This window comes from Lentzea sp. NPDC058450 (assembly GCF_042721395.1).
In the GTDB taxonomy this organism is placed as follows: Bacteria; Actinomycetota; Actinomycetes; order Mycobacteriales; family Pseudonocardiaceae; genus Lentzea.
Window position 1 is genome coordinate 342,915 of the sequence record NZ_JBHXLO010000002.1, and the last position, 57,671, is coordinate 400,585.

The 57,671-nt window shown below is 70.1% G+C and carries 25 protein-coding genes (2 of these 25 cut by a window edge); 10 read left to right on the forward strand and 15 right to left on the reverse strand.

The features are described 5' to 3' along the window. The 8 genes from ACFWNN_RS05675 to ACFWNN_RS05710 form a co-directional block, all read right to left on the reverse strand. Positions 1–770 carry the 5' portion of an XRE family transcriptional regulator gene (locus ACFWNN_RS05675; protein WP_382438678.1) on the reverse strand. It extends 76 nt beyond the left edge of the window, so the window shows 770 of its 846 coding nt (coding positions 1–770); it begins with the start codon at positions 768–770; the stop codon falls past the left edge of the window. A gap of 40 nt (positions 771–810) precedes the next feature. Continuing rightward, positions 811–30,888, reverse strand: a complete 30,078-nt coding sequence (locus ACFWNN_RS05680) for a hypothetical protein (protein ID WP_382438679.1) — start codon at positions 30,886–30,888, stop codon at positions 811–813. Between the two features lie 198 nt (positions 30,889–31,086). Next, positions 31,087–32,925 carry a hypothetical protein gene (locus ACFWNN_RS05685; protein ID WP_382438680.1) on the reverse strand — a complete coding sequence of 613 codons (1,839 nt, stop codon included), beginning with the start codon at positions 32,923–32,925 and terminating at the stop codon, positions 31,087–31,089. 9 nt (positions 32,926–32,934) lie between these two features. Next, positions 32,935–33,456 (reverse strand): YbaB/EbfC family nucleoid-associated protein, encoded by a 522-nt coding sequence (locus ACFWNN_RS05690; protein ID WP_382438681.1) that lies wholly within the window; start codon positions 33,454–33,456, stop codon positions 32,935–32,937. A gap of 67 nt (positions 33,457–33,523) precedes the next feature. Then, complete coding sequence (locus tag ACFWNN_RS05695; RefSeq protein WP_382438682.1) at positions 33,524–34,279, reverse strand: ESX secretion-associated protein EspG; 756 nt, start codon at positions 34,277–34,279, stop codon at positions 33,524–33,526. Next, entirely contained in the window at positions 34,276–35,928 is a 1,653-nt protein-coding gene (locus ACFWNN_RS05700; protein WP_382438683.1) for a PPE domain-containing protein, read from the reverse strand. Before ACFWNN_RS05700 ends, ACFWNN_RS05695 begins: the two co-directional genes overlap by 4 nt. Positions 35,929–35,971: 43 nt before the next feature. After that, positions 35,972–36,352 carry a hypothetical protein gene (locus ACFWNN_RS05705; RefSeq protein ID WP_382438684.1) on the reverse strand — a complete coding sequence of 127 codons (381 nt, stop codon included), beginning with the start codon at positions 36,350–36,352 and terminating at the stop codon, positions 35,972–35,974. Between the two features lie 422 nt (positions 36,353–36,774). Next, positions 36,775–37,536, reverse strand: a complete 762-nt coding sequence (locus tag ACFWNN_RS05710) for an ESX secretion-associated protein EspG (protein ID WP_382438685.1) — start codon at positions 37,534–37,536, stop codon at positions 36,775–36,777. A 438-nt stretch (positions 37,537–37,974) separates the two neighbouring features. Here ACFWNN_RS05710 and ACFWNN_RS05715 point away from each other — a divergent pair, with 438 nt between their 5' ends. Both ACFWNN_RS05715 and ACFWNN_RS05720 read left to right on the forward strand, forming a co-directional pair. After that, complete coding sequence (locus tag ACFWNN_RS05715) at positions 37,975–38,112, forward strand: hypothetical protein (RefSeq protein WP_382438686.1); 138 nt, start codon at positions 37,975–37,977, stop codon at positions 38,110–38,112. Positions 38,113–38,122: 10 nt separating this feature from the next. After that, positions 38,123–39,700, forward strand: coding sequence for an MFS transporter (locus tag ACFWNN_RS05720; protein WP_382438687.1), 1,578 nt, complete (start codon positions 38,123–38,125; stop codon positions 39,698–39,700). On the opposite strand, the gene ACFWNN_RS05725 is transcribed toward ACFWNN_RS05720, so the two are convergent. Continuing rightward, on the reverse strand, positions 39,697–43,224 hold the full coding sequence (locus tag ACFWNN_RS05725) for a discoidin domain-containing protein (protein WP_382438688.1): 3,528 nt from the start codon (positions 43,222–43,224) through the stop codon (positions 39,697–39,699). The two genes, ACFWNN_RS05720 and ACFWNN_RS05725, sit on opposite strands and share 4 nt — an antisense overlap. Before the next feature lie 198 nt (positions 43,225–43,422). On the opposite strand from ACFWNN_RS05725, the gene ACFWNN_RS05730 reads away from it, so the two are divergent. Further along, on the forward strand, positions 43,423–44,847 hold the full coding sequence (locus tag ACFWNN_RS05730) for a collagenase (RefSeq protein ID WP_382438689.1): 1,425 nt from the start codon (positions 43,423–43,425) through the stop codon (positions 44,845–44,847). On the opposite strand, the gene ACFWNN_RS05735 is transcribed toward ACFWNN_RS05730, so the two are convergent. Next, entirely contained in the window at positions 44,836–45,780 is a 945-nt protein-coding gene (locus ACFWNN_RS05735; protein WP_382438690.1) for a LysR family transcriptional regulator, read from the reverse strand. The genes ACFWNN_RS05730 and ACFWNN_RS05735 overlap by 12 nt on opposite strands. 108 nt (positions 45,781–45,888) lie before the next feature. Between ACFWNN_RS05735 and ACFWNN_RS05740 the strand changes: the two genes are divergently transcribed. Beyond that, positions 45,889–47,265: an aminopeptidase P family protein gene (locus ACFWNN_RS05740; RefSeq protein ID WP_382438798.1), complete on the forward strand. Its 1,377-nt coding sequence runs from the start codon at positions 45,889–45,891 to the stop codon at positions 47,263–47,265. Here the strand turns inward: ACFWNN_RS05740 and glpK (ACFWNN_RS05745) are convergent. Both glpK (ACFWNN_RS05745) and ACFWNN_RS05750 read right to left on the reverse strand, forming a co-directional pair. Continuing rightward, the gene (gene glpK, locus ACFWNN_RS05745; RefSeq protein ID WP_382438799.1) at positions 47,262–48,755 is read right to left on the reverse strand and encodes a glycerol kinase GlpK; all 1,494 of its coding nucleotides are present in this window, start codon (positions 48,753–48,755) and stop codon (positions 47,262–47,264) included. The genes ACFWNN_RS05740 and glpK (ACFWNN_RS05745) overlap by 4 nt on opposite strands. A gap of 25 nt (positions 48,756–48,780) precedes the next feature. Then, positions 48,781–49,545: an IclR family transcriptional regulator gene (locus ACFWNN_RS05750; RefSeq protein ID WP_382438691.1), complete on the reverse strand. Its 765-nt coding sequence runs from the start codon at positions 49,543–49,545 to the stop codon at positions 48,781–48,783. 242 nt (positions 49,546–49,787) lie between these two features. Between ACFWNN_RS05750 and ACFWNN_RS05755 the strand changes: the two genes are divergently transcribed. The 5 genes from ACFWNN_RS05755 to ACFWNN_RS05775 are packed head-to-tail and all read left to right on the forward strand — an operon-like array spanning position 49,788 to position 55,010. Further along, a complete protein-coding gene (locus ACFWNN_RS05755; RefSeq protein WP_382438692.1) occupies positions 49,788–50,543 on the forward strand; it encodes an MIP/aquaporin family protein in 756 nt (251 codons plus the stop codon). A 22-nt stretch (positions 50,544–50,565) separates the two neighbouring features. Next, entirely contained in the window at positions 50,566–52,083 is a 1,518-nt protein-coding gene (glpK, locus tag ACFWNN_RS05760; protein ID WP_382438693.1) for a glycerol kinase GlpK, read from the forward strand. A 23-nt stretch (positions 52,084–52,106) separates the two neighbouring features. Next, entirely contained in the window at positions 52,107–53,726 is a 1,620-nt protein-coding gene (locus ACFWNN_RS05765; protein ID WP_382438694.1) for a glycerol-3-phosphate dehydrogenase/oxidase, read from the forward strand. Between the two features lie 7 nt (positions 53,727–53,733). Next, on the forward strand, positions 53,734–54,030 hold the full coding sequence (locus ACFWNN_RS05770) for a hypothetical protein (protein ID WP_382438695.1): 297 nt from the start codon (positions 53,734–53,736) through the stop codon (positions 54,028–54,030). 50 nt (positions 54,031–54,080) lie between these two features. Then, on the forward strand, positions 54,081–55,010 hold the full coding sequence (locus ACFWNN_RS05775; protein WP_382438696.1) for a glycoside hydrolase family 6 protein: 930 nt from the start codon (positions 54,081–54,083) through the stop codon (positions 55,008–55,010). On the opposite strand, the gene ACFWNN_RS05780 is transcribed toward ACFWNN_RS05775, so the two are convergent. Next, on the reverse strand, positions 55,004–55,813 hold the full coding sequence (locus ACFWNN_RS05780; RefSeq protein ID WP_382438697.1) for a helix-turn-helix domain-containing protein: 810 nt from the start codon (positions 55,811–55,813) through the stop codon (positions 55,004–55,006). The genes ACFWNN_RS05775 and ACFWNN_RS05780 overlap by 7 nt on opposite strands. Positions 55,814–55,946: 133 nt before the next feature. Here ACFWNN_RS05780 and ACFWNN_RS05785 point away from each other — a divergent pair, with 133 nt between their 5' ends. Further along, complete coding sequence (locus ACFWNN_RS05785; protein WP_382438698.1) at positions 55,947–56,834, forward strand: lysyl endopeptidase; 888 nt, start codon at positions 55,947–55,949, stop codon at positions 56,832–56,834. Positions 56,835–56,838: 4 nt separating this feature from the next. Here ACFWNN_RS05785 and ACFWNN_RS05790 read toward each other — a convergent pair whose 3' ends face one another. Further along, complete coding sequence (locus ACFWNN_RS05790) at positions 56,839–57,240, reverse strand: SsgA family sporulation/cell division regulator (protein ID WP_285633685.1); 402 nt, start codon at positions 57,238–57,240, stop codon at positions 56,839–56,841. A gap of 315 nt (positions 57,241–57,555) precedes the next feature. Beyond that, positions 57,556–57,671, reverse strand: the 3' end of a protein-coding gene (locus ACFWNN_RS05795) for a pirin family protein (protein ID WP_382438699.1). 826 nt of this gene lie beyond the right edge of the window; only the last 116 of its 942 coding nucleotides appear in the window; its start codon lies beyond the right edge, outside the window; the stop codon is at positions 57,556–57,558.

Here is a 57,671-nt window from a genome sequence, read left to right on the forward strand (position 1 = left end):
ACCTCGGAGCCGTCCGCGACCTGCCGGACGGCGCTCGGGGCGTCGCCCTCGAACGTCACCTCCAGCACGTACTCCCGCGTCGGCAGCCGGAACTTGCGCTCGTAGTTCGTCGCGGGCGGGCACGGGTCCTGGTTCACCAGCTCGTGCTCGATCACGACGCTCTCGCCTTTCCGGAGCGGCCGTTCGAAGAGCAGTTCCGCCACCAGCAAGCCCTCGGCGGGTTCGCTGACCGTGCGGCCGACCGTGCAGTTCTTCAGGGCGTTGACCTGCGGCAACGGCCGGTCGTGGGCGTCGACGTGCATGATCACGACCCAGCGGTCGGGGCCGTTCATCGACGCCGACAGCACCTGACGGGAGCGGAAGACCCGTTCGGTGCGGTCCGCCCCGATCGTCACGAAGTCCTGCTGGCTCACCCGCAGCAGCTGGTCGTCCCACTGGGTGTCGAGGTCGTGCAACGCGTGCTCGACGGGGGAGGGGAACGGCCAGAACGCCGACATCGGCGCCGGCGCGTGCCGCAGCCAGCGGCCACGGGGACGCGGCGGCCCGAGCAGTTCGGAGAGGTGGCCGGGCGGCACCTGCAGGATGTGCTCCAGGTGGACGACGGCCTGCAGCGACTTCTGCCGCTCGGGGCGGCTGCGGCCCGTCTGCCAGTAGCTCAGCGTGGCCATCGAGACGGACACGCCGTTCTGGGAGAGGTGCTCGCGCAGGCGCTCCAGACCGAGACCACGGTTCGTGATCGCCGTCCGGAGCGCCTGCGCGAACTCGTCCACGCTGGTCACGCTAATGCATCCGCACGTCCTGCTGTAGCCCTCACGCCTGGTGGGGGCGGTAGGTGACCTGGTTGCCCTCCAGGACCAGCTCGACCTCGACGGTGTCGGGGAACGGCGGGCCCAGGGGCTCCAGCAGCACCGGCGGGTGGCCTGCCTGGTGCACCCGGATGTTGACGCCCTGCTGCGTCGCGATCAGGTGTCCGAGCAGGTCACGGGCGTTCCGCCAGCCGTTGTTCTCGTTCGCGTCGCTGTGCATCCGCCAGTTGGCGTTCTCCACCAGCGACCCGTACAGGTGACCCTGGTGCATCGGCCTGCCGACGCCGTAGTCCGCGACGGCCTTCGTCACCCTCTGGTGCGTCGCCGCCAGGTCCACGACCTGCCTGCGCAGCGTCATCGGGTCGACGTCGCGCGCATGACCGACGGCCGCGTACAGGCCGTTGATCGTGACCGGCGGCGGGGGCTGGTGGGCCAGCACGTTCTCGTTCAGGTACCGCAGCCGCCGTTGCGCGGTGCTGACGTGATCGGACGCCACCACCCCGTGCGCCGCGACGAGCTTCTGGTCCTTCTGGATGCCCGCCTGCATCTGGTCGAACGGCGCCGGCATCGGTGCGGACACCGCCGGGTTCATCTTGTTCCGCTGCAACGCGCCGAGCTGGTTCGCCATCGTCTTCGGCGGTTCCCAGGTGTGCTTGGTCTCGCCGTCGGCCGGCGGCAGGAACGGCTCCACCAGCGCGTGCTCACCGGTGGCGAGCTGCTCGCGTTCGTCGGCGAACTTCGTGCCCTTCTTGGCGGGCCTGCCGTCGAAGAACCGCTCCGACACGCTCGGCAGCGCGGTGTGCGACTGCGGCAGCTTGCCGTCCTTGATCAACCCGTAGGCGATCCTGGACAGGTCGGTGCCGGTGTCGCCCGCGACGAAGTCGGTCCTGAACGCCTCGCCGCGCACCGGGTGCCGGTTGTTCTGCACGTCCACGCGGGCGCGTTCGGTGGCGGCGGCCATGTCGCTCGCGTCCTGCGGCGTGTGCAGCTTCGCGAGCTCCGCCGCGTAGAACCGGTTGAGCGACTGGCTGAGCTGACCGAACTCCGCCCCGGCCGGTCCGAACCGGACGCTCTCGTCCGTCAGCGGCACCAGCGCGTCGACGAAGAGGTTCGGCTCCGGCGTGTACGGCAACAGCGGGTGGATGCCCTGCTGCGTCCGGCGCGCCTGCATGTCCGCGTCGATCGCGTGCACGAACCCGGCGTAGAAGTTCTCCTCACCGAGCTGTTCCCGGAACGCCGCCTTCTGCTCGGCGGTGGTGTTCGGGTCGTTGTCGATGCGGCCGAGGACGTCGGCGTGCAGCGTCTGCTCGTCGACCGCGACCCGGTAGCCGCCGCCGACCAGCAACGGCCTGCTCGGTGCGCGGGTGTCGTCGCCGACCGTGCCGTCCATCAGCTGGGTGACGTGGTCGAAGACGTGGCCGCCCTGCCTGGTCGTGCGGTCGGCGGGGTCGAAGTCCATGACCGCGACGTACGGGTGCGTCCCGGTGGCCGCGAGCGCGGTCACCGCGAACACGTGCGCGTCGCTCTCCAGCGTCGCGTTGCGCGTCTCGCCGAACTTGAAGCCCTTCTTCCCGTGCGGGACGCTCACCAGCGCGATCGGCTCGGCCCGGCCACCGATCACCGGCCCCGCCTGGGCCATCGCCGCGTCGATCTCGGCCTGCGTCCCGGCGTTCACGCCGAGCACGAACGCCACCCGGCCGTCCACGTCCCGCGTGCCGGCCATGACGCCGTCGATCACGTTCGGGAGCTGGTCGAGTTCGCTCGCCCGCACGATCATGCTGACCACGAACGACGGCTTCTCGTCGTGGTCGATGCCGTGCTGGGTGCGCTGCAGGTAGTTCTCCGCGGTGAGCTGCACGAGTTCGCGGCCCTGGGCCAGGTTCTCGTACGCCGCGTTGTGCACGCCGTGCTCGTTGAACGGCGTGCTCTCCCGCATCTCGACGTCCGCGTCCTGCACGGACAGTTCTTCGAGGTCTTCGCGGGTGTGCTTGACCGGGTCGGCCTCCGCGTGCGCGTCGAGGTGCTCGTTGCCGCGCTTGGGCATCTGCGGCGCGGGCAGGCCGGAGTGCTCCTCGACGGCGGGCTGCGGCCGGTTGTGCGACTGCAGCGCCTCCATCCTGCTCTGGACCAGCATCAGGTGGCGCGGCTTGAGCCGGGCGTCGGCCTTGTCGATGCCCTGGGTCATGGGGGAGTTGTCGTTGACGACGCGGCCCCTGCCGTCCTGGTGCTGGAAGATCGGCTTCACGTCGCCGGTCTCCAGGTACTCGTCGCGCAGCCCGAGGAAGTGCCCGACCTCGTGCGCGAGCCGCCGCGAGTCGGTGTCCACGGGCCAGCTGAGCTGGTTGGCCCTGCCGCCGGCGGCCGCGACCTCGACGGTGGCGTGCGCGTCGGCCGGGTTGTCCGTGAACTCGACCGTGACGTGGAACTGCTCACCGCTGGGCAGCTTGTAGCCCTGGTTGTACAGCTCCTCGACGCCCGCGCGGGTGCGGTCCTGCACGGCCGCGTCGCCGCCGTCCAGGTGCAGCCGCACGGTGAAGTCGCGCACCGGCACGCCGTCCACGTCGAGGACGCGGTTGTCGTAGGCGATCGGGCCGCGCCAGGCCCGCATGGTGATGCCGTGCGGGCCGACCTTGGTGTTGTCGAGGACACCGCCGTCCTCACCGCGCACCCAGCCGGAGGCCGGGGTCGTGGCACGGGCGTCCGCGATGGCCTGCGAGGACACGGGGCTCCGCGGGTCGAACCACGGAGCGTTCGTGTCGGTGCTGTGCAACGGACTCGGGTCGGCGGGCGGCCGGTGGGAGACCGGCGCGTCCTTCGGGGGAGAGGACGGCGCCGGGTCGTCGTCGACCATGCCGTCGCCCTGCAGCTTCGTCTTGAGCTCGGCGATCTTCGCGTCGTCCAGGGTCACGCCCAGCGCCTCGCCGAGCAGGGTCCTGTTGTCCTCGACGGCCTCGGTGAACGCCCGCGGGCTGAGCATGCCCTCGTCGATCAGCATCGAGTTGGTCAGCACCTGGTGCACCCACAGCGACTGGCTGTAGGGGTCGGGACCGTAGACCTTCAGGCCGGCGATCGAGTCGGCCAGCGGCGGCGCGCCGATGGCGTCCACGAGAGCGGTCCGCTGCGCCATGTTGAACGCCCGGTTGTAGCCCTTCTCGTGGTTGAAGACGCGCTCGGCGATCTTGCCGGGGTCCGCCGTGAACGTGGGGCTGTTCTCGACGGTGCTCCACAGCTGGTGCGACCAGCCGCCGAACTTCCCGTGGCCCGCGTCGTCGGCGAACGCGCCGAGCTGCTCGGTCTCGATCACCGGCCGCCCGAACCTGTCGTTGAACGCCTTCTCGACGGCCTGCAGACCGTGCTGGTCGATCAGCGCGGCGACCTCGTCCGAACGGGTGTGCAGGACCACCGAGGCACGCAGCAGGTCCAGCCCGGCCTCGTGGTCGAGGTACCGCTGCGGGTTCCCCTCGAGCTCGGCCTTCACCTGCTGCATCAACGGGGTGGCGTTGTTGTCCATCGCTTCGGTCGTCAACGCGTCGAGCGCGGTGTAGGCCTCGCTGCGGACGGCCGGCGCCGACGGCGGCACGGGCTCGGTGGCCGGAGCCGGGTCCTCGTCGACCATGCCGTTGTCCTGCAGCGTGGTCTTCAGCTCGGTGATCTGCGCGTCGGTGAGCTCGATGCCCATGGCGCCGCCGAGGAGGGCCCGGTTGCCGGTGACGGCGTTGGTGAACGCGTCGGCGCTCACGCTCTCGGCCGGCAGGATCCCGGCCTGGCCGAGCACCTGCGCCACCCAGAACGCCCTGCTGGTCGTGTCGGTGGCACCCGGCGGGGTGACGCCGACGACGTCGCTGAGCCCGGGCGCGCCCGTCATGTCGGCGAGGGCCGCGTCCTGCGCGAAGTTGTAGCCGCGGTTGTAGCCCTTGTCGTGGTTGAAGAGGTCCGCGACCTTGCCGACGTCCGCGCCCAGCGTCGGCCCGGTGTTGATCGTGGACCACATCTGGTGGGCCCACTCGGTGTACCTGGCGCGGCTCTCCGGCGTCGCGAGAGTGCCGAACTCCTGGATCTGGACGGTCTCGAGGACCGGCCGCCCGAACGCCTTGTTCAGCGACTTCGACACCGCGTCGGCGCCGTGCTGTTCGATCAGCGCGCCGATCTGGTCCGCCCTGGTGTCGAGCAGGACCGAGGCGTGCAGCAGGTGCCTGCCGGCCTCGGACTGCACGAACCTGCCCGGATCGGCCAGCAGCGCCGCCTCGACGTCGTGCGCGAAGGCCGGGGCGTTCTGCCACGCGTCCGCGGTCAGCGTGCCGATCGCGGCGTCCACCTCGGGCACCGTCGCGATGGTCAGTTCAGCCTCGGCGTCCACGTTCGCTGAGGCGTCCGCATCCGTGGACGCGGCCGGAGCCGAGGGCGGCACCGGCTCGTGCACCGAGCGCGAGCCCTCGGGTTCGGTCCAGGCGGTCGCCGGAGCCGGAGCCGGCTCGTCGATCATGCCGTTGTCCTGCAACGAGGTCGTGAGCTCCGCGATCTTCGCGTCGTCGAGCTCGACGCCCAGTGCCGCACCGAGCTCGGCCCGGTTGGCGGCCACCGCCTGGGTGAACACCTCGGCGGTCACGCTGCCCTCCGGCAGGACCTCCGCGTCACCGAGCACCTTCTGCACCCAGAACGCCTGGTTGTCCGTGCCCGGACCGAACTGCGGCGTACCCGCGATCGTGTCGGCCAGCGGCGGAGCGCCGACCATGTCCGTGAACGCCTTCTCCTGGGCGAAGTTCGTGCCCCGGTTGTAGCCCTTCTCGTGGTTGAAGACGTCGGAGGCGAGCTTGGCGGGGTTGGAGGTGTACGACGGCGTGTTGTTGACCGTCTCCCACATCCGGTGCGCCCAGCCGTCGAACGCCGCGCGGCTGTCCGGAGTGGACAGATCACCGAACTGCCGGATCTGCGCGGCCTCGATGACCGGCCTGCCGAACTCCTTGTTGAACGCCTTCGAGACCGCGTCGACGCCGTGGCGCTGGATCATCGTGGCGATGTCGTCGGTCCTGGTGTCGAGCACGACCGACGCCCGCAGCAGGTCCAGGCCCGCCTCGTGGTCGAGGTACGTGGCGGTGTCCGACCGCAGCGCGGTCTCCACGTCCCTGGCGAGCGGCGAGGCGTTCTGCATCGCGTCCGCCGTCAGCGCCTTGAGGTGGCTCTCGATCACCACGCTCGGCACGCTCGCCGGAGCCTGGGTCTCCGCGGAACTGGAGGCCGGGGTCTGCGTGGCCGGGGCGTTCGGCGGTTGCGGCGCCGGACGGGTCTCCACGTCGCTGCTCGACGACGCCTCGGCGGGCGAGGTCAGGCCGGGCGCGGGCGGAGGCGGCGGAGGAGCGGACGACGCGGTGGTGGTCGTCGCGGGCGGGTTGTTGAAGTCGGCGATCCTGTCGTCGACGACGCCCTTGCGGTCCCACCAGTCCCGCTGCCGGCCGTCGGCGGTCCGGCGGGCGTCGTCGAGCTGGGTCTCCGCGTCCTCGACCAGGGCTTCCTGAGCCTGGCGTTCGGTGTCGACCCGGACCTTCTCCTGGTCGAACCGGAGCCGCTCGTCGGCACGGGCCGTCTCCGCCCGGGCGACCACCTGCTGCTGTGCGAGAAGGTCCGCTCGCCGGACGGAGGCTTCCGCGTCCAGGCCGGGCAGCGCGGTCTTCGCGTCGCTGAGCCGCTGCTCGGCCTCCGTCATCGCCGTCCTCGCCGCGGCGAACTCGCTCTCCGCGGTCCGCAACGCCGTCTCGGCGTCCGTGTGCGCCTGGCGTGCGGTGTCGATCTGTCCCTGCAGACCGGGCGTGCCGGCCGGCTGGTTCTCGATCCGCCGCAGGGTCTGGGCCAACGTGGCGACGTCCGCCGTGGCGTCATCCACCTCGAACTGCTTGCCCATCGCCACGGTCCCCAGACCGTCGACCCTGGTGGTCAGGTCGATGACGGCCTCGGCCGCGCGCGCGGCCTGGTCGGTGGCCGTCTGCGCCCTGGTCTGCAGGGCCGGGATCTTGGCCTGCTCGTCCAGGTGGGTCTGGACCGCGGCCTGGTAGCCGGTGTCGGCCGCCAGCAGGTCGGCGTCGTTCTTGGCGATCGTGGTGGCCGAGGAGTTGATCACCTTCTGGGCGTCGTGCCGCTTGGCGTCGACCTCGACCTCGGCGGTGCGCCAGGCGTCCGCCGCGGCCTTCACGTCGGCCTGCGCGTCCGTCAGCTCCTGGCTGAAGTTCTGGCCCAGCACGGCCTGCGCGTCCGCCGCCGGCATCCGGACGGCGGCCGAGTTCGGCACCGACAGGTCGATGACGGACGTCCTGCCGCCGATGGTGGCGACCACGCGGTACTCGACGCCGAACTGGACGAGTCCGGTGGTGGCCTTCGGCTTGAGGTTGTTGACCTTGTTGTCGGTCTGGCCGCCGGAGTTCGCCGTGGAGTCCTCGCCGGCGTGGCGCAGCTCGACACCGCTGGTGCCGAAGGCGACGTTGTCCTTCGGGTCGGTGTTCTGCTTGACGCCCGCGCCACCGGTCGCGAGACCGACGGACAGGTCACCGGTCTCGGTGACCTTCGAGTCGGTGCTGGTCGCGGTGACCTGCGACTTCGGGTTCTCCATCGCCACGCCGTCGCTGAGCGCGCCCAGCGTCGGGTCGACCAGCTTGGCGTAGACCTTGACGTCCGCGTCCTGTCCGAACGTCAGCGCCGCCTCGTGCAGGCCGGGCACCGTGATCGGGCCGGACAGCATGCCCGGCAGGTGCGGCTGCAGGTTCTCCGGGCTCAGCGTGGCCAGCAGGCTGTTCAGCGCGCCCGTGCCCTTGCCGGTCAGGCCCTTGCCGGCGCCCGCGTCCTGGAGCGCCTGGATCGTCGCCTCGCGCAGGTCCTTGGCACCGCGCAGGTTCTCCACCGAGGCGCCCGGCCTGAGCGTGGCGGGGCTGCCCTCCCGCTGCCAGTCCGCGGCGGCCTGGGGCGTGCCCTGGGAGGCCGGCCGCAGGGTCTGGGTCGAGTGGTGGGGCAGCGGCGGGAGGCTGCCGCCGACCTTGACCTTCTGGTTGTCCGCGTGCAGGCGGACGGTCATCGTCTGCGGGCCGCTGGGCGCGGTCGCGATGACCTTGTTCCCCTTCTCGACGACGAGCTCGAACTCGATCGGCACGGTGTAGCGCGCCGCCGGTCCGCTGCCCGCGCGGAAGTTGCCGAACTGGTCGGTCGTCGACGTCGAGACCGAGCTGCTCGTCGAGCCGCCGATGTTCGCCGCCGCCATCACACCGGCGGTGCCGGACACGTTCGGGTTCGCGCTGCCGGGAGCCGCGAGGCCCGGCGCCTTGAGACCGATGCCCCAGCCGGTGCCGCGGCCCTGGCCGTCGGTGACCTTGTGGGAGCCGGAGATGGTCGACTCCATCTCGATGCCGTCGTTGACGACCTCCTGGAACGCCGGCGTCCCCGCCTTCGCCCGCAGGGTGACCTGGAAGGAGTCCTTGCCGAACGTGCCGGGCTGGTGCACCAGCAGCGGCACGCCGCCGTCCAGGGCGCTGTCGATCATCGACTTGACGCTCGCGGGCGAGCTGAAGTCGACCAGGCGCTGGAGGTTGCTCATCGAGTCGTCGAGCACCGAGTCGGGCAGCAGCGGGTTGCCGAAGCGCTTCGCGGTCTTCGCGTTGACCTGGTTCGACAGGTCGGTGACCACACCGGACAGGTCCGGCACCGCCTCGACGACGGACAGGCCGAGCGCGCTCGAGTCGCCCCTGCCCACGGTCGCGGGCGGCGCCATCTTCGGGAAGTCGGGCTTGGGCACGTTCGGCTGCACGTCCGGCAGCAGACCCATCCCCCGCGCCACGTCCTCGGACACGCGCACGAACACGGACTGCGGCAGGCTGATCGTCGCGCCCTCGGCCCGCGGCGTGCCGCCGTGCAGGAAGTTCCCCGCCCGGCTCTCGCCGACCACGGTGACGTCGGCGTCGAGCTGCACCAGCACGGTGCGGCCGCCCGCGGGCGTCACGTGGTTGCGGTCGTGGCTGCCGCCGATCTCGGTGGCCTTCGACTTCGAGTCCGACCACGGCGTGATCTTGCCGGCCACCGCGACACCACCGGCACCGCTGGCGGGCGTGGGCTCACCGGCGGGCGGCGCGGGGTCGTTCGGCTTGATCGGCACGTTGATGCCGCCGGTGATGTCGACCGACCTGGTCGTGGACGACGACTGGCCGGCCTTGTACCCGCCCGTGTAGGCGTTCTCGGTCGCCGTGTTGTCCGAAATGGACACCAGCTTCGCGTTGCCCAGCTTGAACGAGACCCCGATCGCGCCGGTGCGGTCGGTGACCCGCCGGTCGTACTTGAGGCCCTGCTCCTGCATGCCGGTCTCGGTCAGCTTGCGCAGGTTCGCCTTGATGTTCTCCGGGGAGAACATCTTGTCGATCTGCGCACGGGACGCGGTACCGGGCACCGTCAGTGCGGAGTCGCCGTTCGCCGCGCGGTTGAGCGCGTCGATGGCCTGGTCGCGCAGCGCCGTCGTGTTCGCCACGGCCTCCACGTGCAGGAAGTCCGGCGACTTCTCCTTCGGCCTGCTGAGGAGGTCCTTGACCGAGGGCGCGTCCTCCAGGGTCGTCGGATCCGGCTTGCCCGGCTCGAAACCCTTGCCGGGGTCGGTGTCGAGCGTCGAGCTGTCCGACACCCAGAGGTTGACCTCGCCCTTGATCGGCTTCAGGTCCGCGTCACCGGTACCGGTCTTCGCGACCGTGGTCTGCTCCGGCGAGTGGAAACCGGGGGCGCCGGGCACGACCCGCCGCACCCAGGCCCGCGGCCGGGTGAAGGTCGTGATCTCGACCTCGAACTCCACGTCGCCGCGGAACACCTGGGCGTTCGGGCTGCCGACGTTGAGCGAGGTGCTGTTGACCGTCGGACCGGCCGAGGTCCTGTCGGTCCACGAGTGGTTGTACTTCACGCCGAACTGCGGCGTGGGCGAGAGCTTCGCGAGCTTGGTCTCGCCGGGGATCACGACCTTGCCCTCGACACCGCCGCTCCAGCCCTTGGTGGTGCTGGTGGAGCTGTCGAGCTTCGGTCCGGTCGACGACGCGTCGCGGATGTTGCGCGCGTCGGCCTGGCCGAGGTGCTTCGGGTCGGTCAGCTTCGCCTTGACGGTGATGTTGACGTAGGTGTTGGTCGACGTGCCGCTGTTCTTCAGCTGCACCTGGACGCCGGGACCCATCAGGCTGTCCATGTTGGTCTTCAGCGCCGCGGGGGAGAGCTGCGAGGTCAGCCTGCGCTGGTTCGCGAGCTGCTCGGCGACGTCCGCGAAGGCCTTGCCCTTGCTGCTGCGCGGGTTCGCGTTCGGGTCGTTCCAGCTCGGCAGGAACTTGTCGAAACCGGGCAGTGCCCGCAGCGACTCCTCGACCTGCGTCTGGACCTCCGCGGCCACCTCGAACTCGCCGACCTTGGCGTTGCCCGCGGCGATCGCGCCACCCATGTAGGGCGGCGGGAACTTCTTGCCCTTGGTGGACTCGTCGACGATGGTGTTGCGCGTGCCGTCCGGCGTCGGCAGGCCGAGCTGGCCCGCCTCCGGCAGGCCGAGCCTCATGTACGTGGTGACCGGGACCTTGACGTTCTCACCGCGCGGGGTGCGGACGTCGACGACGGCGGTGACCTTGTACAGACCGGTCTCGCCCTTGAGCTGGATGCCGCTCTTGTGCGCGGTGTTGGTGCCCGCGTTGACGTTCTCCGCGACGCGCGCGGAGTAGCCCACGGTGGCGCCGACCTGGCCGCCGACCACGTTGGGCAGCCCGGTGTTGAACCCGAGCCCGGCGTTGAGGTCGCCACCGGACTTGGTCGTCGAGGACACACCACTGCTGTGCGACGAGGTGTCGTGCAGGCGCAGCTGCCCGGTGCCGAGCGTGCCGACCAGCTGGGCGGTCTGCAGCGTGGCCGTCATCTGCACCGCGGCGCCCTTGCTCGCGTGCGGGCTGATGAGGTCCGGCGACGTCACGTACGCGCCGCCGAGCATCGCGCCGAGGTTGTTGCGGATCTCGGTGGGGCTCAGGAAGTTCAGCAACGCCTCACGGCCGGGCGAGCCGACCTTGACGATCGACGGGTGCAGGTTGCGCGCCACGTCGTCGAACGCCTTCTGCGCGTTGTCGACCGACACGGTCTCGGGCGCGGGGTGCTCGAGCTTGGTGCCCCACTTGGCGTCCGGCGGCGTCACTGCGGCGGAGGTGTTGCCGGAGGCGGTGATCACCGCGAGGTCGTTCGGGATCTGCAGCGTCACGTCGGTCCCGGTGGTGACCGGGTCGAGGTTCGTGACGGTGCCGTCGGCCTTGGTGAGCGTGATGTCGTAGGACACGTTCACCTTGGCCGTCGTCGAGCCCTCACCGGCACGGATGATCCGTTGGTCGGTGAGCGACGACGACATGCCCTGCGACTGCGCGGGAGTGGCGAACTGCGCCTTGCCGCCCAGCGAGCCGTACGGGCCGAACCCGCCGGTGGCCGAGGCCGCGCCGCCGATGTCGTTGGCCGTGGCGACGGTGTGCGTCGTCGAGGACGTGTTGCCCGACTGCGCGGTCGCGTCGACCTTGACGCCGGGGGCGTCCACCGGGGCGACGTCCGTCTGCGCCTGCATGGTGGCGCGGACGTTCGCCTCGTACCAGTTGTTGCCGATCTTGACCTGGAAGTTGCGGCCGTTGTCCAGGAACGACTCGAAGTCGCCCTTGAGCGCCTGCTGGATGCGGGCGGCGTCCTCGGGCTTCAGGTTCGTGATCGCGCCCGTGACGTTCTCGGCACCGTTCACGTCCGTCGGCGCGATCGTGCCCAGCGCCTTGTTCTCCTGGAAGAAGCCCGGCAGGTTCTGCGCGTTCGGCATGACCTGGCCGACCGCCGGCGGCGCCAGCCTGGTCATCGGGATGACCGGGTTGGGCGGCGGCGGGGCCGGACGGGTCTCCACCTCGGGAGCGGGCGGCGCCGCGCGGTGCGACGGGCCCGCGTCCGGCGCGTGCGTGCTGTAGGTCGACTTGCCGTTCGCGTTCGGCGTCCTGTCGATGTGCAGCTCAGGCCCGAACGCCGGTGCCTTCCACCTCTTCGCCTTCGCCTTGTCCGCTTCGGTCGAGTGCTCGAGGACCTCCGGCTTGAGGTCGAAGAACGGGTCGACGGTCGTGGTGCCGTCCGGGCCGTGGACGGTGATCGGGCGGTTGAGCTTCGTCGCGAGCAGCTTGACGGCGAGCTCCTCGGCCTTGGCCGCCTTGACGTTGTCGGCGGCCTTCTGGGCCGCGTCCGCCCGGTCCTGCGCGGCGCGCTCCTGCGCCGTCAGTTCGGTGCCGCTCGTGCCCGAGTTGTCGACCGGGTGCGCGGTGGTGCGCACCGGGGCCGGCTGGGGCTCGATGAGCGCGTTGACCAGGTGGCCGTTCTCCAGGCCGTGCTCCTGGCGGAACCGCGCGATCTGCGTGGTCACGCTCTCCGACGCGATCGAGCCCTGCTGGATCGTGCTCGTCCGCAGGTCCGCCGGCGACAGGACCGGGACGGTCTTGGCCTTGCCCTTGCCCTTCTTGCTCGGCCCCGGCTGGTTCTGGGCCTCGGCGGTCTGCGCGGCGTGCACCGCGGCGAACACGCCGTCCGTGCGCGGAGCTCCGACGTTCGGCGCGATGCCGTGCTCCAGCATCGTGAACGTCCTGGTCACGCTGCTGTCGTTGTCCGACAGCGCCATGTTCAGGACCGTGGCCATCTTCTGCTGCTTGGCCGTCGGGACGATGTGGCCGAGCTCGGCCTCGGTGCGCGGCGGCAGCGGCTGCTTCTTGCCCGTGACCGGGTGCGCCGGCAGCTCCGGCCGCGGCGGCGGGTAGACGGTGGTGGGGTCGATCTGCGGATCGACACCCATGTGCCCGTTGCCCGGGATCTCCGTGGAGATCCCGTAGTTGAGGGTGTTCTTGTCCTCCCAGCCGAGCTTGAGGGCGTCGACCCTGGACGGGTTCCAGCCGCCGGTGGACCCGGTGTGCGTGTGCTTGCCCGTGGTCTCGTCGACGCTGTACTCGTGCGTGACGACCTGCTGGGGCTCGCGCTTGTCGAACGGCTTGTTGCCGGGGTTCGGCACGCCGGCCTTGGACTTCTTGTTCTCGGCTTCCTTGCGGATGTCCGAGGCCGAGACCTCGGCCTTGGCGGCCTTCGACGCCTGACCGGGTTCACCGCCGAAGGTCCGGTTCGGCACGGTCTTCAGGTCGACGTGCGACTGGGCCCACGACTTGCCGTCGGCCTTCGCGAAGTCGAGCGCGATGCGGGACAGGTCCGTGCCCACCGCGCCGTTCACGAAGTCGGTGGAGATGGTCTGGCCGCGGTACGGGTTGCGGTTGGTCTGCATGTCGACGTCGATGCCGGACTGGACGGCGACGGCGGTGACGGCGGCCTCGAACTCCGTGCCCCTGACGAACTTCTCGTTCTGCTCGATCTCGGCGTCGATCCGCGCCAGCGTCCTGAGCTGGGACGGCTCCGGCTTGCCCGGCTGAGTCCTGAGATCGGCCTCGAGCTGGGCCTTGGCGGCCCTGAGGTCCGCGTTGAGCTCGGGCCTCGGGAGCTTGTTCTGGTGGATCTCCACGAGCTCGTTGCCGGCGAACTTGTTCATCGACTTGCCGAGGCCGTTGAACTCGGCCCCGCCGTCGCTGAACTTCACCGACGGGTCGACCAGCGGGACGTTCGCGTCGATGAACAGGTTGGGCTCTGGCAGGTACGGCAGCAGGGGCGCCGTGTCCGACTGCCGGACCCGCGCGTCCATGTCGTCGTTCATCGCCTGCTGGAACTTCTCGACGAACGCGGCCTGGTTCTCGGGCTTGATGTGGTCCTTGGCCAGGTCCAGCTGCCGCTGCTTCTTGGCGTCCGGATTGGCGTCGAGGGCCAGCTGCTCCCTGTCGATCCGCGTCTGCACGTCCGCGATCAGCGCGTCCGCGTCGCCGACCCGGTAACCACCGGCGTACATCAGCGGGCGGATCGGGCCGGTCTCCGGCGAGTTCAGCGTCTCCGTGAAGTGGTTGAAGACGTCCTTGCCCGACGGCACCTGGCGCGAGCCCGAGTCGAAGTCCTGAATGGACAGGTACGGGTGCGTGCCCTTGCCGTTCATCGCGCCGACCGCAAACTTCGTGGCGGCGCTCTGCATCGTCCCGTTGCGCATCGTGCCGTACGGGAAGCCCTGCGCCGGGTCGAATGGCGGCAACGGCACCAGGGCGATGGCTTCGCTCCTGGCCGCGACGTCGGTGTTCGCCTGGGCGATGTTGGCCGTCATGTCGGCGCCGGACCCGGTGGGGCCGTTCACGCCGATGACGAACACCATGTTGCCCTTGAGGTCACCGGCGTCCCTGGTGACGGCCTCGATGACCGACTCGATCTGGCCCAGCTGGTCGTGCCCGACGATCATGTTGACCACGAACGACGGCGGCGCGTCCTGCTCGACGTTCCTCTTGAGCTGGTCGAGGTACGTGTCCTTGGTGGGCAGCTCGACGGGGCCGTTGGCGAGGTTCGCGAACGCCGGGTTGTAGGAGAAGTCGACGTTGCCCAGCGACAGGCCGGTGAAGCGGTCGGCCAGGTTGTCGATGTCCGAGTCGTTCTGGCTCGACTCGGGCTGGGCGTCCATGTCGACGTCACCGTCGGTCTGGGAGTCGACCTCCATGTCCGCGCCGGAGTTGCTCGGACCGGGCTCGGAGTTGGTCCAGGTGTCGGCAGCGGGCTTCTTCTTGGTGGTGCGGTCGGCCTGGGCGTGGTTGTCGCTCTCGGGGGAGCGGTCGCGCTTCTGCTTCATGGGCCGGGTGTCGACGTCCGAGGTGGTGTCGGCACCGGTGTTCGGCGCGGGCTGATACCCCGGGAGCGGGCCGGTGGAGTCCAGCCTGGTGTCGGGAACCATGACCTGGCTGGTCGCCGTGCGCTCGATCAGCCACAGGTGGCGCGGCCGGATGCCCGCGTCGGGCAGGTGGACGTCGGCGCCCATCATGCCGCCGTCGTTCTGGTGCACGCCCGAGTTGGTGTCGTGCTGCTGGAAGACGCGGGTCGAGTCCTTGTACTCGTCCGGAATTCCCAGGTAGTGCAGCGTCTCGTGGGCCAGGACCTCGGGGCTGGTCTGCGTGCCCCAGTGCGTCTGGTCCGGGTTGGTCGTCTTGTCGTCGACCTTGATGGTGGTGTGCGCGTCGGCCTTGTTGTCGGTGAACTCCAGGTTGAGGTGGAACTGGTCGCCGCTGGGCAGCCGGTAACCCTGGTTCAGCAGGTTGTTGACGCCGTTGTGCGCGTTCTGCTTGACCTGCGCGATGCCTTCCGGGGTCATGTTCGCGGCAGGGTCGATGTGCACCTTGACGGTGTACTCCTGCACGAACTTGCCCGGGCTGGTCTCGATGCGGCGCAGGTCGTAGTTGATCAGGCCCTGGTAGGACTTGATGTTCGTCGGCGTGCTGTTCGTGCGGACGTCGTGCACGACCTGGTCGACGGTGCGGACGTTCGCGTTGGCGCGGCGGTCGGCCCAGGAGCTCGGGTCGGCCGGGTTCTTCGGGGCGGACCACTCGGAGGTCTTGGCCGGGTCGTGCCGCCACGACTCGTCGGTGAAGACGTCCTTGCCCTTGTGCGACGCCGCGGTCGGCGGGGTCGCCCTCGGCGGCGCGCCACCACCCTTGATCTTCTTCGGGTCGGTCTTCGTGTCGGTGGCCGGTGCGGGTGACGCCGCGGCGGGTGCGGGACGTGCGCTCGACTCGGCACCGCTGCGGCTGCTCTCCGCCACGGACGTCTCGGCGGGAAGGGGCGGCAACGGCCTCGAGTCGAGGTCCGCGGTGGTGGTGCTGGTGGTCGTGGTGTTCGGGGTGGTGCCGTCCTTGGGCGGCACCGGCGGCGGGGTGTTCGCGGCCGTGTTGAACGAGTCGACCTCGCCGTCCACCTTGGCCTTCGCGTCCCACCACAGCTGCTGCTTGGCGTCCGCGGCGCGGCGGGCGTCGTCGAGCTTGGTCTCCGCGTCCTTGATCTTCGTCTCGGCAGCCGCCCGCTCGTCGGAGAGCGCCTGGTGCGCGTCCTTGGCGGTGGTCTTGGCGGCGTCGGCGTCGGCGACGGCCCTCTGCTGCGCCTGGAGTTCGGCGCGGGCGTCGGCGGCTGCCTTGCGCTGGGCGTCGAGCTCCGCGTGCGCGTCGGTGAGCTGCTGCTGGGCGTCGGTCAGCGCGGTGTGCGCCGCGTCGGCCTCCTGCGTGAGACGGTCCAGCTCGGGCTGGGCGGCACCGTTGATCTGGGCGTCGTCGAGCGCGTCCTTGGTCGCCAGCGCGTCCTGGCTCAGCGAGGTGATCTGCGGCGTGAGCGCCTGGATCGTGGCACGGGTCTGCGCCACGTCGGCCTGCGTCGTGTCGGCCGTGGCCTGCAGGGGCCCGACCTGGGCCTCGGTGTCCAGGTGGGTCTGGATGGCGGTGTTCGCCGCCGTCGCGGCGTCGCCGTGCGGCCGGTCGGTCCGCGCCAGCACGGCCGCGGCGTCGTTGATGGCGTCCTGTGCGTCGTGCCGGGCCTTCTCGACGTCCTTCTCGGCGGTACGCCAGTCGTCGGCCGTCTTCTTGACCTCGGACTGGGCGTCCTTGAGCGAGTCGCTGAACTGGTGGTTCAGCATCGTCTCGACCTCGGTGGCGGGCATGCGCACGCCGGCCGAGTTCGGCACGGACAGGTCGACGACGGAGGTCTTGCCACCGATCGTCGCGACCACGCGGTACTCGACGTCGAACGACACGAGACCCGTGCGGGACGTGTCCTTGGGCTTGACGTTGCCGCCCTGGGCCTGTGCGGGACCGCCGGACACACCCGACGAGTCCTCGTTGGCGTGCCGCAACTCGACACCGCCGGTGCCGAAGTTGACGGTGTCCGCCGGGGCGCCCTGCTTGACCGCGGCGCTGCCCTGGGCGAGCCCGACCGACACGTCCGCCGAGTCGGCCACCTTGGCCTCGCTGGAGGTCTCGGTGGTCTTCGTGGTGAGCGGGGCGTCGATCTTGACGTCGTCGCTGAGCGACCCCAGCTGCGGGTTGACGAGCTTCGCGTAGACCTTGACGTCGGCGTCCTGCCCGAACGTCAGCGCCGCTTCCTTGAGGCCCGGCACGTCGAGCGGGCCCGACAGCATCGAGGGCAGGTGCGGCTGCAGGTTCTCCGGGCTCAGCGTGGAGAACAGGGCGTTGAGCGAGCCCGTGCCCTTGCCGGTCAGGCCCTTGCCCGCGCCCGCGTCGGTCATCGCCTTGACCGCGGCGTCACGCAGGTCCTTGGCGCCGCGCAGGTTCTCCACCGACGCGGTGTCCGGCAGCTTCGAGGCGCGGGTGTCCTGCTGGAACGCGGTCGTCGCCTCGGGGGTGCCGTGGTCGCTGCTCCGCTTGCTGGCCGCGGACATGTACGGCTGCGGATTCCCGTGACCGGTGGTCGGCTGGGAGACCTTCTGGTTGTCCGCGTGGGTGCGGACAACCATGTCCTGCTTGTCGCTCTTGGCCTCGGCGACGACGCTGTTGCCCTTCTCCACGACGAGCTCGAACTCGATCGGCACGTTGTAGCGCGCCGCCGGTCCACTTGCCGTGCGAGAGCTGCTGAACGCCTCGTTGGTCGAGGTCGTCACGGAACTGCTGGTGCTGGAGCCGATGTTCGCGCCGGCGCTGACACCCGCGGTGCCCGAGACGTTCGGGTTCGCGCTGCCCGGCGAGGCCAGGCCGGGCGCCCGCAGGCCGGCTCCCCAGCCGGTGCCGCGGCCGGCGCCGTCGCTGTCCTTGCGGGAGCCGCCGGTGCCGTGGGACATGTCGATGCCGTCGTTGACGACCTGGTCGAACTTCGGCGTGTCCGCCTTGGCCCGCAACGTGACCTGGTAGGAGTCCTTGCCGAACGTGCCCGGCTGGTGCACCAGCAGCGGCACACCGCCGTCGAGCGCACTGTCGATCATCGCCTTCACGCTGGTCGGCGAGTTGAGGTCGACGATGCGCTGCAGGTTGCTCATCGAGTCCTGCAGCACCGAGTCCGGGATCAGCGAGCCGCTGCCGAACTTCTTGGTCTTCGTGGAGAGCTGGGTCGTGAGGTCGTTGACCACACTGGACAGATCCGGCACCGACTCCACGTTGGACAGACCGAGCGCGCCGGGTTCGCCGACCGCGACCGTCGACGGCGGCGCCATCGCCGGGAAATCCGGCTTCGGCACGCTCGACTCGACCTTGGGCAGCGCACCGAGCTCACGAGCGACGTCCTCGGACACCCGCACGAACACCGACTTCGGCATGTCCACCGTGACGCCCTCGGCGTGCGGCGTGCCGCCGTACAGGAAGTTCCCGGAGCGGCTCTCGCCGACGATCGTGAACTCCGCGTCGATCTGGACCAGCACGGTCCGCGCCTCGCCGGGCGTGGTCCTGCCGCGGTCGACGTTGCCGCCGACCTCGGTGGACGTGGTCTTCGAGTCCGACCACGGCGTGAACTTCGCCGTCACCGCGGCGCCACCGGACCCGCTGGGGTTCGTCGGCGTGCCGGCGGGCGGCGGGGTGACGTTCGGGCGCACCGGGACGTTGATGCCCGCGGTGACGTCGACGGACCGGCTGGTCGTGGACGACTCACCGGCCTTGTAGCCGCCACTGACCGAGTTGTCCGAGCCGGTGGTGTCCGAAATGGACACGAGCTTCGCGTCGCCCAGCTTCACGGACATGCCGATGGCGCCGGAACGGTCGGTGACGCGCCGGTCGTACTTGAGACCCTGCTCCTGCACGCCGGTCTCGATGAGCCGCTGCAGGTTCGCCTTGATGTTCTCCGGGGCGAACATCTTGTCGATCTGGGCACGCGAGGCGGTGCCCGGCGTGGTGAGCGCCGAGTCGCCGTTCGCCGCGCGGTTGAGCGCGTCGATCGCCTGGTCCCGCAACGCGGTCGTGTTCGCGATCGCCTCGACGTTGAGGAACTCCGGCGACTTCGGCCGGGCCTCCTTCGGAGCGAGCAGGTCCTTGACGGTCGGGGAGTTCTCGAGCTGCGTGGGCTTGGGGTCACCGGGCTTGAAGCCGTCGCCCGGGTCGTTCTTGAGCGTCGAGCCGTCCGACACCCACAGGTTGACCTTGCCGTCGATCTTGTCGAGGCCCGCGCCGGTCTTGGCGACCGTCGTCACCTGCGGCGCCTGGACACCGGGCGCGCCGGGCACGACGGTGCGCACCCACGTCCGCGGCCGGGTGAACGTGGTGATCTCGACCTCGAACTCCACGTCCTGCTGGAACACCTGCGCGTCCGGGCTGCCGGGGTTCGCCGACGTGCCGGAGACGGCCGGTCCCGCCGAGGTCTTGTCCGTCCACGAGTGGCTGTAGGACACACCGGCCTGCGGCGTCGGGGTGAGCGAGGCGACGCCGGTCTTGACCGGGATGTTGGCGCGGCCCTGCAGGCCACCGGTCCAGCCCTTGGTGGTGCTGGTGTTCGCGTCGAGCTTCGGGCCGGTCGTGGTCGAGTCGCTGACCGGGCGCGCGTCGGCCTGGCCGAGGTGCTTCGGGTTGCTGACCTTCGCCTTGACCGTGACGTTGACGTAGGTGTTCGTCGTCGCGCCGGAGTTCTTCAGCTGCACCGAGACGCCGGGACCGAGCAGGCTGTCCATGTTCGCCTTGAGCGCGGCGGGGGAGAGCGTCGCCGCGATCTTGCGCTGGTTCGCGAGCTGCTCCGCGACGTCCGCGAAGCCCTGACCCTTGCTGCTGCGCGGGTTCGCGTCCGGGTTGTTCCACTTCGGCAGGAACTTGGCCATGCCGGGGATGTCCTTCAGCGCGGCCTCGACCTGGGGCTGCACCTTGGCGGCCGGCGTGAACTCGCCGACCTTCGCGTTGCCGGCGGCGAGCGTGTCGGCGACGAACGGCGGCAGGAACTTCGTGTCCGCCGTGGCCGGGTCGGTCGTCGAGTTCCTGGTGCCGTCCGGCGTGGGCAGTCCCACGGCACCGGCCTCGTTGAGGCCCATGCGCATGTGCGTGGTGACTTCCATCTTCACGCTCTCGCCGGACGGGGTGCGCACCTCGACCTCGGCGGTGACCTCGTACAGGCCGGTCTCGTTCTTGACGCCGATTCCGGTCTTGTGGCTGCTGCTCGACCCCGCGCTCACGCCCTCGGCGGTGCGCGCGGAGTAGGTCGCCGTGGCACCGACGGTGCCGCCGACCTGGCCGGGCACGCCGATGTTGCCGCCGAACCCGGCGGTGACGTCGAACCCGGTCTTGGTGGACGCGGACACACTGCTGCCCCAGGACGAGGTGTCCTTGAGGTCGAGCGCCGCCGTGTCGTGCGTGCCGACCAGCTTCGCGTCCTTGAGCGTCGCCGTCATCTGCACCGCGCCGCCCTTGTCGGCGTGCGGGCTGACGAGGTCGGGCGACGTGACGAAGCCGCCGAGCATCGCGGGCAGGTTGTTGCGGATCGAGGTGGGGCTGAGGAAGTTCTGCAGCACCTCGCGGCCGGGCGAGCCGACCTTCGTGATCGACGGGTGCAGGCCCGCGGCGACGTCGGTGAACGCCTTGCCGGAGTCCTTGACCACCACGGCTTCCGGCACCGCGTTCTCGACCTTGGTGCCCCAGGCCGCGTCGGCCGGAGTCTTCACGTCGGAGGTCTTGCCGGAGTCGGTGATCTTGCTGAGGTCCGCGGGGATCTGCAGCGTGACGTCCGTGCCGGTGTTCAGCGTCGAGAACAGCGTCGGGTTGCCGCTGGCGTCGGTGAGCGTGATCTCGTACGAGACCGGGACGGTCGTCTTCTTCGAGCCGTCGTCCGATCCCTTGATCGCCCGCGCCTCGGTGGTGGAGTTGCTGGTCGACTGGGTGACCGCCGGCGTCGCGAGGGCCGCCTTGCCGCCGAGCGAGCCGTACGGGCCCATCGGGACACCGGCCGTGGCCGAGCCGCCGACGTCGTTGGACGTGGAGATCGAGTTCGAGGTGCCGGTGGCCGCGGCCGCCTGGTAGCTCTTGTCGACCTTGGTGTCGGCGTCGGTCTGGACGTTCGTGGTGGCGTCCGCGTGCATCTCGGCGCGGACGTTCGCCTCGAACCAGGCGTTGCCGATCTTCACCTGGAAGTTGCGGCCACCGTCGAGGAGCGTCTCGAAGTCGTTCTCGATGGCGTCCTTGATGCGGGCCTGGTCGTTCGGCTTCAGGCCGGGGATCTCGGCGACGACGGCGTCGGCGCCCTTGACCTCGGTCGGGAGGATCGAGCCGAGCGCCTTGTTGTCCTGGAAGAAGCTCGGCAGGTTCGTGCCCGGGACCTGGCCGACCGGCTGCGGCGCCATCGTGGTCATCGGGATGACCGGGTTCGGCGTCGGCCTCGGCGGCGCGGGACGGGTCTCGACCTCGGGGGCCGGGCGCGTGTCCGGGGCGGGCTCGGACCGGGTCTGCGTGTCCGAGTCGGGTGCCGGGGGCGCGGGGCGCGTGTCCGCGTCCACGTCCTGCCGGGCCTGCTGGACCTCGTTGGTGAACTCCCGGAGGGCCTCGAGGTGGCTGGTGTTGTGCCCGCCCGACCGCGCGTCCTGGATCTGCTGGTCGAGGTGGGCCTGCACGGACGCGATGTCGGCGTCGCTGAACTGCCGCCAGCCGGAGGAGTTCGGGTCGGCGGGCTGCCGCAGCGCGTGGGTGGTGAGCGCCGCGTCGCGGTTGTTCGTGAACTGGTCGACGCGGTTCTGCTGCCACTGGACGTCGCGGCCCGCCCGCTCGCGGCGGGCCGCCTGGTCGTCCAGCATCGACTGGGTCTTGAAGGCGTCGGGCACCATGTCGGCGGCGTTCCACCGGGTGCTGTCGGCCTTGGCCTTGGCGAGGCCCTGCTCGGCGATCTGCGTCCGCTGGTCGTAGATGTGCGGGGGACCGGCGTGACGGGAGATGTCGAGCGCGTTCTGGATCGCGGCCGCGCGGTCGGGGTTGTTGCTGTACGCCGGGTTCTGCTGCATGTCGCGCAGCGCCGCGGAGTCGAGGCCGTACAGCGACGCCGCGAACGCCCGCGGCGACGTGCCCTCCTGCACCGGGCCGAAGCCGCCGGGCACCACGAGGTCGACGTCCGGGTTCGCGGGTCGCGTCGCCGGGTCCTGCATGAACGGGCCCGGTTCGGCACGGGGCGCGGGCGCCGGTGCCGGTGCGGGCTGGGCCTGCTGGTTCTGGCCGGCACCGCGGTCGCGGACGTCGCCTGCCGGTGGGGGCGGCGCGTCGGTGTCCGAGTGGACGGACGAGGCGTCGTCCACCTCGACCGGCGGCGTCTCCGGTCGGTAGGGCACCGCCGAGTCGACGAGCTGGAGGTCCTGGAGCTGACCGTAGAGCCGGTCCAGCTCCGGGGTCGGCTGACCGGCCACGCGCGCGTCGCGGATCAGGTCCGTGACGTGGTCCTGGAGGACCTCGACGTCCTGCGGCGACACCTGCTGCCAGCCGGGGGCGTTCAGGTCGTTCGGGGGCAGGCTCAGCGCGTACGTCGTGAGCGCGTCCTTGTGGTCGTACTGCAACGTCATCAGCTCGTTGGAGAGCTGCGACTGCTGCTGCTTGAGCGTCTGCTGCTGGGCCTGGCGCTCGGCCTGGTCCGTGCGCATCAGCTCGGACTTGAACATGTCCGGAAGCGCGTCGCTGACGTGCTTCAGATCGGTCGCCTTGCGGTGGTTCTCGTTGATCTCGGTCCGGAGGTCGCTCAGGTGCTGCGGGATGCCACCGGGCTTCTGCGCGATCTCCAGGTTGCGGGACATCTGGTTGATCTCTTGCACGTGGAACGGGTCGTTGCGGTGCTGCACGGCGAGGTCGGCGAGCTCGGCGGGGGTCTTGCCGAAGAGCGAGGCCCTGAAGCCCGCGAACTCCTGCCGCGGGTTGAGCCCGCTGTTGCCCGGCCGGGTGTCCACATCGGACTCCACGTCCGACTGCGCGTCGAGATCGGACTGCGCGTCGATGTCCGACTGGACGTCCGACTGCACGTCGATGTCCGACTGCACGTCGGAGCCGGGAGCGTTGAGGGCGGCCTCGTTCGCCATCTCCTGGCGGCGCTGCTCCAGTTCCAGCTCGAACTGGCGGTTGTTGAACTCCCGGGTCCTGGCGTCGAGGTCGCGCAGGCGTTCCGCACGGGCCTCGATGTCCGCGTTCATCTGCGCGATCTTGGCCTGCGTCGCCTGGATGTTCGCGTGCATGTCCGCGGCCTTGGCGAAGCGGTTGTCGTAGTCGGGGTTGCCGACGAACGACAGGTTGCGCTCCGTCTGCTGCACCAGGGCCTCGGCGTCGGCGATCTTCTGGTCGAAGTCGACCGAGGTGTCGACCTCGCCGCCGAACATGCTGGTCAGGAAGCCCCGGATACCGGTGTTCGCCGACTTGCCGTCGCGGTAGTTCTGCAGCGCCTCCTTGGCGTCCTCCAGCTGGGTGCTCAACGCGTCCAGACCGCGCGTCGAGGCGTGCGAGAGCACCTTGCGGACGTCCGCCTCGTTCTGCACCCGCGTCTGCAGGTCCCTGAGGCTCTGGGCGTCGAACCCGGCGTTCTCCGCCGCCGCGATCTGCTGGGTGAGGCGGGCGTCGAGCTGGGGGAGCATGGCCGGCGGGATGCTCGCGAGGTTGTCCGCGTTCGGACCCGCGACCTGGGTGTCGATGATGTGCGTCAGGCCCAGGTTCGGGCCCTCGGCGTTCAGGGTGTCGATCTGGCTGTTGGTGTTGTTCTGCAGGTCGGTGAGGGTCGCGACCTGGTCCTTGATCGCGGCCGTCTGCGCGAGCTCCTGCGGGTTCTGCATCGCCTCGGGCTTCCAGGAGCCCTTGGACTTCGCGTCGTCGATCCGGGTCTGCAGGTCCGCCGACCGCTGCATCAGGTCGTTCACGAAGACCTGCGGGCCACCGGGGTGCGCCGCCGCGCGCTTGATCAGCTGGGTCTTCTGCGCCGCGTCGTAGAGGCCCTTGTCCTGGCGCCCCTTGTACAGGTCGCCGATGGTCTGGTTGACCTCGGCGGAGGACTTGCCGCCGAGCCAGGCCTCCATGCCGGCGCGGACCTCCTGCGGCGTCGGACCGCCGAGAGCGCCGAACGTGCCGTTCTGCGAGGAGATCTGCACCTGCGGCGCGCCCGCGGGGCCGTGGGTGGTCTGCACGCCGTTGTTCTCGACGACGAGCTGCACGCCCAGCGACTGCGCGATCGTGTCCGGCAGGTGCGCGCCGACCTGGGAGTCGGCCCAGGACGGCGTGTTCAGGCCCGTGGTGACGAGGGCGGCGGGCGTCGGGATCGCGCCGGTCGTCTTCACCTGCTGCGTCACGTGGTCGACCACGGCGGCGTCGCCCGGCTTCATGCCGTCGGTGCTGACGACGTCCCAGCGCTTCGACGAGCCGTTCGCGAGGTCGTTCGCGACGTTCGCCCGCCACTGGTCGAGCTTGGCGCCGGTGTTGGGACCGGGCACGTTCGGCTCGAGGTCGGGGTGGAACTTCGCCAGCGCGTCGGGGGAGACCTGGTTCGCGACCCAGCTCGACAGGCCGTTCGGCGTCAGGCCGGGGTGGTTGTGGTTCTGCGGGTTCTGCGCGACGTCGTTCAGCACGGCGTCCACAGTGGACTTGACGTCGCTGGTGCCGACCATCGGTGACGCGTTCGGGACCGGCGCGTTCTGGAACGCGGCGCTGCGCAGCACCGACTCGACCAGGCCGACCTTGTCCAGGTTCGGCAGGTGGTTCTGGGTGTTGGGCCGGACGTCGGCGTCCACCTCGGAGTCCCAGCTACCGGGCAGGCCGGGCGTGTCCGTCGGCATGGGCCGCGTCTGCACGTCCGGGCCGGGGGTGCTGTTCGTGTCCGGTGTGGACGGTGCGGGCGCGGTGTCCGCGGCAGGCTTGGGGGTCCAGTCCGCGGGCGGCGGCACGGTCGCCGGACCGGCCGGGTTGATCGTGGTGTCGGGCACCGCGACCTGGCTGTTGGCGGTGTTCTCGATCAGCCACAGGTGCCGCGGCCGGATGCCGGGGTCGTCCAGGTGGATGTCGGCGCCCATCATGCCGCCGTCGTTCTGGTGCACGCCGGAGTTCGTGTCGTACTGCTGGAAGACGCGGGTCGAGTCCTTGTACTCGTCCGGAATTCCCAGGTAGTGCAACGTCTCGTGCGCCAGGACCTCGGGGCTGGTGTCGGCGCCCCAGTGCGTCTGGTCCGGGTTGGGGGTGTTCGGGTCGACCTTGACGCTGGTGTGCGCGTCGGCCTTGTTGTCGGTGAACTCGAGGTTCAGGTGGAACTGGTCACCGCTGGGCAGCCGGTGGCCCTGGTTCAGCATGGAGTTCACGCCGTTGGTGGCGTTCTCCTTGACCTGCGCGATCTGCTCCGGCGTCATGTTCGCCGCAGGATCGATGTGCACCTTGACGGTGTACTCCTGCACGAAGTTGCCGGGGCTGGTCTCGATGCGCCGCAGGTCGTAGTTGATGAGCCCTTGGTAGGACTTGATGTTCGACGGCGTGCTGTCCGTGCGGACGTCGTGGACGGTCTGGTTGACCGTCCGCACGTCGGTGTTGTTGCGGCGGTCGGCCCAGGTGCTGCGGTCGGCCGGGTTGCTCGGGTTAGACCACTCCGCGGTCTTGGCCGGGTCGTGGCGCCACGACTGGTCGGTCAGGACCTCCTTGCCCTTGTGCGACTCCGGGGTGGGCGGCGTCGCGGCCGGAGGCGCACCGACCTTCGGCACGTCCTTGCGGGTGCCGTCGGGGTTCAGGTTCGACTGCGGTGCGGGCGGTGCCGGGGGAGCGGGAGGTGCCGGCGGGGCCGCGGGCGGCGGGGTGGCCGGTGCGTCCCTGGTCGGCGCCGGGCCGTTGCCGGTGGTCTGCTGGGTGTTCTGGGACGGCGCGTCGGTGTTCGCGGACGTGTCCGTGTCGGTGTTCGGCCTGACCTCGGTGCCGGGCGCCGGGGGCGCGCTGCGGGTGCCGGGGTCGGACTCGGCGTCGAAGAAGACGTCGGTGTCGGATTCGACGTCGCTCTCGGCGTTGGTGTTGGTTTCGACGTCGCTGTCGAATCCGAAGAGGCCGCCGCTCATGTCGGGTCCGTCAGACTCGGCGTCGGACTCGACGTCGTTCTCGGCGTTGGTCTCGACGTCGCTGCTGGTGCCGGGGTTGGACTCAGCGTCGAAGAAGGCGTCGTTGTCGGACTCGCTGTCGCTCTCGGCGTCGCTCTCGACGTCGCTCTCGACGTCGCTCTCGGCGTCGCTCTCGGCGTCGGTTTCGGCGTTGGTTTCGGCGTTGGTGTTGGTGCCGGTGTTGGTCTCGACGTCGCTCTCGACGTCGCTCTCGAACCCGAAGAGGCCGCCACTCATGTCGGGTCCGTCGGATTCGACGTCGCTGTCGCCGAAGAGGCCGCCGCTCATGTCGGGTCCGTCAGACTCGGTGTCGCTCTCGACGTCGCTGCCGGAGTTGGTCTCGACGGTGGCGCTGGGGGGCGTGACGGCGGGAGGCGCCACCGAAGCCGGGGCCTGCTGGACAGGGGGCTGCTGGGCCAGGGGCTTCGATTCCACCGGCGTCTGCGGCGGACTCTGCACCTCGACGTCCGGCGTCTGCACTGCCGGGGCAGGCGGCGGTGGGGGCGGCGGGTTCTGCCGCAGGGTCAGCGCCTGGAGAACCTGGTCGTTCTTCGGTGCGCGAGCGTCCTCGAACACCTGGGAGAAGTACTGGCTTTCGGGACTGTCCTTCTGCGAGAGGTTCTTGATCAGGTCAGCGAGCTCGGCAACGTCGTTGCGAGCCGTGTCCGGATCGGCGGGATCGACCGGAGCGCCCGGGGTGTTGCTCGGGAAGTCGTTGGCCAGCTGTTGCTGGAGTTCCGGCTTCCGCGACTCGAGCAGATCGATGATCTGGTCGACCTGAGCCTTGGTGAGGTCGATCGGATATTGGGAGTCGTCGAGGAACTTCGGCGACGGCGTGTTGCCGTTGATGACGCTGCTGATCTCCTTGGCCGAGGCCTCGGGGATGCCGGAAAGGATGTTCGTGACCTCCGCGCCCTTGCCGTGGAGCGCGGGCGAGAGCATGGAGGAGATCTGGGAGACGGAGCTGGCCGCCTCCCCGGGGGTGCGGTCCGGCGACACCACGTAGTCACCGAGCGCCGAGAAGGTCTCGATGGCGGTGGTCACCTTGAACGCCTGCTTCGCAGCCGACGGGCCCGTCTTGGGGTCGGTGCTCGTCTGCAGGTCCGCGTTGACGGCCGCGGTCCACGCGGTGTCCGCTCGCAAGCCGTTGCTCGCGTTGTTCAGGTTCGTGGTGGCGGCCTCGGCACCGGGGACGTTCGGATAAGGGGTCTTGCTGGTGAGAACGGAGATGTTCGGCCGTTCGACGAGGTGCGCGAGGTTCGTGGAGTTCGCGCCCTCGTTGATCGCGGGCAGGGTGCCGAGCTGGAAGACCTGCTGGAACACCGCCTGGGGCATGGACCCGGTGTTCACCACCAGGACGTCGCCCTGCTTCAGGTTGTCGATCTTCTCCTGCAGGTCGGGTGAGGTGATGTCCGCGCGCTGGATCCCGTCCGACTCGACCTGCGGCACGAACCAGACCGACGACGGGGTGATCTCCATCATGATCGCGGGCTTCTGGTCCAGCGAGTGCAGAGCCATCGCGAGGTGGTTGGACACGCCGGGACGGCTGACGGGGTCGACAGCCACGAGGCCGTAGACCGGCATCAGGTCGGCCTTGCCGCCCAGCACCGCGTTGGCGACGTTCTTGATGCCGCCCGCCTTCGCGGGGTTGGCGGCCATCTCCGTGTCGATGAGGTCGGCCAGTGCCTGCGGATCGGTGATCTTCGGTACGTCGTAGACGTACCTGGCGTCCGGGCTGATGTGCGGGTCCAGATCGGTGATCTTGACCTCGCCGCCGGGGCCGTCACGCTTGATGAGAAGCCGCTTGCTGCTGTCCCAGGCGTAAGGCTTGAGGACGACAGCCTCGTTGACTTTGTTCTTGTCGAGGTAGCTTGCGGCGGTTTTCGTGTCGTGCGCGTTGAGCGAGTCGTCGCCTGCCGACATCAGCAACGTGTTGCTGTCGGGGGAATGATTCGGCTCGCTGATGACCTCGACCGGCTGCAGGGCCGGCGTGATCAGGAGGTTCATCTTCGCCACGGACTCCGGGTCGGTGACGAAGGTGATCGTGTCCGTGTAGCCGCCGTCGCGCAGCGCCTTCACCAGCGTCGTCGCGGCGGCCTGGTGGCCGAGCCCTGCCGCGTTGTCCACCGAGACGACGACATTGTCGACGCCCACCAGCAGGTCCTTCACCGTCGGAGTGGTGTTGGAGGTCGTGGCGTCCTGCTGCCCGTTGGTGGACGAGTCGGCGTCGGACGAACGTCCCGTCTCCGCGTTGGGGTTGGGATTCGATCCGGCGGCCACGGGCGGCACCACGACCAGGTCGGGCGTGGGGTTGACCGTCGTGTTCGGGTTCGCCGTGGTGTTCGGGTTCGGCGCCGCGCCGGTGGGCGGCGGGGGCGACGGCCGCGTCTGGACGGGCGGCGCGTCGGTGCTGGGGCTGTTGACCGGCGCGTCGACCTGCGGCGCCGGACGCGTCTGCACGGGCGGTGCGTCGGCGCGCGGCGGCTGCACCGACGGCGCGGTGTCCGGACGCGGCGACGGGATGTTCGCCGGCGGGACGTTCGTCGAGGGCGCGTTCGTCGCGGGATTCGGCGAAGGCGTGTTGACGTTCGGGCTCGGCGTGTTGGTGTTCGGGCTGGGCGTGTTGGTGTTCGGTGCGGGCGACGGCGTGTTGACCGACGGCGTGTTGACCGACGGCGTGTTGGCCGGCGGGGTGTTGACCGCGGGGTTGGCGCTGGGAGCGTTGGCTGGCGGGGTGTTGGCTGGCGGGGTGTTGGTCGCCGGGGTGGGCGTGTTCACCGACGGCGTGTTCACCGACGGCGCGTTCGCAGGCGGGGTGTTCACGGGCGGCGTGTTGACCGGTGGCGCGTTGACCGGCGGTGCGGGCGGGGCCGGACGCGTCTGGGCCGGAGGCGGGGTGTCGGCGCGCGGCGGTTGTGCGGACGGCGTCGTTTCCGGGCGCGGCGAAGGCGTGTTCGTCGACGGCGCGTTCGTCGCCGGGTTCGGCGTGGGGGTGTTGACCGAGGGCGCGTTGGTCGCCGGGTTCGGCGAAGGCGCGTTGACCGGCGGTGCCGGGCGCGTCTGGGCCGGCGGCGGGGTGTTCGCCGCGGGCGGCGGGACGTTCGCCGCCGGTGGCGGGGTGCCGGGGCGCGACTGGGTCGGTGGTGCCGTCGTCGGGGACGCCGCGGTGGCGGCGGGTGCGTTGGTGGACGGCGTGTTCGTGGCCGGCGGCGGGGACAACGGGGTGGGCTTCGGGGCCGGTGGCGGCGTTGACGGGGACGACTGCGGCGGCGCCTTGGTGATGGTGTTGTCCGGGGTGGGGGGCTTGGGCGCGTCGAACACGCCCTTCGCGCCGCCGCCGGCGGGGGTGAACTTGCTGCCGCCGCGTTCGCCGCCGGCGGCGCCGGGGGTCGCGCCGCCCGGTGGTGCCATCGGCGGGGCCATGCCGCCTGCCGCCGCGGAGGACGGCGGTGCGGTCGGGGTGGCGCCGGGGCGCCCGCCCGCGTTCTGGGGCGGGGTGGCCACCGCGCTCTGCGAGCCCGCCGAAGCCGGGGGCACGTTGCCGGGACCGTTGTAACCAGGGGCCGTCGGCGTGAACGACGCCGGCGTCTTGGCGCCACCGGAGCCACCCGGAGAGGTGCCGCCAGGGGTCGCGCCGCCCGGAGTGGTGCCGGCGGGCGGCGGGGACAGCGGGGTGGGCTTCGGGGCCGGTGGCGGCGTCGACGGGGACGACTGCGGCGGCGCCTTGGTGATCGTGCTGTCGGGCGTCGGGGCCTTGGGCGCGTCGAACACGCCCTTCGCGCCGCCACCCGCGCCGAACTTGCTGCCGCCGCGCTCGCCGCCGGTCGCGCCGGGGGAGGCGCCGCCCATCGGCGGGGCCATGCCGGGAGGTGCGGCGGGAGGCGTCGCGCCGCCGCGGGACGGCGACGTCACGGCGTTCTGCGGGCCCGGAGCACTCGTGGACGGCTTCGTGCCGGCCGCGCCGCCGGGGTCCTTGGGGCCGTTGTAACCGGGCGCCGTCGGCGTGAAGGACGCGGGACCCTTGGCGCCGCCACCGGTGCTCGCACCGGTGCCGCCGCCCTTGTTGCCACCCGGAGTCGCGCCGGGGCTGCCGGGCGCGGTCGGGGTGAACGGCGCGGGACCCTTGGTACCGCCGGTCGTCGCGCCACCCTTGGCGCCGGCACCGGCCGGTGGGGTGTAACCGGGCGCGGTCGGCGTGAAGGCCGCGGGGCTCTTGACGCCACCGGTCGTGGCGCCGCCCTTGCCGCCGGCACCGGCCGGCGGGGTGTAGCCAGGAGCGGTGGGCGTGAACGGCGCGGGGCCCTTGGCACCGCCACCGGTCGCACCGGTGCCGCCCTTGATGTTCGGAGTGGACGCCGCCGCACCACCACCGGGCGTCTTCACGCCGGAGGTCGTGTTGCTGCCGCCGCCCTTGACGTTGCCGGGGCCGGTGTAGCCGGGCGCGCTCGGCGTGAACGGCGCCGGGCCCTTGGCCCCGCCGCCACCGCCCTTGATGTTCGGGGTCGCCGCGGCCGCGCCACCACCGGCGGTGTTCACGCCGGACGTCGCGTTGCTGCCACCGCCCTTGATGTTGGGGGCGGCGTTCGCGGCCGCGCCACCGGCCGTGTTCACACCGGACGTGGCGTTGCTGCCGCCGCCCTTGATGTTCGGACCCGCCGCGGCGGGACCGCCACCGGGGCCCTTGACGCCGGACGTCGCGTTGCTGCCGCCGCCCTTGGTCGTCGGCGCAGGGCCGGAGTTCGGGCTCCCCGGCGTGAAGTTGCCGGACGTGTTCGTGCCGGCGCCCTTGATCGCGGTCGGGCCGTTGGCCGTGGGGCTGCCGGGCGTGAAGTTGCCGGACACGTTGTTGCCGGCGCCGCGCACGTTCTTCGCGTCGGTGGTGGAGTCGATCGACTTGATGTTCGTCTGGTTCGTCTGGTCGACCTGCTGGGACGTCTGGAGCGTCGCCTTCAGGTTCGACTGGACGTCCGTGAACGCCTTCGAGCCCTTGTCCGCCTGCGAGATGGCGTTCTCGTTGGACGCGTTCAGCGCGGGCACCGCGAACAGGCCGATCGGGCCGAGCGCGTTGCCGCTGAAGTTCAGGCCGCGCAGGCCGCCCGAGATGCTCGACAGCCGGGACCCCAGGTCACCCGCCTTGTTCTGCAACCCCTGCATCGAGGAGTCGTTCATGGAGTAACCGCTGGTGCCGCTGGGGCCTCCGCCGGTTCCGCTCGTTCCGCTCGTGGGCGGTGCCGTGGGGGGCGGGTTCGCCCCGGGGTTCGGCGACGGATTCGGGTTGACGTTCCCCTTGGCCATGAGCGGCGATTCTCCAGAACTGCGTCAGAACGAGGCGGGATCCCATCCGGGATCCCGGCTGTTGGCTGGGACTTACTCTGTCGGCCGGGTGGAACGCTCGGTCGCGCGCAACGGCTGCGAGGCAGCCCCACCGGCCGCTTCGTAGCCGGTGGTCTGCTGCAGCGGCTCGCCCATGAGCGGGTTCACGCTCTCGTAGTAGGCGGGCTCCGCGTCGACGCGCGCATAGGCCTCACGCGGCTGCGACGGCTCAAGAGCGTCGTAGGCGTGCGACATCTGCGTGCGCGCGAGCGGCTCGTAACCGGACTGCTGCTGCAAAGGCTCGGACGGCGTCTCCGGGCTGATGTACATCTCACGCGCCTGCAACGGCTGCGCGTCGTGCACCGCGCCACCACCACCGGTCATGCTCACGCCAGACGTCATCGTGGAGTCACCCGCGTCCACACGGGAGAACGCCACCGGCGCCTGCAGAGCCTCGGCCCGCTGGAACGGCTGCACCGGCGTCGCCTGCACGGCCTCACGCGCGTACGCCTGCTGCATCGGCTCGGCGGCCTCACGCAGGTAAGCCTGCTGCGTCGGCTGCAACGGCTGCATCGCCTCGCGGGCGTACGACTGCGTCGGCTGCAACGCCTCTGCGCGCTGGAACGGCTGCACCGGCTCGGCGGCGTGCATCGCGGTGCGCGCCTGCATCGTCGGCTGCAACGGTTCCATGGCCTCGCGCGCCCGCAGCTGGTGCGTGGGCTGCAACGGCTCCATGGCGTCACGCGCCCGGACCGCCTGCATCGGCTGCAACGGCTCGGAGGCGAGCCTCTTGGTCGCGGTCGCCGCCTGCAACGGGGCGTTCGGCAGGGTCGCCTGCGCGTACCCGTCCTGCTGGACGGTGCCGATGCGGGCGTTCGCGAGTGTCGCGGTGCCTTCCGCCTGCACCGTGCCGACGCGCGCGTTGGCGAGCGTGGCACTCGCGGTGCCGGTCGCGTCCGCGGCGGTCTTGCCGTCGGTCGGAGCACCACCGGTGCCGCCCGCGCCACCACGGGCGCCCATGGCCTCGTCGATCTTGTCGTCGACACCCTTCTGGGCCTTGTAGCCCTCGTAGGTGATCTCGGCGACGTCAGCGGTGTTCTCGAAGCGCTCCCAGCCCTTGCTGACCTTCTTCATGATGTCGTCGAGGTCGCCGATGCGCTTCATCTGACGGCCGAGCGCGGCGACGACGCGCGCGACGCGGGACGCGATGTTCACGCCCAGCGCGACGGCCTTGCCGACCGCGAAGCCGCAGAAGATCGGGATCGAGGCGCCGAACGTCGGGATCATGGCGGCGGCCGCGAGGATCGCGCCACCGATCAGCGAACCGATCAGCTGTGCGATCAGGTCGCGGACGATGTCGCGGAGCACCGTGACCAGCATGCCCATGATCGCGACGATCTTGGCCTTGGACTCGACGGCGTTGGCCAGGTCGTCGAGCTCGTGGCTCATGTTGTCCATCGACGCCTTGAAGCGCTCGGAGGACTGACCGGTCCAGCCGTCGAACGTCGCGAGGCCGCTCTTGTGGTCCTCCGCGAGCACGCGCAGCTCGGCCGCACGCGCCTTGTTGGCCTCGACGTTGGCCTGGATCTCCTCCGGGTTGCCCATCAGCTGGTTCAGGGCGTCGCGCAGGAACGACACGTGCTCGATCAGCCAGCCGACGCCGGCGCCGATGATGCTGCCGAGCGGGTCGATCGCGAGCATCACCGTGGCCGAGGCGGCGCCGATGGCGTTGAACGTGATGTCCAGCGCCTTCTCGGTCTCGCTCTCGGCGTCCTTGCTGATGCCGTCGATCAGGCTGCCGTAGGCCTCGATGAACAGCGAGCCCTTGAGCTTGTTCTCCTCGGTGATGTTCATCCCGGGAGGAGACGGGAGTGGAGTTTCAGGCGCGGTCATCGCTGTTCCTTACCAGGGCTCGTTGTCGTCGTTGTCGTCGTCGTCCCTGCGCGGCCTGCCGCGCACGGGCGGCGGCTGCGGGGCCGCGGCGGGCCGCGACGCCGCCGGAGCGGGAGCCGGAGCAGGTTCCGGCTCGTCGTCGTCATCGACCTCGTCGTACTGGTCGTTGGTGTCCTCGGCGACCTCGTCGTCCGGGATCGAGTCGGAGACCATCTGGTAGGCCTCGGTGCCCTCGCCGAGCGGCTTGAAGAGCTCGAGGACCTGCGTGGCCGCCTGCTTCTGGGCCTTGCGGGCGGTCTCCAGGATCAGCGCGGTGAGCCGCGGCCCGCCGAGCTCGACCGCGCGGTGTCCCAGCTGGAGGTTCTGCAGACCGCCGTTGGGACCGACCGTCACGGTCACCGAGCCGTCCTGCGACGACACGGTGGCGCCGGCCGCCGCGAAGTTCTCGGTCAGGTTCTCCGACTTCTGCTTCAGGTCGGCCAGCTTGGCCTCGTACTCTTCGACCCACTGGTACGGGTTCGCGGCAGTCACACGGTCCTCCGGCGGCGGCGGTTCAACTTGCGATCTATCGGTTACACGTCTGTGCGCACGATTCAGTTCACGCGAGCACGGCGTTGATGCGCGTGGCGATGCGGTCGTTGTCGGTCGGAGACACGCTCATCCAGCCGTCCGAGTTGACCATCAGGTAACGGCCCTGGTGCGTGTCGAACCAGTTGATCACGACACCGGACCGCTGGCGGTCCTGCGTGACGCCGAACTGGCCGCCCGCGACGCGGTTCGACGCGAGCTCCTCGAACTGCTTGGCGTCCTGTGCGGACAGACCGGCCTGTTCCAGCGCCTCGCGGTCGTCCACACCGCCCTCGCCGAAGAGGTCGTCGGCGTCGGCCGCGCCCTCGGCCTCCTGGATCGCCACGGCGTCCTGAAGGGACTGGACGCGGACGTTCACCGCCGTGCCCGGACCGGGCACGGCGTCGGGGAGCACGTTCACGATCTCGCGGGCGATACCGGTCTCCCGGATCTCCAGCAGCCCCACGCGGTCGCCGTCGATGATCGCCAGCGCGGCGCGCTCGCCGTTCGAGACGGCGAGCGCGCGCACGGTGCGGTCGAGACCGGCGACGGCGTCCACGGACACCTTGTGGTCCGCGAGCAGCCGCAGGAAGTCCTCGAGACGCTGGTTCTCCACGAGCCCGCGGGACCGCAGCTCGTCCATCGTCTTCGTGACGAGCACACGGCGTTCCTGCTCGGTCGCGCCCTCGTTCGGGACGTCCAGCGGGTAGGGCACTCTGCCCAGCCGCAGGTCGTTCCACAGCACGTCGAACTCGCGCGGCGACAGCAGGAACTCGGGCGTGATCACGAGGATTCGGTCCCCTTCTGCTTCTTGGCCTTGGCGGCGCCGATCACCGACGGGGGCAGGTTCTCACCGGGGACCTCGAACAGGTCGCCGCCCATGATGTAGCTGGCGGAGCGGTGTTCCTTGTCCTCCTCGCCGCGGCCACCGGCTCCGGGAGCGCCACCCATCGGTGCGCCACCCGCGCCCATACCGCCGGCCGCCGAGGCGCCACCGGGGCCCATGCCCATCGGCATGCCGCCGCGGCCCTGGGCCTGGACGCCCGACGCGCCACCGGACTGCATCGAGCCACCGCCGGCACCCGCGGTACCACCCGCGCCGCCGCCGAAGCCGCCACCGCCGCCGCCCGCACCCATCTGCGGGGTGTACGGCATCGGGCCCTTCATGCCGCCCGCGCCGCCACCGGCACCGCCGCCACCACCGCCGGCGCCGCCAGCGCCGCCACCCGCTCCGCCGGGCCCGGTGTAGCCGGGGGCCGTCGGCGAGTACGGGGCTGCGCCACCCTTGATGCCCTGCGGGGTGTAGCCGGGGTTCTGCGGGTTGTAGTTCGGGTTCGCGACGTCGCGCCCGACGACCGGGACCTTCGGGATGTTCTGGTTGTTCCCGCTGGTGCCGGTCTTGCCCGGGCCCATCTGCGGCGTGTAGCCGGGACCCATCTGGGGCGTGTAGGTGCTGCTGCCGCCACCGCTGCTCGCGGCGTAGGTGCTGCCCGTGTTGGCTGCCGGGTTGTAGTTCGGTGCCGTCGGCGTGTAGGCCGCGGCGGTGTTCGTGCTGGTGTTGCCGGTCATCTGCGGGGTGTAGGAAGCAGCGCCACCGGCGCCACCACCCGCGCCACCACCGGGGCCCGCGGCCGGGTTGTAGCCGGGAGCGCTCGGGTTGTATGCCGCCGCGGCGGGCTGGTTCGCGGTGGCACCACCACCGGCGCCACCACCGCCACCGGCACCGGTCTGCGCACCGTTCGCGGTGGGCGCGTCCACGGCGGACTGCGCGCGCATCAGGCCGTCCGCACCACCGGTGAACGTGGCGGCACCGGACTGCGGCATCGCCATGACCGGCTCTTCGACCTGGCCCGTGTTGGGGTTGAACGGCGGCTTGAACGCCGGAGTCGACGAGTCGATCTGGCGGGAGTTGTTCTCCATGTCGGTCATCACGGTGACCGCCTGGTCGTGCGCGGCGCGCGAGGCGGCGTTGGCGACCGCGATGTCCGCGGAGGCGAGCACGAACGCGGGCGTGCCGGGCTGGGAGAGTGCGGCGGCGGCCTTGGTCCAGTCGAACTGGACCGGCTGGGGCATCTGCGCGCGGGCGTTCTCCATGACCCGGCCCTGGTCGGCGACCTTGTTGCCGACCTCGACGGCGGTGCGGGCCGTCTCGTCGACCCAGTCCCCGAGCTTCTTCATCGCGGCGCGGGCGGCGTCGGCGGAGCCGCCGGTCCACTTGGACTCGCTGGAGGTGATGACCGAGTTGATGACTCGGGAGGCCTCGGTGAGCTCGGTGCCGTACTTGCTCCAGTCGGAGCTGATCTGGCCGGCTTGACCGGGGTCGTTGTTGTTGTGCACCGCGGCATACAGCTCTTGGTGCGAGCGCGACGCCCAGTTCTGCGGGTCCGTCAGGACCGGGACGTTCTCGATCTCGCTCGGGTCGGTCTCGGGGGGCATGACCGGCTCGCCTCTCGGTTCAGTGGATCAGCTGGCCACGAGATCAGCTGTTACCCATGTGCTTCTTCAGTTCGGCCTGCTGGTCCTGATCGAGCGCCTCGAAGTTCCCGATCGCCTCCACGATCGAGTTCTTCGTCTGCTCGAGAACCTTGCGGTACGCGGTCATCACACTGACGAACGAGTACTGCTCACCCTCGGCGCGATGGGTGAACTTGTCGCGCATCTTGTCGCCGACCGGGTTCGCGCCCAGCGCGGTCGGGCGGGCGATGCTCGAGTTGGCGCGCTCGATCCAGGAGTCCACCTGGTCGATCTGGGCCTGCAACTGCTTGCGGAGCTCCTCGCCCGCATCCGGGTCGATCTGCACCTGACCCGAGCTGACGGTCTCGCCAAGCGGGGCGACCTTTTTCTGGTCGACGATGTACATGCGGGCAGTATCAGGCCTCTTTTGGCGTATCGCTCACTTTGAGACTCGCGAGTTACCAATTGAGATCCGCGTTCACAATCCGTTGCCAGGCACCGAAACGGGCCACGACCAGGTGAACGTCGTGTAACGACGTGATCGTTTGCCCAGGTTGTGGGAGCGCTCTCGGGGGGATGCCCACTCGGGCCCGTGATCTCTGTTCACACGCCTGGAACAGCTGTTGATGCGCGTCTGGTGTGACCCAAATCACATAGGGGAATTCCTAGGATTTAGGGCTTTCTTAAGGCTCTGTCGCGGCTGGTTCGACGTTCACCGGATCGGCTGAATCGTTTGACTGGACACGAAAAGCGGGCGCACTCGTCAGAGTACGCCCGCGTTGTCCGTTTTGGATCAGAGTTGTGCGGTACGACGCACCGTGTTCACGTTCAGGCCAGAACGGCGTCGATCCGCGTCGCGATGCGGTCGTTGTCGGTCGGCGAGAGGCTGAGCCACCCGTCGCTGCGCACCATCAGGTACCGCCCCTGGTGGGTGTCGAACCAGTTGATGACGACGTCCGCCCGGTGCCTCCCGTGCGTGACGCCGAACTGGCCGCCCGCCACCCGGTTGGCCGCCAGCTCGTCCATCTGCTTCGCGTCCTGCGCGGACAACCCGGCCTTGAGCAACGCCTCGCGGTCGTCGAGCTCCTCGTCCGCCGCGCCCCACGGGTCCTCGGACTCCTCCTCCTGCTCGGCCTCCTGCAGCGCCACGGCCTGTTGGAGCGTCTCCAACCGCACCGACAGCGCACTGCCCGGCCCCGCGACCCCTTCCGGCAGCACGCGCACGATCTCGCGCGCCAACGCCGTGGGCCGGATCTCGGACAGGCCGACGTTGTCCCCGTCGATGACGGCCAGCACGCCTTCGCGGTCGGTGGCCGCGGCCAGTGCCCGAACGGTCCGGTCGAGGCCGGCCACGGCGTCCACGGACACCTCGTGGTCGCTCAGCAACCGCATGAGGTCCTCGAGCCGCACGTCGTCGGCGATGCCGCGCTGCCTCAGGCCCTCGATGGTCCTGGCCTGCAAGGCTTTGACGTCCTGCTCGGTCGCTCCTTCGCTGGGCACGTCGAGCGGGTACGGCATTCTGCCGAGCCGCAGCGTCTGCCACAGCACCTCGAACTCGCGGGTCGACAGCAAGAACTCGGGCGTGATCACGAGTGCTCGGAACCTTTCTCCTCTGCCTGCTTTGCGCGCAGTATCGAGCAGAATGGGGCAAGCCGTTCCTGATCGGGCGAATACGTACCCGGTTGAGACGAATGTTCACAATCCGTCGCCGAGCCCGGAAACGGGCCACTTCCGGGCAGGCCCGGCCAGCGAGAACGCTTGTTTCCCCAGGAACTGGGAACGCTCTCAACCCGCGAACCGGAAGGCTCCGGTCGGAGCGTTCACACGTCCGTGTCCGACAGATCAGCCCTCCGCGTGTGACCCAAATCACTTCGGCGACCAAAGTTTCGAAACGCGGCGTCCGCAGTGACTTCAGTGCAGACCGAGGCGAAATGCTCGCCGGGTGTGCCGCAGGTGAGGCGGGGACCGGGGTGCGAGAAGCACGGACAGATCGGGCGATTCGGACCGATTCCCCTGAACTCACAGGACATGTCGTGCGTTCCGGTCGCGCCACCCGCGCTCACCGGCAAGACGGGCTCGGTGGCCTGCGGGACCACCCTCACCTCACCCGCCTCGCGCCCGCTCGGCTCCGGCGTCGTGCTCGGCGATCGGCACCCTCCGGTGTGAAGATCGGCGGGTGACTGCATCCCCGTGGGCGCCCCTGCGCCGCAGCGCGTTCCGTGCGCTGTGGCTCGCCCAGTTCGCGTCCAACATCGGCACGTGGGCGCAGACCGTCGGCGCCCAGTGGCTCATGGGCGACCTCGGCGGCAGCGCACTGCAGGTCGCGCTCGTCCAGACCGCCACGACGCTGCCGGTGTTCCTGCTGGTGGTGCCGTCCGGCGCGCTCGGCGACATCCTCGACCGCCGCCAGGTGCTGATCTCCGGCCAGGCCCTGATGCTGGCCGGCGCGGGCGGTCTCATGCTGCTGGCGGGCACGGACCGCGCGACGCCGGGAACGTTGCTGGGGTTGCTGGCGCTGATGGCGATCGGGCAGGCGTTGTCGATGCCGTCGTTCCAGGCCATCCAGCCGGAACTGGTGTCGCGCGAGGAGATCCCGCAGGCCGCGCTGCTCAACGGCGTCAACATGAACGTCGGCCGCGCCATCGGACCGGCGCTCGGCGGGTTGCTGATCGCGCTGGCGGGGCCGGAGGCGACGTTCGCGTTCAACACGGTGAGCTTCTTCGGCGTGCTGGTCGTGCTCGCCCGGTGGAAGCGGCCGTCGGACCACCGGCCGCTCGGCACCGAGCACATCACCACCGCCATGCGGACGGGTGCGCGGTACGTGGCGAGCTCGCCGCTGTTCCGGCGGGTGCTCGCGCGGCTCACGTTGTTCATCCTGTTCGGCAGCGGGCTGTGGGCACTGCTGCCGGCCATCGCGCGCGGGCCGCTCCAACTCGACGCCAGCGGGTACGGCGTGCTGCTCGGCAGCGTCGGCGCGGGGGCGATCGGCGGCGCGTTCGTGGTGCCGAAGCTGTTGCAGCGCATGAGCAAGAACGCCATGGTGCTGCTCGCGACGGTCGTCTACGCGGCCGCGACCAGCACGGCGGTGCTGACGCGCGGCTTCCCGCTGGTCATCGTCGCGATGCTGCTCACCGGCGCCTGCTGGATCGCCACGCTGTCGACGTTCAACGCCAACGCCCAGGTGCTGCTCCCGGCCTGGACCAGGGCCCGCGCACTGGCCTACTACCAGCTGATCCTGATGGGCGGCCAAGCACTCGGCGCCGTCGTGTGGGGCGCCATCGCGGACGCCTACAGCCTCAAGGTCGCCATGATCGTGCCCGCGGTGGCGATGGTCGTGCTCGCCCTGGCCGCGACCCGCTGGCTGCCGCTGCACGACCGCCCGCTCGACGTCAGCCCGGCGACGTACTGGGAGGAACCGCCGGAGATCGACGACACCGACGCCGGCCCCGTGCTCGTCACGGTGGAGTGGCCGGTGGCGCCGGAGAACGAGGAGGCGTTCATCGACGCCATGCAACGCGTCGGCAGGGCCCGCCGCCGCACCGGCGCCACGATGTGGGGCCTCTTCCGCGACACCGAGCAGCCCGAGACGTTTCTGGAGACCTTCACCGTGGCGACGTGGCAGGAGCACCTGCGCCAGCACGTGGAGCGCGGCACGGTCGTGGACCAGCAGAACCAGGAGGCCGCACGCGCCCTGGCCAAGGGACCGGCGCACGTGCGGCACCTGCTGTTCGCGGAACCGAAGAAGCCCGACTAGGCGTTGTAGGCCTCGACGGTCACGCGCGGCTGTTCGGACGTGAGGTCGCGCCTGTGCCAGGACAGCGTGACTTCACGGGTCTCACCGGGCAGCAGCCACAGGTAGTTGTCGCTGTAGAACGTCGGCAGCACGCGGGTGCCGGATCGCCGGTCGCGCAGGCCGATCCGCGTCATCGCGGCCACGACCTCGCCGGTGTTGCGCACCTCCACCTTCAGCGTGCGGCGGTCGCCGTCGCGGCGGGTGGTGCCGATGTCCGTCGAGATCTTCGCGCGGCCCAGCGCGTTCAGGCCCTGGAGGTCCGCCGGGGTCCGGTAGCGCCAGTAGGTGTTCTCGGAGAGCAGGCGGTCGCCGTCGAACAGGCGCAGCCGGACGAGGTGCAACGGGGACGTGTGCGGGGTGACGGTGAACAGGTCTGCCTTCGCGGACGGGCCCACCTCGACGTCGGCCTGCTGGGTGCTCAGGATCGCGCCGGTCAGCGAGTACACCGTTGCTTCGACACGACCCCGCAACGCAACGGCGGTGTGGTTGAGGACCGTTACCCGCCAACTGTCCGAAGAGGCCTGGACGTGGTGGGGTTCGCAGGCTTTCTTCGCGCCGAAGTACGTGCCGTTGACGTCCATGTCGTAGTCGTAGGTCTGCCAGACCGTGGAGTGCCACGCCGGGTGTGACATCCACAGCAGCAGGGCGGAGGCGTCGTCCCACAGGTTCGCGTTCCAGGCCTCGAACATCGCGCGCATGTTCTCGTAGTTCACGAACTGGGCCTTGCGGCTGAACTCGTCCATGTTCTCGGACTCGCCGAGGCGTGCGTCGATGGCGGCCTGGTAGAGCTGGGGGCGCTGGTTGCCGTTGGTGCACCAGTCGTGGGCGTACCAGACGTCGCCGATGGGCCACGAAGGTTCGTCGCCGACGAGGTTGTGCATGGTCTCGGCAACGGGGACGGTCGGCATGCCGATCTCGGTGTGGAAGCCGAAGTTGACGGTGTCGTAGGTGGTGGGGTCGAAGTACTTCGCGGGCTCCACCCAGTGGTACGGGCCGTGGCCGGAGACGCTGCCGTCGGCCGAGTGGCTCTGGTAGTGGACGTCGGTGTGCTGGTCGGCGACGACCTTGCGCAGGCCCGCGTCGGTGTTGGGTGGCGGGGAGGCCTCGTTCGCGCCGCACCACACGACGATGCTGGGGTGGTGGCGGTAGCGGGTGACGGTGTCGAGGGCGGTTTCGAGGTAGTTCGGGATGTCGTCGGGGAAGTAGCCGACGACCCAGAAGTCGTTCCACACCAGGATTCCGTGGCGGTCGCACGCTTCGAAGAACTCGTCGCGGTTGCTGCTGCCGATCCAGTTGCGGATCATCGTGAAGTTCATGTCGCGGTGCAGGCGGATGACGTTGTCCACGCGTTCGGCGGGCATGCGGCGCAGCAGTTCGTCGAAGCCCCAGTTGCCGCCGCGGCAGAAGATCGGCACGCCGTTCACGCGGATCTTCAACGGCCTCGGCGCGTTGCTGACCGTCTTGGCGTCACGCCACGTCTGGCCGTCGTCGGAGAGCTGCACCTTGTAGCGCAACGCGTAGGCGCGCTCCCACGAGATGACGACCTGGTGGAACGACTGCGTGCTGCCGAGGTCGACCTGGATCCACTCGTTGTCGCGGTACTCCGAGGCCCAGCGCGTGCCGGGGTCGCCGTCGACGGCGTTGCGCGCGGGGTTCCACTCGTTGTCCTGCGACGACGCGGTGGCCTCCTGCCCGCGCGCCAGGTCCGCGTCGCCGTTGCGGACCTCCAGCGACCACAGCGACGTGCCCCAGCCGGTGGCGCGTCGTTCGGTGAGGATCCGGACGTGCCTTGCGGTCTGGGGGCCGAGGTCGACGGTCTGGGTGACGGCGTTGCCGCCGGGCGGGAACTCGATCGGCACCTCGTGCTCGTAGGTGAACTCGCGGATGCCGAAGTGGGTGGTGCGCCGGTCGCTCTCGGCGCCGTCGGTGACGACCGTGAGCGTCAGGTCGTGCAGGGTCGGGTCGCCGTAGCCGTTGGGCCACCACAGTTTCGGGTTGACCATCGTGTGCGTGCCGAGCGAGACCTCGGTGGTGCCGGGCTCGAGCGTGACGGCCTTGGCGAGCTTCACGCCGTCGAACGCCGCCTGCACCGTGACGGGCAGCGCGGTGGTGCCGGTGTTGCGAACGGGCACGCTGATCGCGATGCCGGCGGTCCTGTGGTCGGGGGACAACGTTGTCACGACCCGCGGGTCGCCCAGGGTGGCGGTGCCGGTGGCGCGCAGGCGGAGGTGGTCCCAGATGCCGGTGCCGCGGTCGCGGACGGCGGGCATCCAGTCCCAGCCGGAGATGCACAGGTAGGTGGGGGAGTCGAGGTACAGCTGGCCGGAGTTCGGGAACGCGCCGCCGTCGCTGCCCTTATCGGTCGGGCTGCCGGGGTGCCGCATCGGGTTGAGCCGCAACGCCAGGACCTGCTCGCCGGGCTCGAGCGCCGCGGTGATGTCGAACGCGCCGCGGACGAACGGGTTGGTGACGTCGCCGATCCTGGTGCCGTTGAGCCAGATCTCGGCGTGCTGCATGACGCCGTCGAGCTCCAGCCACACCTTGCGGCCGCGGAGGTTCTTCGGCAGGTCGAACGCGCGGCGGTACCACCACGAGTGCCTCGACAGCGCCTCCGGGATCTTCATGTTGTGCATCGCGGAGACCGGGTCGGGCAGGTGGCCCTGGTCGACGAGCGACGTCAGGACCGTGCCGGGGACGGTCGCGTCGAGCCACCTCGACGTGTCGACGCCCGGTTTCGCGAGCGCCGTGCCGTCGGTGGTGCCGGCGAAGTCGTCCATCGTGAGGTGCCAGCCGCTGTCGAGCTCGACCGTGTTGTCCTGGCCGGGCTTGAGGGCTGGGGCTTTGGTGCTGCTGCGCCAGTCGGTCCAGCCTTTCGCAGTCGGCTGCCTGCCGGTGCCGTAGACCTGGAAACCGTTGAGGCCCAACGGGTTGCCGTTCGACGGGCGGCTCAGGCCGAGCCGCACGTACCGCGCGGCGACCGGTTTCTCCAGCTGCACGCGGGTTTCCGCGCCCTGGCCGTCGTCGGTGCGGTGGACCTCGCGCCAGGTCCTGCCGTCCGTGCTGACCTCGATGGTGAACGAGAGCGCCGCGGCGGAGAGGATCTCGGCGCCGGTGGTGTCGTTGCGCGGCTGGTAGGACGGGACGGGCACGAACGTCGGGTCGCCGAGCTTCGCCTCGAAGACCAGCACGAACGCCTGCACCTCGCACACCGCCTGCAGGTCCGCGGTGACCTGCTGCGGGTCGCCGTTCGCCGCCCGCCAGCCGGATCCGCGCACCCCGACCTGCTGCAACCCGTCCGTGACGAACTTCGGCGGCGTGGCGGCGTAGGCGGTGGACGAGGCCTGGACGGGACGGTTGCGCGCGAGGTCGGTCACCTGAGGGGCTGCCTTCTGCTGGCCGGCGGACGCGGGCGGGGACACGGCGACACTCGCCAAAAGACCGGCGTTGGTGGCGAGGAAGGCGCGCCGGGAAAGGTCGTGCGACATCGACTCTCCATGCGGATCAGGCGCCCGCCACCCACCCTCGTGGGCCTCGCGTTGTGCGGTCAAGAGGACAAGCGAGACAAGCTGACAAGGTTGTCGTGAACGCTCCCATAGCAGCGCGCTATGTGCGGAAGGGATGATCGCGCGGGCGGGGCCGATGTGACGCTCTGGGGCACCTCGAACCCTGCGGAGGACACCCCGATGAGATCGATAGTGCTTGTTGTGGCGCTGGTAGGCGGCTTGGCAGTCCCGGCACACGCCCTGGCCGCGGAGACGGCGACTGCGGTGGAAGCGGCGACTGCGGTGAGCGCCACGACGACTGCGGCGACGCCGGTCGGCACCCGCACTGCTCCGCCCACCTCACCGAACAGCCCACTGCTGCCGCCCGCCGTCGCCAGGAACCTGCACCCCGGCGACACCCCCGACTCGACCATCTACACCGCCGCCGCCACCGACTACCCGGCCGAGCTGCGGGCGTTGGTGCGCGTGCTCGACAACTACACCCCCTCCGACGACGCGGCTGTGCACGCCGGAATGCTCCTTCTCTACTACGGCCACAGCTATCCGGAGTTCCTCACGGCCGTGCGCGCCGACCCCGAGATCCTGCGGGCGTTGCGCCGGTTCGTCGTGGGGCACCTCGACCTCTTCGGCACGGACCGTCAGTACCTGGTCCAGAACGCGACTCGCGAGCTGGGAAGGTTCTTGCAGCACAACGACATCGCGCCGCGCGTGCGTCCGTTGCTCGCGGACATGGCCTCGCGCGGTGACGTCGTCGGCCGCCTCGCCCCGCTGTGGGTGGGTGTCGCGGAGATGGTCGACTGGTACGACAAGGCGAACTGCCGCCGGTACGGCACGTGCGACTTCCGCGCGCAGATCGACCGGCGCGTGCTCACCGTCCGGCACACGTGCAGCGCGTCGTTGAAGATCCGCGCCCAGCAACTCACCCGCACTCAGCTCCGGCAGACCTGCACGTCGCTGGCGAACCAGGACGCGGCGTTCCATCGCGTCGTGCGTGACCCAGGACCAGTGGCGGGCGACAACAACACGTCACTCGAAGTCGTCGTTTTCAACACCAGCAACGACTACCGGACGTACGCGGGCGTGCTGTTCGACATCTCCACCAACAACGGCGGCATGTACCTCGAAGGCGACCCGGCGCTGAACCAGGCGAGGTTCATCGCGCACGAGGCCGACTGGCTGCCGGCGTTCGCCATCTGGAACCTCAACCACGAGTACACCCACTACCTCGACGGCCGGTTCGACATGCACGGCGACTTCGAGGAGAACATGACCACCCCGACGGTCTGGTGGATCGAGGGCTTCGCCGAGTACCTGTCGTACAGCTACCGGGGCGAGGTCTACGCCGACGCGCTGGCCGAGGCGAAGAAGAAGACGTACGCGCTGAGCACCCTGTTCGACACCACCTACGACCATGACTCCACACGGGTTTACAACTGGGGTTATCTGGCCGTGCGGTACCTGGTGGAGAAGCACCCGGAGGACGTCGCGACGGTGCTCGCGGACTACCGGGCAGGGGACTGGGCGGGTGCGCGTGACCACCTGGGCAGGGTGATCGGCGGCAGGTACGACACCGACTGGTACAGCTGGCTCGACTCAGTCCGCTGAGGTGAGGGCGGCCCCGCGTTCCTCCCACCACGGCCGGAACACCGGGCTCGCCATCGCCTGGTCGGCATAGGCACCGAGCACCTCGGCGAACACGCGGCTGGCCTGACGGAAGGTCAGCCGCTCCCGCCGCCACGCGAACACCAGCCGCATCCGCATCGGCGCCCCCGCCAGCGGCCGCACCGCCACCCCCGGACCACCCTGCGACGTGGGCTCGACCAGCTGCACGGCCTTGCCCGCCGCGATCAGCTGACGGCCCGCGCCGCTCGGCATCTCGAACCGGATCCGCGGCACGAACCCCACCGCCCGGCAGGCCGCGCGCAACGCCGTCAACGACCCGTCCTCGGCCCCGGGAGGCCCCACCCACGACTCGCCGGCCAGGTCGGCCAACGAGATCTCCGGCTGCGAAGCAAGGCGGTGACCAGCGGGAATCGCGATGAACACCGGCACCCACGGCACCACGACCCGTTGCGCCACCCCGCGCGGCAGGCCGAGATCGCCCTCCTCGTCCACCGCGATCACCGCCGCGTCGAGATGACCGTTCGCCAACGCCAGCGCCAGCCCGGTGGACGACGGGTCGACCACCAGCGTGATGTCGTCCAGCACCTGCTCCAGGCGCGTGTACAACGGGCCGACGCACTCCATGTGCACCGAGCCGAGACGGGACGGGCCGTCTCGTTGGACCATGTCCGAGCCGAACGCGTCCAGCTCCACCAGCAGCAACCGGGCCCGCTGCAACATCTGCGCGCCGAGGGCGGTAGGCAGGGCACCGGCCCGGCCGCGGTCGAACAGACGGCCTCCGACCAGGCGTTCCACCCGTTGCAACAACGTGGTCAGGGACGGCTGGGAGATGCCGAGCTGGGTCGCCGCGCGCGACAACGAGCCCGCGTCGCCGATGGCGCAGATCGCCCGCAGGTGCCGGATCTCCAGTTCCATAGCCTGAGGCTATCCCCGATCCGGATTGGCGGGACCCCCGCGCGTGCGGGAAGGGTGGCAGGAAGGACCACTCTGGAGGGACTCGAATTGGCTCGGACACGCCGCGACATGGCGAAACTGGTGGACGCGGACGGATTCCGCACCTACATCCGCGACGGCTGGGGCGACTGGGACAGCGCGATCGACCTGCCCAAGGGCACGGCCGAGGCCGCGGCGGCCCACCGCGCCAGGCTCACGGCGGCGCTGCCCGGCAAGCGGATCGCGCTCGCGGCGGGACGGGCGCACGTCCGGTCCAACGACACGTTCCACGAGTTCCGCGCCGACAGCGACTTCGTGTGGCTGACCGGATGCCAGGTCGAGGGCGCCGTGCTGGTGCTCACCGACGACGACGCCACGCTGTTCGTGCCGGTCCCGAGCGAGACCCACAGCGTCGACTTCTTCGGCGACGCCGACCGCAGCCCGTTCTGGATCGGCGCGGCGGCAGGTCCGAAGGAGTGGGGCAACGCGCTCGGCATCACCGCCCGTCCCCTCGAGGACCTCGCGCACGCCCTGCGCGGCCGTCACCCGCAGACGCTCACGGCCCAGGGCGTCGACCCGCTGCTCGACGCGCTCACCGGCAGCCACAGCGACGAGCTCCGCACGACGCTCTCCGAGCTGCGCCGGATCAAGGACGACTGGGAGGTCGACCAGCTCCGCCAGGCCGTTGACGCGTCCGTCAAGGGCTTCGCCGACGTCGCCATGGAGCTCGGCCAGGCCGTGCGCGGCGGCGGCGAGCGCTGGCTGCAGGGCACGTTCGACCGCCGGGCCCGCACCGAGGGCAACGGCCCCGGCTACACCTCGATCGTCGCCGCCGGCCCGCACGCCCCGGTCCTGCACTGGACGCGCTGCGACGGCCGCGTGAACGACGCCGACCTGCTGCTGCTCGACGCCGGCGTCGAGATGAACTCCCTCTACACCGCCGACGTCACCCGCACGTTCCCGGTCAGCGGCGAGTTCAGCGCACCCCAGCGCCAGGTGTACGACCTCGTGCACCGCTCGCACGTCGCCGCGCTCGCGGAGGTCCGGCCGGGCAACGACTACAGCGCCTTCCACCACACCGCCATGCGCGTGCTCGCCGAGGGCCTGCACGACTGGGGCCTGCTGCCGGTCAGCGTCGACAAGGCGCTCGACCCGGCGGGCCAGCACCACCGCCGCTACATCGTCTGCGGCACCGGCCACTTCCTCGGCCTCGACGTGCACGACTGCGCCGACGCCCGCCAGGAGACCTACCAGCAGGGCATCCTCGAACGCGGCATGGCGCTCACCGTCGAGCCGGGCCTGTACTTCCACCCCAACGACGAGACGCTGCCGCCGGAGCTGCGCGGCATCGGCGTGCGCATCGAGGACGACCTGGTCGTCACGTCGACCGGCGCCGACATCCTGTCGGACGCGTTGCCGATCGAGGCCGACGACGTCGCCGCCTGGGTCCGCAAGCAGCGTTCCTAAGTAGACGGACTGGAGCGGGCCCACGCGAACGTGAGTTCCACGGCCCGCTTCCAGTTCGCGTACTCGGTCTCGCGGTACCGGGCGTCCATCGCCGGGTTCCACCGCGCGGCCAGGTGCCAGTTGCGCCGCAGCCCCTCCAGGTCCGGCCAGTACCCGGCGGCCAGCCCGGCGGCGTAGGCGGCACCCAGTGACACCGTCTCCGCCACCAGCGGCCGTTGCACCGGGATGTCCAGCACGTCCGAGATGAACTGCATCAGCAGGTGGTCCGCGGTCATCCCGCCGTCCACCTTCAGCACCGGTGTCGGCGCCCCGAGGTCGGCGTTCATCGCGTCCACGACCTCGCGCGTCTGCCAGCCCGTCGCCTCCAGCACGGCCCGCGCCAGGTGCCCCTTGTTGATGTACGACGTGAGCCCGACGACGAGCCCGCGCGCCTGCGCGAGCCAGTGCGGCGCGAACAGCCCGGAGAACGCCGGCACGATGTAGCAGCCGCCGTTGTCCTTGACCGTGCGCGCCAGCGTCTCGATCTCCGGCGCGCTGTGGATCAGCCCGAGGTTGTCGCGGAACCACTGCACCAGCGACCCGGCCACCGCGATCGAGCCCTCCAGCGCGTACGCGGGCTCACCGCCGATCTGGTAGCCGATCGTCGTCAGCAGCCCGTGCTTCGACCGCACCAGCTCGGTGCCGGTGTTCATCAACAGGAACCCGCCGGTGCCGTAGGTCCCCTTGATCGATCCCTTCTCGAAGCAGGTCTGCCCGAACAACGCCGCGTGCTGGTCGCCGAGGGCGGCCGTGATCGAGATCCCCGGCACCACCCGCGTCGTCACGCCGCTGATCTCGGTCGAGGGGCGAATTTCCGGCAGCATCGACGCGGGCACGCCGAAGAACTCCAGCAGCATCGGATCCCATTGCCGCGTCGAGAGGTTCATCAGCATCGTCCGCGACGCGTTGGTCACGTCCGTCACGTGCAGACCGCCGGAGACGCCCCCGGTGAGGTTCCAGATCAGCCAGGTGTCCATCGTGCCGAACAGGACGTCACCGCGGTCGGCCTTCGCGCGCAGCCCCGGTGTGTTGTCGAGCATCCACCGCAGCGAGGGCGCCGAGAAGTAGGTCGCCAGCGGCAGGCCGCAGCGTTCGCGGACCTCCTCGATGCCGGGCTGTTCTCCCAGCCGTGCAACGAGTTCCTCGGTCCGGATGTCCTCCCAGACGATCGCGCGGCCGATCGGGACGCCCGTGTGCCGGTCCCACAACACGAACGTCTCGCGCTGGTTCGTGATGCCCATCGCGACGACCTGCTCGGCGGTGATCCCCGCCTGCCGCAACGCCTGCGGCACGATCCGGTCGACGTTGCGCCAGATCTCCACGGCGTCCTGCTCGACCCAGCCGGGCCGCGGGTGGTACTGCCGGTGCTCGCGTTGCGCGACCGCGACGAGGCGGGCGTTCTGGTCGAACACGATGCAGCGCGTCGACGTCGTGCCCTGGTCGATCGCCATTACGAACCGTTGCACGGCGAGCCCTTCAGTTCTCGTCGACGAGGGACGTGGTGACGGAGTCCGCTGCCTGGACGACCTGCCGCACCAGGGTCGCACGCGGACGGCCGGTCGAGTCGCACAGCCGGTCGGCGGCACCCGAGATGCCGATCGCGCCGACCACGAGCCCACCGGGGATGCGGATCGGCGCGGCGATGCTCGCCTCGCCCGGCATGTACTCCTCGGCCTCGCCCGCCCAGCCCTGCCCGCGCACCTCGGTCAGCACGCGCTCCAGCATCTGCGTGCGTGTGATCGTCCTGCGGGTCAGCGACGTGAGCTCCCGCCGGCGTGCGGCCGCCGACAGGTCCGGGTCGTAGGCGAGCAGCACCTTGCCGAGCGCCGTCGCGTGCAACGGCAGCATCGCGCCGATGCCGAGGGTTTGCACAGAGTCATCAGGACGGAACACGTGGTGCACGACGAGCACGGCGCCGTCGTGGTGCATCCCGATCCGCACCTCCTGGCCCGAGCGCGCGGCGAGCGTGTCGGCCCAGTTGATCGATCGAGAACGCAGTTCGTTGGCGTCGAGGTAGGACGTTCCCAGGTGCAGCAGTGCCGCGCCGAGCCGGTAACGGCCGGTCGTCTGGTCCTGCTCGACGAACTCGACCCGTTGCAGCGTACGGAGAATCCCGTGCGCGGTGCCGCGCGCGAGACCGAGCGAGTCCGCGATTTCCGTGAGACCGTGATGGCCGGAGCCACGCGCGAGCAGCCGCAGGACGGCGGCGGCGCGTTCGATCGACTGGATGGGTCCCGGCACGCGTCGAACGTAATTCAGACGACCCCTGTCGGCAATGTCGAACAGCTACGACGCACATCACCACCGGAAACAGGCCTGAAACGCCTTGTCTGCGCGCAGCGTGACGGATCAGTCACGCGATCGTGGGTCACAGGTGTCGACATTGTCGAACCGCACCTGTTGAACAGCTGTTCAGACACTCATACGTTCCGCCTCAATCACCACGGGGTGATCAGCCGTTCAAGGATGAATGGGAGGCCAGCGTGGGTCTCGGGTCAGTGTTCCTCAGCGAGGTGCTCGGTACTGCCATCTTGCTGTTGATGGGTGCGGGCGTGGTGGCCAACGTGCTGCTCGCCAAGTCGAAGGGTTTCGACGGCGGTTGGCTGTTGATCAACTTCGGCTGGGGTATCGGTGTCTTCGCCGGTGTGTACGTCGCCTTCAAGTCGGGCGCGCACCTCAACCCGGCGGTGACGATCGGCATTCTCACCAGCGGTGCGGCCGAGTACGCCCCTGGTGTTCCCGTCAGCTTCGGCTCGACGCTCGTCTACTTCGCCGGCGAGATGCTCGGCGCGTTCCTCGGCGCCGTGGTCGCCTGGCTCGCCTACAAGCCGCACTTCGAGGAGACCAACGACCACGGTCTCAAGCTCGCCGTGTTCTCCACCGGCCCGGCGATCCGCAGCTACGCCTGGAACCTCGTGTGCGAGATCATCGGCACGTTCGTCCTCGTCTTCGTGGTCCTCGCGTTCGCCAAGACCCCGTCGCAGCTCGGCCCGCTGGCCGTCGCGCTGCTCGTCGTCGGCATCGGCGCCTCCCTCGGCGGCCCGACCGGCTACGCGATCAACCCGGCCCGTGACCTCGGCCCGCGCCTCGCGCACGCCGTGCTTCCCATGGCGTACAAGGGCAGCGAGGGCCAGGAGATCGGCAAGAAGGACTCCGACTGGAGTTACGCCTGGGTGCCGGTCGTCGGCCCGATCATCGGCGGCGCGCTCGCCGGTGTGATCGCTTCGCTCGCGTTCTGACTCTCCGGAAAGGACTTCTTCGATGTCGCAGTACGTTCTCGCCGTCGACCAGGGCACGACCAGCACGCGGGCGATCATCTTCGACCACAGCGGTTCCATCGTCGCCGTGGGCCAGAAGGAGCACGAGCAGATCTTCCCGCGGGCCGGCTGGGTCGAGCACAACCCGGTGGAGATCTCCGAGAACACCCGGTTCGTGATCGGTCAGGCGCTCGCGAAGGCCGACCTCAACACCGGCGACCTCGCCGCCGTGGGCATCACCAACCAGCGCGAGACCGCGGTGGTGTGGGACAAGAACACCGGCGAGCCCGTCTACAACGCCATCGTCTGGCAGGACACCCGCACCCAGGCGATCGTCGACGAACTCGGCGCGCTCGGCGGCGGTGCCGACCGCTACAAGGCGAAGGTCGGCCTGCCGCTGGCGACCTACTTCTCCGGCCCCAAGATCCGCTGGATCCTCGACAACGTCGAAGGCGCCCGCGAGCGGGCCGAGGCGGGCGACCTGCTGTTCGGCAACACCGACACGTGGACGCTGTGGAACCTCACCGGCGGCCCCAACGGCGGTGTGCACGCCACGGACGTCACCAACGCGTCGCGGACCATGCTGATGGACCTCGACACGCTCCAGTGGGACGCCGAGATCGCCGGCGAGATGGGCATCCCGGTGTCCATGCTGCCGGAGATCCGGTCCTCCTCCGAGGTGTACGGCAACGGCGGCCCCGGCGGTGTGCTGAAGGGCGTGCCGATCGCGGGCATCCTCGGCGACCAGCAGGCGGCCACGTTCGGCCAGGCCTGCTACGAGCCCGGCACCGCCAAGAACACCTACGGCACCGGCAACTTCATGCTTCTGAACACGGGCACGGAGAAGGTCGCGTCGAAGAACGGTCTGCTCACGACCGTCTGCTACAAGATCGGCGACGAGGCCCCCGTCTACGCGCTGGAAGGCTCCATCGCCGTCACCGGCTCGCTGGTGCAGTGGCTGCGCGACAACCTCGGCATCATCGGCTCGGCGCCGGAGATCGAGACGCTCGCCGCGTCCGTCGAGGACAACGGCGGCGCGTACTTCGTGCCCGCGTTCTCCGGCCTGTTCGCGCCGTACTGGCGAGCGGACGCGCGCGGCGCGGTCGTCGGCCTGACCCGGTTCGTCAACAAGGGTCACCTGGCGCGTGCCGTGCTGGAGGCGACGGCGTTCCAGACCCGCGAGGTGCTGGACGCGATGAACGCCGACTCCGGCGTGCCGCTGACCGAGCTGAAGGTCGACGGCGGCATGGTCGCCAACGAGCTGCTCATGCAGTTCCAGGCGGACGTGCTCGACGTGCCGGTGGTGCGTCCGGTCGTCGCCGAGACGACCGCGCTCGGTGCCGCGTACGCCGCCGGTCTGGCCGTCGGCTACTGGTCCGGGCTCGACGAGCTGCGCGCCAACTGGGCCGAGGACAAGCGCTGGACGCCCGAGGCGGACGCCGACGAGCGCGAGCGCCAGTACCGCAACTGGAAGAAGGCCGTCACCAAGTCGTTCGACTGGGTCGACGACGACGTCCGCTAGTCCTTTCCCTTGAGGAGCTGAAGTTGTTCGCGAGGCTGGATCCGGCTCGGCGTGCCCAGGCCCTGGAGGCGTTGGGCGGCACGGAGTTCGACGTACTCGTCGTCGGAGGTGGTGTGGTCGGCGCGGGCGCTGCATTGGACGCGGCGTCGCGCGGCCTCTCCGTGGCGCTGGTCGAGGCCGACGACTGGGCGGCGGGCACGTCGAGCCGGTCCAGCAAGCTCGTCCACGGCGGGCTGCGGTACCTGGAGCAGCTGGAGTTCAAGCTGGTCCGGGAAGCTCTGAAGGAACGCGGGTTGTTGCTGCGCCGGCTCGCACCGCACCTGGTGCGGCCGGTGCCGTTCCTCTTCCCGTTGAAGAAGCAGTGGGAACGCGCGTACGTCGGCGCGGGCGTGATGCTGTACGACTCGATCGGCGGCGCCGGAGCCGTGCCGATGCACCGGCATCTCTCCCGTCGGAAGATGGCCTCCGTCGGTCCGTCGATCGATTCCTCCGCCTTCGCGGGCGCGATTCGTTACTACGACGCGCAGATGGACGACGCGCGACTCGTTGCGACTCTTGTGCGAACGGCTGCACAGCACGGTGCGACGGTCGTGTCGCGGGCACGGGTCACGTCGTTGCTGCGCACCGATGGCCGGGTTTCCGGTGCTTCGGTGCGTGACGAGCTTTCCGGCGTGACGCACGTGGTGCGCGCTCGTCGGGTGATCAGCGCGACCGGCGTGTGGACCGACTCGCTGAACTCGATGTCGCCTGGCGCACCGCCGTTCCACGTGAAGATGTCCAAGGGCGTGCACGTCCTGGTGGAACGGTCGAAGATCCAGCTCGACGGCGGGCTGATCACGCAGACCGAGAAGTCGGTGCTGTTCGTGATCCCCTGGGGCGCCTACTGGATCATCGGCACCACGGACACGCCCTACTCCGGCGCGCCGGAGGACGTCTCGGCCACCGCGGCGGACGTCTCCTACATCCTCGATCACGTGAACGCCGTGCTGCGGACGCCGTTGACCGTGGACGATGTCGTGGGCACGTACGCGGGCCTGCGACCGTTGCTCGCCGGTGCCTCCAGCGACACCTCGAAGCTGTCGCGCGAGCACGCCGTCGCCGAGCCGGAGCCGGGGTTCTTCGTGATCGCCGGCGGCAAGTACACGACCTACCGCGTGATGGCCGCGGACGTCGTGAACGCGGCGGTGGCGGGCCTGGGGCGCGCGGTGGCACCGTCGCTGACCGCCCGGCTGCCGTTGTGCGGCGCGGTCGGTTTCCAGGAGCTGTGGGCGGACCGGGCTCGGATCGCTGCGGAGTCCGGCCTGCCCACGTCCACTGTGGAGCGTCTGCTGCGCCGCTACGGCTCCGCGGTGTCGGACGTGCTGGCGCTCGTCGCGCAGGACCCGTCGTTGGGGGAGCCCGTCGCCGGGTACCTGGCGGCGGAGATCGTGTACGCGGTGACGCACGAGGGCGCGCTGGGGCTGGAGGACGTGCTGGCCCGGCGCACCCGGATCGCCATGGAGCACCTGGACTTCGGTGCTTCGGCGGCTTCCGAGGTCGCTGCTTTGATCGCCGGGCCGCTGGGATGGTCTGACGCTGAACGTGATGCTGCAGTTGAGGCTTATCGGGCTGATACGAGGTTGGCTGCCCAGATAGGAATGTGACTGTGAGATGGACAGCGCTGAGCTGATCGAGAGGTTGCGGCGGGAAGGTGGGTTCCGCCTTCTTCCGCTGCTGGGGAACACCGGGCAGGTCGCAGGGGTGCACCTGGCCCGGTTCCTCCCCGGCGGGCACCTCGAGGTGATCCAGGCGTGGGACGAACGGTGGGCCGTGTGGGCCCGGATGCCCGACGTGGTGGACCCGGCGGATCCGTTCGCTGGACCGCCTGGGGGAGTGGTGAGGAGCGGGCCGCTGGGGCAGGTGACAGCGCCGTTGTTGCCCCTGCAAGCCGGGCTTCTTCCGCGCTGACTTCGCCTCGACTTACCGCTCCTTAGGCGGCCCGCGCGAGTGTCGTCGTCATGATCAGAGCACTCACCCTCGCGCTGCTGGCCGTGCTCGCCACGGCCCCTGCCGCGCACGCCAGTCCTGTCAGCATGACCGACGGCTTCTACGTCGACCCCGACTCCAACCCCGCCGTCTGGGTGCGCGACCACGTGGGCGATGGCCGGCAGCCTGCCATCAAGGCGAACATCTCGACCAAGCCGATCGCCCGGTGGTTCGGTGCGTGGAGCGGCGACATCAAGACGGCCGTGTCGTCCTACGTGGGCAGGACCGGCACCAAGCTGCCGGTGCTGGTCGCCTACAACATCCCCGGCCGCGACGCGTGCGGTGGCCACTCCGGCGGCGGTGCGGGGACGCCGCAGGCCTATCGGACCTGGATCTCCTCCTTCGCCTCGGCCATCGGGTCCCGGCCTGCCGTGGTGGTGATCGAGCCGGACTCGTTGGCGGACTTCAACTGCATGGACTCGGGCAAGATCGCTGAACGGACGGCGATGATCAAGTACGCCACCGAGCAGTTCAAGGCCAAGGCGCCCAACACGTGGGCCTACCTCGACGCGGGCAACGCCCAGTGGGTGCCGGCCGCGACCATGGCGGGGCGCCTGGACTCGGCCGGTGTGCGGAACGTGCGCGGGTTCTCGATCAACGTGTCCAACTACCACACCACCTCGGCGTCGACGGCGTACGGCGACGCGGTCAGCGGGGCGCTGCCCGGCTACGCCAAGCCGTACGTGATCGACACCAGCCGCAACGGCAACGGCCACAACGGGGAGTGGTGCAACCCCGGCACGCGCAAGCTCGGCACGCCCGCGCGCACCGGTGGGGGTGCGGAGATGTTGTTGTGGGTCAAGGTTCCCGGTGACTCGGACGGGCGGTGCGGCAAGGCGCCGAACGTCGACGCGGGGCAGTTCGACCCGCAGCTCGCGTTCGACCTGGTCCACGGCTACTGAACCAGCGCGCGGATCGGGGTGGGGCCGCGGTGCTCCGCGAGCTTGCGCCTCGTCCGGGTCTCGTCCAGGGCGATCTCGTCGAGCAGGTCGAAGAGCCTGCGGCCGCGTTCGACGGAGGCTTCGCCTTGGGCGAAGACCTTGGCCAGGCCTGATTCCGCGTAGACCAGCGGCGCGGCCTTGTCGAACTCGAACAGCGTGCACGCCGACTGGAACGCCGCTGTGGTCGCCTCTTCCGGCACGATGCGGATGACGGAGGAGTTCGCGAGCAGCCACACGTACTGCTCCTCCATGACCTGCGCGCTGCCGAGCCGCATCCGCAGGGCGAGCTCGTGCAGGTAGAACACGCACTTCGGGCCGTTGGGGCGGCGCACGACCGCCCTGCGGTCCAGGTCCTCGACCGGTTGTCCCGTCGCGGCCTGCAGGGCGCGGGCGTAGTTCGGCGTCTGCAGCAGGCTGTTCACGCTGAGGACGTCGTAGGCCGTGATGGAGGTGGCGGCGGCCTCGGTCATCGCGAGGGTGTGCGCGTTGTCCGGCCGCTGCGCGAGGTACGGGTCGAAGGCGTTCTGGTAGCGGGCGGTGAAGTCCTCGAAGAAGTCGATGTCCTTGCCGCACACGGTGAGGTACTGGGCGAGGTCGAGGTCGCTGCCCTTGATCTTGCCGTGCTCGAGGTTGGAGACCTTGCTCGGGTCCCAGCCGAGCTGCTGCGCCATCGCGCGGCCCCGCAGGCCGGTGAACCGCTGCCGGAGGCGGCGCAGTTCGTCACCCAGGTCCCTGCTGTAGGCGGTGGAGTTCGTCGCTGTCACGACTTCGAACGTATGGGTTGGAACGACTCCATGATACGGCCTCGTTCGGGTGAACCGCTCTTGATCGTGTCGCTAGGGTGGGGTGTGGCCGCCGCCCGAGATGTTGGAGTCGTACCAACGAAAGGGAGACACGATGAAGCGGCCCTGGTTCCCCGCTCTTCTCGCCGTGTTGCTGGCTTTGGTCTTCGTCCCGGCTGCGTCCGCTCAGGCGTCGCCGCGGTCGGCGATCTTCGGCGGTGGCCCGTTCTACTCCGACGGCCAAGCCGTGATGGACACCCTGCGCTCGTCCGGGTTCACGACCGTGATCCTGTGGAGCGTCCACGTGCACCCCAACGGCGATCTCTACCTCAACGACAAGCTGATCGTGCAGAGCGGGCGCTACGTCGGTGACTCCGGCTGGCCCGCGCGCCTGCGGACGCTGAAGCAGGCGCCGACGTCGGTGAACCGCATCGAGGTGTCGGTGGGGTCGTGGGGAGTGCGCGACTGGGAGAACATCGCGGCGCTGATCAGCTCGGGCGGCACCGGGCCTTCGTCGATCCTGTACCGCAACTTCCAGGCGTTGCGCACCGCCACGGGCGCCGACGCGATCAACAACGACGACGAGTCGTTCTACCAGGTGTCGCCGACCGCGGCCTTCGCGCGCATGGCGCAGGGGCTCGGCTATTCGAAGTTCACGTTCGCGCCGTACACGAACCAGTCGTTCTGGGCGAGCCTCAAGTCGAACCTCGGCTCGCTGGTGGACCGCGTCTACCTGCAGGGCTACGCGGGCGGCGCGGGCAACAACCCCGCGACCTGGAACCGCGCGCTCGGCATGACCGTCGACCCCGGCCTGTGGAGCAAGCACGGCAGCGGCTGCTCGGCGGGCGACTCACCGGCCACCGTCGAGAGCAAGATGCGGTCCTGGAAGACCTCGGCGGGCATCACCGGCGGCTTCATGTGGCTGTACGACGACATGAAGGCGTGCAGCGCACAAGGCAACGCAGCGGCCTACGCGCGCGCCATCAACAACGGCGTGCGGTAGCGCCTCAGTCGAGCAGCTTGCGGAGCTCGGCCTCGAAGTCGACGTAGTCGTTCTCGCAACCGGGGGCGACTACGTCGTACGTGGAGTTCAGGAACTCCTGCAGCTCCGACGACTGCACGTGGAACACGGCGTGCGACACGTCGGACCGCAGCTCGAGCACGGCGGTGGTGGAGTTGTGCGGCCGCAACCGCACGTCGCCCGCACCACTGGTGGTGATCAGGCCGTCGGCGAGCAGGTCCCTGCTCACCAGCCACACGGTCTCCTGCCGTCCCATGCGGAACGTCATGGTCACGGCGTGGGGGTCGTCGGCGCGGTAGCCGAGCTCGACGTCAACGGGCAACGGGCGCCCGGACGGGGCGATGAAGGCGAATGTCGAGTCGGCGCCCACTCGTGTCACGTTCCTCATGCCCCCTTAGACGTCCGGCAGCCGCCGTGGATGCCTCGATCAGGAAAAGCGATCGGAACGTGATTTTCAATGGTCCTGAAGTATGACTTTTCGCATGCAGCGGAATCCGCCAGGTGAGACAGATGTGTGGTTGAGGCCTGACCTGCGGCTTTAGATGATTTGCGCAGGTCGGGTTCGGTCATCTGTGGATGGGATCACGGGCTGAGACGGACGGCTCGCGGCCCGGATGATGGGACGGTCCCGCGGTCGAACCTTAATTTTAGTTAAAGGTGGACGTGCTTTCCGTAGCTAATTCGGCACGTTAGGTGACGTTGATCAGGCCGGGTTTCCGCGGGGCCGCAGCCGGCCGCCCGGCAGCTTCGGGGCGGGCAGCCGGTCGCCCGGATAGCCCTCGACCCGGCCGAACCTGTCGGTCTCCGCCTGCCACTCCT

Excerpts from the sequence above, each read along its gene's own strand:
- ACFWNN_RS05715 (WP_382438686.1), top strand. The coding sequence starts at position 37,975 with ATGTCGTGCGTTCCGGTCGCGCCACCCGCGCTCACCGGCAAGACGGGC.
- ACFWNN_RS05705 (WP_382438684.1), bottom strand. The coding sequence starts at position 36,352 with ATGTACATCGTCGACCAGAAAAAGGTCGCCCCGCTTGGCGAGACCGTC.
- ACFWNN_RS05790 (WP_285633685.1), bottom strand. The coding sequence starts at position 57,240 with ATGAGGAACGTGACACGAGTGGGCGCCGACTCGACATTCGCCTTCATC.
- ACFWNN_RS05730 (WP_382438689.1), top strand. The coding sequence starts at position 43,423 with ATGAGATCGATAGTGCTTGTTGTGGCGCTGGTAGGCGGCTTGGCAGTC.
- ACFWNN_RS05735 (WP_382438690.1), bottom strand. The coding sequence starts at position 45,780 with ATGGAACTGGAGATCCGGCACCTGCGGGCGATCTGCGCCATCGGCGAC.
- glpK (WP_382438799.1), bottom strand. The coding sequence starts at position 48,755 with ATGGCGATCGACCAGGGCACGACGTCGACGCGCTGCATCGTGTTCGAC.
- ACFWNN_RS05740 (WP_382438798.1), top strand. The coding sequence starts at position 45,889 with ATGGCGAAACTGGTGGACGCGGACGGATTCCGCACCTACATCCGCGAC.
- ACFWNN_RS05770 (WP_382438695.1), top strand. The coding sequence starts at position 53,734 with ATGGACAGCGCTGAGCTGATCGAGAGGTTGCGGCGGGAAGGTGGGTTC.
- ACFWNN_RS05775 (WP_382438696.1), top strand. The coding sequence starts at position 54,081 with ATGATCAGAGCACTCACCCTCGCGCTGCTGGCCGTGCTCGCCACGGCC.
- ACFWNN_RS05685 (WP_382438680.1), bottom strand. The coding sequence starts at position 32,925 with ATGACCGCGCCTGAAACTCCACTCCCGTCTCCTCCCGGGATGAACATC.
- glpK (WP_382438693.1), top strand. The coding sequence starts at position 50,566 with ATGTCGCAGTACGTTCTCGCCGTCGACCAGGGCACGACCAGCACGCGG.
- ACFWNN_RS05725 (WP_382438688.1), bottom strand. The coding sequence starts at position 43,224 with ATGTCGCACGACCTTTCCCGGCGCGCCTTCCTCGCCACCAACGCCGGT.
- ACFWNN_RS05785 (WP_382438698.1), top strand. The coding sequence starts at position 55,947 with ATGAAGCGGCCCTGGTTCCCCGCTCTTCTCGCCGTGTTGCTGGCTTTG.
- ACFWNN_RS05700 (WP_382438683.1), bottom strand. The coding sequence starts at position 35,928 with ATGCCCCCCGAGACCGACCCGAGCGAGATCGAGAACGTCCCGGTCCTG.
- ACFWNN_RS05680 (WP_382438679.1), bottom strand. The coding sequence starts at position 30,888 with ATGAACGACTCCTCGATGCAGGGGTTGCAGAACAAGGCGGGTGACCTG.